Genomic DNA, 57,020 nt, shown 5'->3' on the forward strand with positions numbered 1-57,020 from the left:
ACCGTGGTGGCCGCTCCTTCGACCGGCGTGACGACCGTGGCGGCTTCCGCCGGGACGAGCGCGGCGGGCACCGGGGCAGCGACCGTCCGTTCAACCGCGACCGCCGCGACGACCGTCCGGGCTTCCGGTCCGGCGGCCACGAGCGCCCCTTCGGCCGCCGTGACGACCACCGCGGCAACGGCTCCTTCGGCCGCCGCGAGGACAAGCCGCGCTGGAAGCGCAACGGCTGACACGCGGCGCCACCTGGCATGACCTGAAGAGGGCCCGTACGACTCCGGTCGTACGGGCCCTTTTTGGCCATCTGGTGACGCATGTCACGCCTCCACGGAGGGAATTGCTGGGGGCATGACAGATGACGCCAGAGCGAACGGGACACACGGCCTCTCGGACGAGGAACGGCTGGCCCAGCTCGGTTACACCCAGGTCCTGGCCCGCCGGATGTCGGCGTTCTCGAACTACGCGGTCTCCTTCACGATCATCTCGGTCCTGTCCGGCTGCCTGACCCTCTACCTCTTCGGCATGACCACCGGCGGCCCCGCGGTGATCACCTGGGGCTGGGTGGCGGTGGGCCTGATGACCCTGTTCGTCGGCCTGTCGATGGCCGAGATCTGCTCGGCGTACCCCACCTCGGCGGGCCTGTACTTCTGGGCGCACCGCCTGGCGCCCGCGCGCTCGGCGGCGGCCTGGGCGTGGTTCACCGGCTGGTTCAACGTGCTGGGCCAGGTCGCGGTGACCGCCGGCATCGACTTCGGCGCGGCCTCCTTCCTCGGCGCGTATCTGAACCTCCAGTTCGACTTCGAGGTGACCCCGGGCCGCACGGTCCTCCTCTTCGCGGCGATCCTCGTGCTCCACGGCCTGCTGAACACCTTCGGCGTGCGGATCGTCGCGTTCCTGAACAGCGTGAGCGTGTGGTGGCACGTGCTGGGCGTGGCGGTGATCGTCGGGGCGCTCGCCTTCGTCCCCGACCACCACCAGTCCGCGACGTTCGTGTTCACGAAGTTCGTCAACGAGACGGGCTGGGGCAGCGGCACGTACGTCGTCCTGCTCGGCCTCCTGATGGCCCAGTACACCTTCACCGGCTACGACGCCTCCGCCCACATGACCGAGGAGACCCACGACGCGGCCACGGCGGGCCCGAAGGGCATCGTGCGCTCGATCTGGACGTCGTGGATCGCCGGCTTCGTGCTCCTGCTCGGCTTCACGTTCGCGATCCAGTCGTACGACAAGGAACTGGCGTCCCCGACCGGCGCGCCGCCCGCCCAGATCCTCCTGGACGCACTGGGGGCGACGACGGGGAAGCTGTTGCTGCTGGTCGTGATCGGCGCCCAGCTCTTCTGCGGCATGGCCTCGGTGACCGCCAACAGCCGCATGATCTACGCCTTTTCACGCGACGGCGCGCTGCCCTTCTCGCGCGTCTGGCACACGGTCAGCCCGCGCACCCGCACGCCCGTGGCCGCGGTCTGGCTGGCCGCACTCGCCGCCCTCGCCCTCGGCCTGCCCTACCTGATCAACTCGACGGCGTACGCGGCGGTGACCTCGATCGCCGTCATCGGCCTCTACATCGCGTACGTCATCCCGACCTTCCTGCGGGTCCGCAGGGGCGCCGCCTTCGAGCGCGGGCCCTGGCACCTGGGCCGCTGGTCGGTGCCGACCGGTGTCGTCTCGGTGACCTGGGTGGTCGTGATCACGGTCCTCTTCATGCTCCCGCAGGTCTCCCCGGTCACCTGGAAGACCTTCAACTACGCCCCCGTCGCCGTCCTGGTCGTCCTGGGCTTCGCCGCCACCTGGTGGCTGGCCTCGGCCCGCCACTGGTTCCTCGCCGGGGACCGGACCGCCGCTGCGAACCTGGTCGAAAAGTGACACACCATCCCCGTGACGCGGCCGGTCGGTCAATACCCGATCGGAGACCCGGCCGCGTCCGGCTATGCTCGGACAGGCAACATCGCCTGGGCCCTTAGCTCAATTGGCAGAGCAGTGGACTTTTAATCCATTGGTTGTGGGTTCGAGTCCCACAGGGCCTACGGCTGGCAGGCGGGGGATATGGCCCCTGGCCTGCTACGCAGCGTCCGAGTCGGCGTCAGCTGGCTCGGACGCTGCTTCGTTTCCGGGCTCCTGCGTGAGCGATGCGTGAGCGGGAAGCGCGGCCACCTGCGGCGGTTTTGTGTGGGGCCGCCCTCAGCGGATACCCGGCGGGCGTGAGGTACGGCAGTGTGCCCCACGAGTGGGCCGTCTGCCCCGGATGTCTCCATGAGCCTCGGCAGGCGGTGCGCTCCTTACGGGCCTTACGGGTGAGCCCGTCCGGTGCTGCGGGTCGAGTCGGCCGGCGGCGTACGGTGGAGATACCGAGGGCATCACGCACTCCGGCCGTCCTGCCGGGTCGTCCTCGGCGAGAGACGAACCCCGGGCCGTCCGAGCGGCGGTGCGGAGACGGGTCGGCAATCATGCCCGCCGCGATCACAACAACTCCGCACCCTTCCCTGGTCGTTGCGTTTCCCTGCCGAAGGGCGGGGTGATGGCCGTGCAGCGCCTGGACATCCACCGGCGTGACCGGGGGGAGCGGGCCCTCGTCACGCTCGTCGGCGACATCTGGCCGGCCTCGGCGCCCCTGCTGCGGGCCGCGCTGGAGCAGTGCCTGCGCGACGGCATGACCGCCATCGACGTCGATCTCACCACGGTCGGCTCCTGTGACGCCAAGGGCCTGGACGTCTTCCTGGCGGCGTCACGGCATGCCGGCCGCGTGCACGCCTGCCTGCACCTGCACCATCCGTGCGCGCAGATCACCCGGCTCCTCGCCTTCACCGGCTCCGCGCCCCTGCTCCGCGATCTGCTGGACCCGTCCGCGGCGGGTCCGTCGGCCGGCGGGACGCAGACGTCCGGCGACCGCGCCGGTGCGCCGGTCGTCAAGGACGGGATCCGCCTGCGCAGGCTGACTCGCCGGCAGGTGGAGGGGATGAGCGAGGACATCGCCGACCTGGCCGTGGCCGGCCCCTTCCTGCGGGACGACTTCCTGCGGCGGCTTGCCGTCAGCGCCCGACGGCCTGGCTTCGCGCTGCTGGTGGCCGAGACGACGGTGTTGGTGGGGTGCGTCTTCGGGTTTCCGGTGAGTCCCGTCAGCCGGTCCGAGCAGGGGTTGCAGGAGAGCGTCCAACGGCTCACCGGCTGTGCCCGGTTCCTGCTCCTCACCCAGGTCGTGGCGCACCAGCACCCACAGCGCCGCGACATCGGCCGCCGTCTGCAACAGCGTCTGCTGGCCGATGAGCGCACCGAGCTCGGAGTGGCCTTGCTGATTCCGGCCGACCGGGCCGGACAAGCCGCCTACGACTCGTGGGGCTGGCGGAACCACGGGGAGATGGTCGGGCTGCCCGGTCGGGGCGCTCCTTGCGTGCTGACCCTGTTCCGGGAGAGCGGATCTTCGCTGCCTGCGCCTCGGGCCGCCGTTCCAAGCCGGGCGTAGCCTTGAAGACACCGAGAGCATGTCGGGCGCATGATCAGGACAGCGCCGTTCCCGGCGAGTGGCGAACGAGGGCAGCTCCAGGCCGCCCGGACGGGATCGCACGATGGACTCCCCCACACCGCCCGCAGGAGACCGGCCGCCGAGTGACGCGCACACGTACAGGATGCCGCTGGCCCGGCTGAGGCTCACGCCGGAGGCCAGCCACGGCCCGCTGGACGGAGCGTGGTGGCCGCGTTGCGACGCCCTGGAACTGGAGCTGCCCGCGCTCGTGGGCTCGCTCGACCCCGGCCGTGGCACGGTCACCCGCGTCACGGTCGGCGCTGCGGCCTGGCCTGACGCGCCACTGACCGTGTCGGCGCCGGACCACGTGATCGAGGTCGTCCTGAGCGACGCCACCGCCGAGGAGCATGCCATCACCCTGGACTGCGGCACCCTGGGGCGCTGGGAGCTGCTGGTCGTCCCGCCCGACGAGCCGGCCGGAACCGCCGAACGCCTGCTGACCGCCGCCGCCGATCCGTGGAATCCGCTGTCGGCTCAGCGCACCTTGGCACATGTCGAGGACGGCTTCGGCCGGGAGGGCGCAGGGGAACAGCACGGCCCATGATGGAGTGATGGGACGGGTAGTCCTTTCGCCGGTCGACCCCGCCGCCGGTGTCCGTGTGGATCACAGCGGGTGAGCGGGATGACGGCCGAACCGGGCACGGACCGCTCCGAGAGCTTCGGGGAAGCGCTTCTGGGGGCGGTTCTCGACCGGGCGCACGAGCTCCCGCCCCACCTCATCGGACCGCTGGTCGCCGACGTGGTGGAGCGGCTCGGCGGCCGCCGTCCGCAGGTGCTGCTCCAGGACTACGGTCAGTTGCTGCTCGTACCTCTGCGCGGTGAGGGCCTCACGGGCGGGGATCCGCAGGACATCGACGCTTCCGTCGCGGGCCGGTGCTTTCTCGACGCCCAGCCCGTCGAGGTGCCCGAGGCCGACGGCGTACGGGTCCACCTGCCGCTGCTGGACGGCGGCGACCAGGTGGGCGTCATGGCCGTGACGCTGGACCGGGTCGATGACGACGACCGGCGGCTGCTGGCCAGGCTCTCCGGCCTGGTTGCCGACCTGCTGGTGACCAAGCACGGCTACTCCGACCTGTTCTTCTCCACCCGCCGCGGTGAGCCGATGAGCGTCGCCGCCGAGATCCAGTGGTCCCTGCTGCCGCCTCTGGCCATGGTCATGCCGCGGGTCGCCGTGGCCGGGATCCTGGAGCCCGCCTACGACGTGGCGGGGGACAGCTTCGACTACGCGCTCAACGGTGACATCCTCCACGTGGCCATGATCGACGCGATGGGGCACGGCCTGGGAGCGGCCACCATGGCCACCGTGGCCATCGGCGCCTACCGTCACGCCCGCCGCCTCGGTACCGGCCTGTCGGAGATCTACGCCGCCATGGACGTCGCCGTGGTACACCAGTTCGGCCCGGACCACTTCGTCACCGCCCAGATGATGCGGCTGGACACGGCCACGGGGCGGATGCACTGGGTCAATGCGGGACACCCGCCACCGATACTCGTGCGCGATCACCGCGTCGCGCGTCGGCTGGTCGCCCCCACGACCCTCCCAGTCGGCCTGGGCGGGCCGGCGCCGGAGGTCAGTGAGCTGGACCTGGAGCGTGGAGACCGCGTCCTCTGCTTCACGGACGGACTGATCGAGGAACACGCCGTGGGTGAGGAGCAGTTCGGTGAGGACCAGCTGATCGACTGGGTGAACCGGCTGGAGAGGACCGGTCGCGGGGTCCGGGCGGTGGCGCGCTCCCTGTCGCACACCCTCAAGCGGGCGCGGGGCGGACACACGACGGACGACGCGACGCTGCTCCTGGTGGAGTGGCGCGGCTGACCGCACCACCGGCCACGACAGGGGTCAGCCGGACGGCCTCTGCCCGCTTCCCGTGTCGATGAGGATCTGCTCCGCCTCGCTGACGTTGCCGGCCAGGACGGCCTGTGCCATCGCCGCGCGGGCGGCCTCGGGCGGCGTGTCCGGTGGGACCACCAGCAGCGAGAAGAGGTCCCGGTCGCCCCGGGTGATCAGGACCGTGTCGTCACCCACCGGGAAGGAGTCCACGTGTACCACGTGGTCGCCGACGACGATCCGGGTCGGGAGCCCCTCCCAGGCCGTGGCATCCAGCCCGACGCGGGTCAGGGGGCCCAGGTGCTCGGTGAGGGCGCTCAGCAGCGCGGGCAGCTCGGCACCGATGTCGCGCGACCGTGGCCACCACGCCCCGTCGAGGACGCCTTCGCGCGATGCCGTCGTCTCCAGCCGGAGCAGTGCACTCCCTGGCCGCACGGCATTGTGTACACCGCTCGGCAGGTGCCTGGAACCAGGGGATGTGTCGGAGCCGGTCATGGAGGACCACCTGTCCGGGATCCGGTGCGAACACGGGATCCGCCTCGCTTCTGACCACGCTACTCCCCATCACCGCGAGCATCAGCGTCGCCGGGAATCGCCGGGACGCCCGCATACAGCGAGGGGAAGCCGCATGAGGGGCTGCGCGGCGGGGCACCCGGGCGGCGGAGGCTGTGAGCGAGGGCGCAAGGCCGACTGCCTGTCGGCATCAGCAGCCTCGGATACCAGCCTGAGAGCGCCAGCCATGACGACACTCCGTGAACGCAAGACCTACCGCAAGGCCGTCCTCCGGCAACTCTACGGAGCCATGGAACGCAACCGACCTGAGGTCAGCGGGGCGGCACTGCGCGAGGCGCTCCGGCTGCCCGACGACGACCTGTCCGCAGCCTGCGCCTACCTGGCCGACGAGGGCCTGATCACCGTCGAGTGGACGTCGCACAAGACGCCCGCCACCGTCTCACTGTCCCATGAGGGCATCCGTTACATGGAGGAGGAAGAGGAGTGGGGTGATCCCAGGCCGAGTGAGTGACGCGGCTCCACGCCCGGTCGCTGCTTTTCGGGCCGGGACTTCAATCCCCGTGTGATGCCTGGGCGGATGTGCCGGTGGCCTGCGGATCGAACGCTGCCGGGGCGGACGGTTCGGCGGCTGCCGGACGAGACCGCGGGATCAGCTTCGCTGCCTTCTCAGCGATTTCGCGGTCGAGCTCCGGGAGCAGGCTCGTGTACGTGTCCGAGGTCAGCGTGATGGTGGAGTGCCGGAGGGTCTCCTTCACCGTGTGGATGTCGCCGCCGCCTCCGTGCGTGAGCGTCGCGGCCACGTGGCGCAGGTCCCGCAGGGTGATGGGGGGCAGGTCGGTCGTGGCGAGGATACGGCGGAAGGTCTCCGACACCGTCTCGGGGTGGAGCCAGGAGCCGTCCTCCTTCGTGAAGACCTTGCCCGTGTCCTGCCAGGCGCCGCCCCAGTCCGCACGCTCCTTGTCCTGGCGGGCCTTGTGGTCGCGCAGCACGGCGATGTTCATGCTGTCGAGCGCGATCGTGTTCGCGCTGCCGTCTGTCTTCGGCTCGGACTCGTAGAGGTCCCAGCCGTCCACCACGATCTCCTTGGCCGGAGTGATGAGGCCGGCGCCGAGATCGATCTCGTGCCAGTCCTGGCCGACCGCCTCGCCGCGACGGAGGCCGCGGGTGCCCATCAGGTGGAAGATCGCGTACAGCCGGTCACCCTCGGCGGCGTCCAGGAAGGCGCCGAACTGCTGCGGGGTCCAGACCATGACCGCGCCGGGGATCTCGCCCGTCTCGCGCCAGCGTCGGACCCGCTCCTCGGTCCAGAGGAGGGGCTTGGGGCGCCTGCCGGACTCCAGCTCGACGTGGGAGGCCGGGTTGAAGATGATCAGCTGTTGGGCGATCGCGGAATTCAGCGCCGCGCGCAGGGTGCGGCGGATCGCCTGCCGGGTGGCCGGGCCGGCGATCTTTCGGAACGGCTTCATCTCCGCCAGCTTGGCCCGCTCGGCCGCGAGCAGCTTTCGCTCGGCCCCTACGGGTCGCCCGGGCTTGCTCGGCTTGCAGCGGGCGATCTGCTCGCGGCGGGCCTCGTTCTCGGCCGCGATCACCTCGTTCTCGTCGGCGATCGCGTCGAACATCTCCACCAGGTGGCCGACGTTGAGCCGGTCGAGGCGCACGTGGCCGATGCGCGGCTTCAGGTGGACGCGGATGTGGGAGGCGTAACCGTTCAGCGTGGTCTTGCGGCGCTTCTTCGCGGCGAACCACTGGTCGAGCCACTCGCCGACGGTGAGGCTGCCACGGAGGGCCAGGCCCGCACGCAGACGGCGTTGGGTCTCCTCGATGGCCGGCAGCGGGGCCTTCTCGGCCGCGACCTCCGCCAGCATGGCGGCGAGGCGCTGGAGGCTGCCGGGGTCGTCCTTGTCCGCGAGGGCCAGCAGGGAGCGGACGTGGTCGAGTTCCGACTGGGCGTCCTTGAGGGACTCGTAGCCGGCGCGGCTGAAGGAGCGACGGGTGCCGTCCTCGCGGGGCGGCAGTTCCTGGCGTATGGAGTAGTAACCGTGCTTGCGGCCCTTGCGCTTGGGGCACGAGGCGCCGAGTTCCTTGCCGGTCTTCGGGTCGCGGCAGGAGCAACGGCGGTAGGTGGAGCCCTTCAAAGGCGTTCCTCCGGGGTGGTTTCGGTATCGGGTTCGGGCGGGTCGACATCGCCCAGTGCGGGTGGCAGATCAGGTGGGGTGGCCCCCTCCTCGCGGAGGTCGCGGCGGAGATAGCGGAGCCTGTACTTGGCCGAGACGGCCTGATCGGCGTACTTGGCCTGCTGGCGCTCGGCTTCTTCCTTCTCGGCGCGGCTGGTGGCCGTCTTGGCCGCGAACCGGGCCTGTTCTTCCTCTTCGAGCGCGGCGAGAGCGGTGCGGACGAGACTGGCGTGAAGCTCGAAGTCGGGGACCAGGCCCGCGTCGTAGCCGGGTACGTCCTCTTCCCCGGTGAAGCGCCGTAGGGCGTCCCAGGTGGGCACGAGGTGCTGGAAGGGGAGTTCCTGGGTCTTTTCGACGTAGCCGACCGGGAAGATCAGGCAGACCGGGTACGTCTCCAGGGCGGCGGCCAGGACCATGACGTCCGCGAGGGGGAGGTTGGCCCGGCGGCCGGACTCCATGTTGGCGATCACGTTGCGCGGGATGGGATGTCCGAGCTGTTCGCACCGGTCCGCCAGGTCCTGTGCGCTCCACCCCATCTCCTTCCTTCTGCGCCGGACTTCGCCGGCGACGTTGGCCTTGATCCGGTCCGCCCACTCGGGGACGTCGTCCTCGTCACTTCCATCATCGAAGCCGCGTTGTGTCATAAAGACACATTAGCTTGGCCATCCTGGTTGGTAGACGCCTGGAGCCGGACGTGATGACTGCGTTCGCCGAGGGCTGCATGGAAAGGGGCGCACTGCATGCGCGACGACGCGATGGCCGGAGACTCGAAGGGCTCGAAGGGGATGAGTCGAGAGGAGGTACTCGCCCTCCCGGTGGCGGTTGACCTGGACACGAGCAATCGAGCGCTGGGGCTCGACCGGAGCAAGGGCTATGAGCTGGCGAAGCGAGGCGCCTACCCGTGCAAGGTGCTGCGCCTGGGCAACGCCTACCGGGTGGTGACCGCGGACTTGTGGGAGCTGCTGGGTCTGGCGGCGTGAAGGGGCGGCAGTGTAGTAGGCAGTTCTGCGTTGAGCTGACACAGAATCGCTGGACTGTTGCAGGGGGCGGACGTACTGTCCGTGTTCCCTCGGGGAACCGAGGGAGTGTCCCGACTCGGGACACAGCGCGTGTTCAGTCTCTGAACGCAGCGAGCCTCCGGCGCGGCAACGCCGGAGGCTCGGGAATCCCCGTCGCCCGTCTCCAACGAACGATCCGCGCCGCTGGGCCTGCATGCCCGGCGGCGCAGAAGAGGACCCCCTGGTGCAACCTGAGAACCCTGCGCCCTATTCCACCCCCGTATCCCCTGCCACCGCATGGCCGTCGGTCGCGGTGCCGGGCAAGCCCGACCAGGGCGAACCCGAGCACGCTGCGTCGGTCGCGGCGGCCGAGACCCGGGCGCCGGATCCGGAGCCGACCGTCGGCTCGGCGCTGCTGGACGAACTGCGTGAGCAGATAGCGAAGTTCGTGATCCTGCCCTCGCCGGAGGCGCTGGATGCGGTGACGCTGTGGGTGGCGGCGACGCATCTGCAGCCGGCCTGGCAGCACGCGCCGCGTCTGGCGGTGGTGGGGCCGGCGAAGCGGTGCGGCAAGTCGCGGCTGCTGGACGTACTGACCGAGACGGTCCACGAGCCGATGCTCACCATCAACACCACACCGGCTGCGGTGTTCCGGTCGATCACCGAGGAGCCGCCCACGCTCCTGGTGGACGAGGCGGACACCATCTTCGGCACGCCGAAGATGGCGGAGAAGAACGAGGAGATGCGCGGCCTGCTCAACGCCGGCCACCAACGCAACCGCTACGTCACGCGGGTGGTCGGCAACGACCACACCCCGCACCGGTTCGCCACCTTTGCCATGGCGGCCCTCGCGGGGATCGGTGACCTGCCCGACACGATCATGGACCGGGCTGTGGTGATCCGTATGCGCCGCCGGGCGGAGGGCGAGCGCGTCAAGCCCTTCCGCTCCCGACGCGACATCCCCGCTCTGCACGACCTGCGCGACCGGATCGCTGCATGGGCAAGGCCGCTGCTGGATGAGGCAGCGGACCTGGAGCCGGACATGCCGGTGGAGGACCGGGCCGCCGACACCTGGGAGCCGTTGGTCATCATCGCGGACCTGGCCGCCGGATCCTGGCCCCGTCGCGCCCGAGAAGCGTGCGCACGGATGGTCGCCGCAGAGGTCGAGGCAGAGGAGGACCGGCCCGGGGGAGCCCGAATCCTCGCCGACATCCGCAGGGTGTTCGTAGCCCAGCGCGAGCCCGACAGCCTTACCACGGACGAACTACTCCACCAGCTCCGGCAGGATGCCGAGAGCCCCTGGGCGGAGTGGGGACGCAATGGGCTGAACGCCAAGGACCTGGCAGCGATGCTCCGGGAGTTCGATATCAGGCCCGGCAACGTTCGCCTCCCCGACGGAACCCAGCGCAAGGGCTACATGCGCAACAAGTTCCTCGACCCCTGGCGGCGCTACTGCCCCACGGTTCACTCAGTGAACGGCGAGCCTGCCGCCCGCGCCGCGGACTGAGCCCCACGCCCCCGGTGGCCGTCCCTGCCGTCCCTGCCGTGATTCCGCAGGTCAAACGGCGTGCAGGCAAGACGGCAACCGGGGACAAGACGGCAACACGATCATGCTGATCGCTGCCGTCGGGAGGACGCCGCCCGAAGCCGTCTTCTGCCGTCCCACGTGTCTTCGCCGTATCACCGCAGGTGAAAGCCCCACCGGTCAGGACGGCACAACGTGATAGTGCCGTCCAGACCGGCAGGGGACACGCCGAGACGCCGCCGGTCGGCCGCCCACCTTAGAAGACGCCCAACACCCCCGGTACGGCACATCAACGCCCCTGCCGTACCGGCCCTGACCTGCGCTTGCAACGGCCAAGACGGCAAGACGGATCACACCGCCAAACCCCAGGAGCACCCCGCTTGACCCTCACCACCCTTACACCGACATTCGCTCGTCGGGGGCACCGTCCCGACGAAGGACGGCTGCCGATGACGAAGAAGGACATCGAGCGGTACACGCTCGGTGCGGCCGGGGTCGTCATCGTCGCCCTCACCGTCAGCGGATTCTGGTTGTCGTACGCACACCTCGCCGAGGTCGCCGGCCAGCACGGGCTGCGCAGCTCTCCCACTCGCCGCTGGGCCTGGCCGGCGACCCTGGATGCGTTCATCGTCGCGGGCGAACTTCTCATGCTCCGCGCGGGCCTGCGCAGGGTGACCGACAGGTGGGCGATCGCCCTTACGGCCACCGGATCGGTCGGCTCCATCGCGCTCAACGTGGCCGGGGTCAACGGCACGCGCAGCGCGGGCACTGTGCCGCTGCTCGACTACGTGGTCGCCGCGGTCCCCCCGACCGCCGCGCTGCTGGCCTTCGGTGTCCTGATGCGGCAGATCCACCAGCTCGTCGACCAGCCCGCGGGCCATCCGGATCCCGCACTGGTCCAGGCGCCGGAACCACTGGTCACCACCCCCGCCACGCTCGCCGAGGCACCGGCCGAGCCCGCCCAGCCCGTGCCGCCGACCGCCGTGCCCGGCCAGCCGACGGAACCGCCTTCCGAGGTTGCGGAGAGCAGGCCGCGCGGTGGCCGTCCGCCCGGCGCCACGCTTGAGGAACTCGTGGAGATCGGCCGGATCACCCTCGCCGAACACGGCACGCTCACCCGGTCACTGCTCCGAAAGGCCGTCAAGGCCAAGGGCCTGACGATCAGCAGCGAGCGACAGACCGACGTGATGACCACCCTCCGGCCCGAGATTGAAGCCGCCGCCGAGACCGGTCCGGACAGCGGCTGACCGGAATCCCTACGGGGTGACCGGAACTCTTCCGGTCACCCCGGCCAGTCGGCCACCCGTCTCACTCGCCGCCCGCTTATCCACATCTGTGGACGACACGCGGTGACCGCCCCCACTCCGCCGCCCCCTCCTGCGGAACTGCCCGTCTTCCCCACCTCTCCTGGAGCATCGCCCGTGACGCACGACCCGCACCGCCCCAAAGACACTCACGACGTGCCGATACCGCTGACGAAGTCCCCTACGTTGATGAACCGTCTGCGGCGTGCGTTCGGACGGGTGGCCCCCGACGGAGCCAGTAGTACCCCGAGTCCGACTCAAGGCCGGTCGTCGGGGGTCTCCGCCCCGGGGGTGGCGGAGACGGCCCAGCGCCAGGGGGCGCAGGACCAGGAGGGCGGGGCCGAAGGCAGCCCCGACCCGGACACGCTCCATGCCGCCCAGCGCGAAGTCCTTCGCCCCGCCCGTGCCGCCGAGACCACAGTCGGCGAGCCCGCCGTGCAGAAAGTACAGCCCACGATCCGCCGCTTCACCGGCACCAAGCGCGTCCTCCGAGTCGGCCCCCTGCGCTTCACCGACGACGAACACACCCAGCTTCAGGAGGCAGCGACCCAGCACGGCTACAAGGGCGAGTCCGGTTTCGCCGCCGACGTCGTCCTCGCCTTCGTCACCGGACGGTTCACTGCCAATCTGCCCCTGTCCGAGGACCGCCGCCGCACCCACGTCTTCCGCGCTCAGGTCCTGCGCCAGCTCAACCGGATCGGCGTCAACGTCAACCAGATCGCCCGAGCCCTCAACAGCGATCAGACCCCGTCCGACATTCGCCAGCGCTTGACCGAGCTCCACGACCTGCTGGAGCTGATCGCCGAGGCCCTGCGCCAGCCCGCCGATCCGGAGACGGAGGCAGCTGCGTGATCGCCGCCATCAAACCGGCCGGGTCCAACACCCGCGGCCTGCTCGCCTACCTCTACGGCCCCGGCCGCCGCGACGAACACCTCGACCCGCACATCGTGGCCGGATTCGCCGTGCTCGGCATGCCCGACCCCGGCCGTGACGAGAACGCCACGCTCACCGAACTCGGCCGCCACCTCGACGCGCCCGTACGCCTGCGCAACAACGAGTTCGGCCAGAAGGTCACCGACCACGTCTGGCACTGCCCCGTCCGCGCCGCGCCCGAGGACCGCTACCTCTCCGACGCCGAGTGGGCCGAGATCGCCCAGCGCATCGTCCAAGCCGCCGGCATCGCCCCCGCCGGCGACGACCTGGCCTGCCGCTGGATCGCCGTACGCCACGCCGACGACCACATCCACATCCTCGCTACCACCGTCCGCGAAGACGGCCGCCGCCCCAAACTCCACGACAGCGGCCTGCGCGTCGGCGACGCCTGCCGCGAGATCGAGAAGGACTACGGGCTGCGCCGGCTGAAGAAGGGCGACCGCACCGGTGCCCGACGGCCCACCCAGGCCGAGATGCACAAGGCCGAACGCCTCGGCTGGGACCAGACCAGCCCCGAATGGCTCCAGGACCGCATACGCGCCGCCATCCCCCACGTGACAGGCGCCGCGGAATTCATCGCCTACCTCGAAGCCGACGGCATCGAGGTCAAGACCCGGCGCGGCCCGTCAGGAGACCTCCTCGGCTACGCCGTCGGCCGCCCCGGCGACATCAACGAGGACGGCGAGCAGGTCTTCCATCCTGGCGGAAAGATCGCCCCCGACCTCTCTCTGCCCAAGATCAAGACTCGCCTCGAATCCAGCCAACCCGAAGAGCACCCCACCGCCCGCCGCAACCGCCCCAGCACCCCCTGGCACCAGGCCACCGACGCGCTCGACACCCTGCACACCGGCCTCACAGAGGACACCCACGCCCAGGCCCACATCGCAGCCCTCGGCGAGCTGCTCGAAGCCACGGCCCAGAAGGCACCGGCCGACCTGCGCGCCGAACTTCACGCCGCATCCAAGGTGTTCGCCCGAGCGCAGCGCTCCCAGGTCCGGGCCGAAGACCGAGCCGCTCAGGCGCTGCGCAGCGCGGCCCGTGACATCGTCCACACCGCCACCGGCCCCGACGGCAGCGCACTGGCCGCACTCATCGCCGCCCTCGTCTGGGCTGCCATCCTCGCCGGACGCTGGCACGAAGCGAAGAACCACACCCACCAGGCCGACGCCGCCCGCAAGGCCGTCCAACACCTCCAGACGACCGCGGACCGAGCGCTCGCCCCAACGCTCGTAGAACTCGCAGCCCGCGCGCCCAGCGACCAAGCCCGCCGTGTTCTCGCGAAAGACGTGCGGGTGGCCGTCCCCGACCACTCCGAACGGATCCTCGCCGACCCGGCCTGGCCCGCGCTCGCCACCGTCCTCGGCGACGCCGAAGCCCGTGGTCACCAACCCCAGGAGCTCCTCAAGGAGGTCGCCGCTCAACGCGAGCTGACCACAGCCCGCCAGCCCGCCTGCGTCCTCATCACCCGCATCCAGCACACCGGCCGAAACCCGGCGCCCAACCGCCGTGCTGAAGCCGCCCGCCGACGCTCGACCATCGCGGGCTCAGTCCCCACCCAGCGGAGCCGGAACCTCCAGACCGGAGCAGTAGGGGCGACACCTGCTGAACAGCGGCATCGCAACCGCCGGTAGGCAGCAAGCGGGCCGCACGGCTGACCAGCGCTGTCAAGCCAGGCTGATGCCCTCGCTGCCTAGAAGACTCATGAAGATCTTGGTGGGGGGCTGTCCGGCCGGAGGCCGGGCAGCCTCTGTTCGCTATGCGGCGGCCGGGGCGAGTTGCCAGCTGCCGCCGGTGTGGGTGAGTCCGAGGTTGACCAGTCGGCGGAGGTTGAGGGCGGCGGCTCGGGTGTGGAGCCAGGTGTTGTTGGCGATGGCTCCGCGGTAGCGCAGGCGGCGGTTGCCGTGCTGGACGAGCCAGGCGACGGCGCGTTCGACCGGGGGTCGCCAGCGGCGGTAGTCGGCTTGCCATTCGGGGTCGGTGGCGGCTTGGTGGCGGGCTGCGGCCTGGAGGTCGTGGTGGGGGCGGATGGTCAGGATGCGGCCGGCTTTGGCCTTGGTGCACCGCTCACGAACAGGATGTATTGCATTGAATGCAACATCCGACCGGCCCGGCATCTCGCGCTTCCTGACCGAGCAAGAACAGCTCGACCAACTACGCCGCTGCCTGAACGACACCAGTCTGCCCCGGGAGGCCCGCACCATCGGCGCCTTCGTCCGGCTGTATGCGCAGCAGGTCAGCCGCATCGTGGAGTTCACCACCGACCGTTACACCAGACAGGACGACCGCGCGTACTTCACCTTCGCTCACAACCCCGTCCTGCTGCCCCCGACCCTGGCGACTTTGGTGGAGCAACAGATCGCCGCACCGCGGCTGAACGACATTCTGGCGCCAGCATCCGATCGCAAGTTCCTCTTCCCTGGTCGGCCTCCGAGCAGACCGCGCTCTGCGGCGTCCGTTCTGTCCCTGATGCGCGCCAACGGATTGCCCACCCTCAGCGCCCGGAACACGGCCATGATCGAGGCTGTTGGAGACCTGCCGCCGGTCGTCGTGAGCGACTTGTTCGGCGTTGCCGCGACCACCGCCCACCGTTGGGGGCAGCTAGCAGGTGAGAGCTGGGCCGGCTACCTCGCAGCCCGCCAAGCCGAATAGCGTGCTATCTGTTCAACTGCCCCGGGGCAGTGGACGGCGACCACGCCGACCGCGACAAGGCCACCGTCGCGCGGGAACTGCGCATGTCTCCGCCGCAGGCCCATTCGACTGAGCTAGCCGCGCTCGGGTTCGTCATGGATGCTCAATGCGCCGGCGAGGTCGAGGTCGGCGACGGTGCCGTGTGCCCCGGCGCGGACGAGCAGCACTGCGCCGAGCGCGGTGCTCCAGAACGTCCTGACCTCCACGCTGAGCGGTCGACGGGTCCTCCAGCCGCGACTGTCGATGAGCTGGCTCACGAAGCGCTCGGATTGCCGGAACAGCAACTGGAGGTGCCGGTCGACCACGGGGGCGAGTTCGGGCTTGGAGATCCCGGCGGCGAGTGCTCGCGCGACCGATGGGAGCGAGGGCATAGCCAGTACCGCGCGGGCGATGTTGCGTCGAAATGTCGCCGCATCGGGGGCTTGGCGACCGATGCGCTCAATCCGTCGGGCGTCGTGCAGCAAGCCGAGAAAGGCGGCGTGCACGAGCAGCGAGTCCTTGGAGCCGAAGTAGTAGGTGACCTGATTGGGGAAGACGCCTGCCGCGTTCGCGATCTCCGCGACGCTCACCTCAGCGCCGGGCCGCTCCTCGCAGAGCCGTGCAGTTGCCTCAATCAGCCGACGCCTCGTCGCGCGACCGCGGTCACGTGACCGAGCCGACGTTGATCGAGCTTCGGTTCGCTTCTTCTCCACACCCAAATTGTATGTGATACAACAAGGCGTACAGTTGTATGGCATACAAGAAAGGCCCAAAGAGATGCCCCGGACTGAAGTCGTCGTGACTGGACTCGGCGCGATCACACCACTCGGTGGAGACGTGGAGTCCACCTGGAAAGCCCTGCTTGCCGACGAGTCCGGCATCCGCGGCGGCGCCCTGGCGGGCCACGAGGACGTCGGCCTTCCCGACACCGTCGCGGGGACGATGGCGATCGACCCCGCCGAGTCGCTGCTGCCGGTGCAGGCCAGGCGGCTCGACCGCTCGCAGCAGGCAGCCTTCACCGCGGCGGCCGAAGCCTGGGCCGATGCCGGTGCCCCGGAGGTGGACCCGGACCGGCTCGCATCAGTGATCGGCACGGGAATCGGGGGCGTACGGACGCTGCTGAAGGAAGACGACGTACTGGAGGCGGCCGGGACGCGTCGCGTATCGCCGCGCACGGTCCCGATGCTCATGCCCAATGCGGCGGCGGCGCTGATCAGTATCGAATACGGTGCACGAGCCGGGGTCTATACGCCCGTCTCGGCGTGCTCTTCCGGTGCCGAGGCGATCGCCCTGGGGGCCAGGCTCATCCGTGCCGGTGAGGCGGACGTGGTGATCGCGGGCGGGACCGAGGCCGCGATCACCGCGATCACCGTTGCCGGCTTCGCCCAGGCGCAGGCACTGTCGCGGCATACCGCCGAACCCGCGTCTGCGTCCCGGCCGTTCGCCGCGGACCGCAGCGGATTCGTCCTCAGTGAAGGCGCCGCTGTCGTGGTGCTCGAAAGCGCCGAGCACGCCGGCGCCCGGAGCGCGCGCGTCCACGCGGTACTCGCGGGCGCCGGCATCGCCGCCGACGCTCACCACATCACGGCGCCTGCCGCCGACGGCTCCGGTCAGATCGCGGCCATGCGGAAAGCCCTCGCGCAAGCCGGCTTGGCTCCCGAGCAGATCAGCCACATCAACGCCCATGCCACCGGAACTGCGGTCGGCGACGCCGCCGAGGCACACGCGATCGGGGAGGTCTTCGGCCGCGCCACCGTGACAGCCCCCAAGGCGGCGCTCGGCCACCTCTTCGGCGCCGCCGGCGCAATCGAAGCGCTCATCGCCGTCCTCAGCGTGGAGCACGGCGTCATCCCGCCGACCCGCAACCTCACCACGGCGGGCGTCGATCCCGACATCGACCTCGATGTCGTCGCAGAACGACGAGACGTCCCCCAGAAGGCCGTGCTCAGCAACTCCTTCGGCTTCGGTGGACAGAACGTCTCACTCATCGTCACCGGCGCACGGCACCATGCGCCCCGCGCCTCGACCTGTCGGGCGTGACCATTCCCGGTCAGCGTGCCGCCGCGAGTGAGCGAGCCGAGGGACCCCGCCCCCCCCACTGAGCGGAATGATCACTCACCAAGGTGAGTAGACAGTGTCTATGATGCATGGTAGACACTGTCTATGACTGATGAGAGCTCCCTTCGGGAGCGATTGATCGATGTCGGGGTCGACCTTGTGCTGACCGAGGGCTCCGCGTCCGTGGGCCTGCGGGAAATAGCCCGCCGAGCGGGGGTGTCGCACGGGGCGCCGCGTCGGTACTTCCCCACGCACCACGCGCTGCTCTCGGCTATCGGGCGTCGCGGCTTCGAGGACCTCACAGCCATGTTCGAGGCCGCGGTCGCCGGCACGACCACACCGCGCGGCCAGCTGGAGGCCCTCGCGCGGGCGTACATCGGGTACGCACTGGAACGCCGCGGCATGTTCGAGCTCATGTGGCGGCACGACCTGCTCGACAGCGCGGCGCAGGCATCGGGCCAACCGAGGCTGCGCGAGTCGACCCTCCCGCTGTTCGGGCACTTCACCGGACTCGTCGCCCGATGCCTATCGGAGAGGGAGGCCGCGCGAAGCGCCGACGGGCCGAACGAGGCCGGACCGCCGCCTGCGGTGACTGCCGCCGCCCTGTGGTCGAACCTGCACGGCATGGCCCAGCTGTGGGCCTGGGGCAGCCTGCAACTCGCCCTCGGCACCCCGCCGCCGGACGGCGACCCCGGCGATGACCAACGTGACCGGCTCATCGCGGCAGTTCTGGACGCCCATCTCGGCCCGGTGACCTCATGACCGCCCCCGCACAGCGGCAGATTGCACTTCTGGTCAGTGTGGTCGGCGCGGTGATCGTCGCACTGGACGGAACCATCCTGCTCATGGCGCAGCCCGGCATGCAGCGTGATCTCGGCGCGAGCGTGGCGCAGATCCAGTGGACGAGCACCGGCTATCTGGTCGCCGTGGCCGCGTTACTCGTGATCGCCGGGCGCCTCGGGGATCGGTACGGTCACCCGCGCCTGCTGTTCGTCGGCGTCCTCGGTTTCGGGGCTGCGTCGGCCGGGATCGCGCTCGCGCCGGGCGTCGGCTGGGTGATCGTCCTGCGCGCGGTGCAGGGCGGGTTCGCCGCGTTCCTACAGCCTGCGACGCTCGCGCTGCTACGGCTGGCGTATCCCGCGGACCGGCTCGGCACGCCGATCGCCATTCGCACCGGTGCGATCGCGGTGGCGGCAGGGTCCGGTCCGCTCCTGGGCGGTGTTCTCGTGGCGCATCTGGGGTGGCGCGCCGTCTTCTGGGTTAATGTGCCCCTCGCGTTGGTCATCTCCGTTCTCGCCCTCGCCGTGCGGACGTCGGCACCTCAGCGTGCCAACTCTCCACGGCTCAACCTCACCAGCGCGGGCCTGCTGGCGGTCGCGCTCGCAATCCTGGTCCACGCCTTGGCCGACGTACCCGCGCGCGGGTGGACCGCCGCGCCGACGCTGCTCGAATTCCTCGCCGTCATCGGCGTCGCAACGGTGCTCGCCTGGCACGAACGCCGCACGACGCACGCGATCGTTCCACCAGCCGTAGCGGGGTCCGTACCAGTGACGGCCTCGATGGCGATCCTGCTGGTCACCACCGCCGGCCTGTTCGGCGCGCTGTTCAGCGCCACCTTCTACCTCCAGGACGTACTCCGGCTCGACCCACTCGCCAGCGGTCTGCGCGTCCTCCCGCTGACCGTGCTCATGGTCCTCGGCTCACCCGCGGCGGTCGCCGCACTGCGCCGGTACGGTGCGCGCCGCACCGCGATCGCCGGTACGGTCCTCGTCGTGGTCGGCATCGGGGGGCTGTCCCGGCTCGGTCCCGCCAGCACATGGATGGCCATGGCTGCTGCCTTTGCCGCCATCGGTGCCGGGTTCGCCACCGTGATGGTCACCGCCACCGGGACCGTCGTCGGTGACGCGCCGCCCGGGTACGCCGGGGTCGTCAGCGGGCTCAAGCAGACCGCCATGAACATCGGGCCGACCTTCGGCATCGCCGTCGCGGCCAGCGCAACCGGCACGGCTGCTTCAACCATGAGCTCCACTGCGCTGATCCTGGCCGCACTCGCCGCTCTCGGCCTGCTGCCCGCCTCGCGGCTGCCCCGGCGCCCGGCCCACCAGGAGGGAGACGACACGACCGCTGCGCCCCCGGCGCAACCACCAACACCACAGGCGGCACCCGCCCGACATGTAAACAGTTGAGCAACCGCCGAATACCCCCAGGCTGATCCCGGTCATGCACCAGACCGGCCGAGCTCCAGCGCGAACTGATCGAGGCGAACACCAACGACGGGCTCGCCTCCGCCCGCGCCCGGGCTCCCGACCGAAGCTCACCGAGGACCAGGCCGCGCTCGCCACTGCCGATGGTCGCCCGGGGCTCACCCGACCATCGGCAGATTCGGTAGAGGCGGAGCCCGGCAAAGTACCCCGAATAGGGACACATCCCGGGCCGCCAGAGACGTTACGGCGAGACCGGCACCCAGAAGCCAGGTCGCTGCGTGACTTGAGTGGCGGCGCCAGCTGACCCAACGACTGAATAGCGCAAGTTCGGAATACTGCCTCTCCCCCAGTGGCAGCGGGCATCCGGTGCACAGGTCCTTGAAGGCGGCCTTGCGCTGGTGGTGCTGTCCGCCGGGGTCCGACAGGGGACCGTGTGCCCGGCGGGGCAGGTCACGAGGGCGGCGGTGGTGTTGATGGTGAAGTCGTCCAGGGTGAAGCCGCCGGGGACGACGGGCCGTAGCGGGGCGGGCTTGAAGAACAGCCGGTGTCCCGCCTGGTGGAGGGCTTGGCGCGTGTCGCCGGCGGAGTAGGCGGTGTCGCCGAAGGCGTCCACCGGGCTCTCCTCGTCGGCCAGCAGGTCCAGGCCGACGGTGGCCTCGTGGTGCTCGGCTCCGGCGCCGGGCCGCAGAGCCACGGCGGTGTATAAGCCGGTCTCGGGCTCGATGGCCAGGTGGGCTTTGTATCCGTCCTGCTGGTGGGTGCGGGTCTTGTGGATGTGGCGGGCTTCGGGGTCGACGGTGGACACGACGCGACCTGGAGCGGTCCCCTGGCTGATGCGCCAGCGTCCGTCGCGGCCGTCGGAGTCCTCGGCCGGCTCGACATCCTGCCCGGCGACCAGGGCCAGCAGGCCGACCGCGTTGGCCGCTTTCTCGCCCAATTCCTGGTCGGGCAGGTGGCCCAGCAGCCTGAGTGCGTCGGTGACCAGAGCGTCGACGAGGGCGGCGCGGGCCTGTTCGTCGTTCCAGGCGATACGGGGCTTGCCGGGATCGGTGTAGTCGTGCGCGGTGCACTGCACCGCGGCCACCTCGCCGGCCCCGGGGACCTCGCGGATCACCGCGCGGACGGCGGCGATCGGCTGGGTGACGGTGTCCTGGGTGGCGACCGCGTCGTCCAGCACGGTGGAGTCCAGCGCCCGCCGGTGCTTGTCCTTCAGCACGCCGGTGGCCTTCACCACCTCCCGCACCGCCTCGAACACCCGGTTGGGCCGGGCCGAACGGGATAGCCGGCGCCGGAAGTAGGCCAGCAACGACGGATCGAACGCCATGTCATGCAAACCGAGCCCGCAGGCGGCCTTCCATCGCAGGTCACACCGCAGTTCCTGGACCGTCTCGAAGTCCGACAGCCCGTGCAGGGCCTGCAGCGTGATCGCCGCGGCCAGGATCTGCGGCGGCATGCTCGGACGCCCGTTCGCCGACGGGTACATGTCCGCGAACATCTCAGCCGGAAACAGCGCACCACGATGCTCGGCCAGAAACGCGAACACACTCCCCGCCGGGATCAACTCCCGGCAGGTCTCCCACACATCCGGCCCGACCGTCTCCCCGGCCCATTCCCCCATCACCACGAAACGAGTCTGGCCCCGCCGCTCACGCGGCGGGGCCAGAACCCCAAGATCTTCATGAGTCTTCTAGGGCCTGTCCGACGGGTCAGGCCCTGGTGTCTGTCCAACAGGGCTTCGGGCTTGCGCTTTCCGTTGCGGCAACTTCTACGGTCATGTGTGTGGCCGGAGAGACCGGCCCGGCGAGGGAGGCACCGGCATGGCCTGGTCGATCGCGGAGGTGGCGCGGATGTCCAAGGTGACATCGCGGACGCTGCGGCACTACGACGAGATCGGCCTGCTGCCGCCCGCATGGATCGGGAGCAACGGGCACCGCTACTACGAGGAGGCCGATCTGCTGCGGTTGCAGCAGATCCTGCTGATGCGGGAGCTGGACCTGGGGCTGCGCGAGATCCAGGCGGTCCTGGACAGCCAGCTCGACCAGGTGGCCGTGCTCCGCGAGCACCACCAACGGCTGCTCGCGGAACGGGACCGGCTGGAGACGCTGGCCCGTACGGTCGGCCGCACCATCGCCGAACTGGAAGAAGGTAGGGACAACGGGAAGATGACGAAGATCAACAAGCCGGAGAACCTGTTCGAGGGGTTCCAGGCCCCCTCCGAGGCCGAGGCCGAGGTACGGGAGCGGTGGCCGCAGGCGTGGGAGCAGTCCCGGCAGGCAGTCGAGGCGATGACCCCCGAGGACACGGAGCGCTGGCAGCGTGAGGTGACGGCGCAGATGATCCGTATGGCGGAGTTCATGGTGGCCGGAACGCCGGTCTCCGACCCCGCGGTACAGGCCGAGGTGGACGCCAACTACCAGCAGATCTGCCGGTTCTGGACCCCAACCGCGGCCGCGTACAAGGGAGTGGGCCAGACCTATGTCGACGACCCGCAGATGCGGGCCAACTTCGACAAGATCGCCGAAGGTCTCGCCGTCTACCAGCGCGATGCGATGACCGTGTACGCCGATACCCGGCTGAGCTGACCGCACGTGCCTCAGAGGTCATCTCAGTTGGCGAGTCAGCCGTCGCAGATAAGGGTGCTGGCGGCGAAGGCGGGAGTGGTCGGCCGTGTCGCGTGATCAGATATCGTGCGCGGCCATGGGTGAACTGATAGTGATCAGGCATGGCCAGACTGAATGGAGCCTGTCGGGCCAGCACGCTGGCCGTACCGACGTTCCGCTGACTGACGCGGGCGAGGCCGCGGCGAAGGGGCTCGCTCCGAGGCTGGCCCGACGCCATCTGGTGGCGGTTTTCAGCAGCCCGCTGAGCCGCGCTATGCGGACGGCCGAGCTGGCGGGCCTGGCCGGCGTCCGGCCCGATCCCGATCTGCTGGAGTGGGACTACGGCGGCTACGAGGGCCTGACCGCGGCACAGATCCAGGAGTTGAAGCCGGGTTGGGACCTGTGGCGGGACGGCGTCGTTCCCGGCGACGACGACCATCCTGGCGAGCAGCTCGAGCAGGTGGCAGCGCGCACGGACGCGGTGCTGGACCGGATCCGGCCGCTGCTGGAGGACGGCGATGTTGCCGTCGTCGCGCATGGTCATCTGGCCCGCGTGCTCACTGTGCGCTGGCTCGGCCTCGACGCCTCCGCCAGCCGACTGCTCGGCCATCCGCATCCGGGCACGCTCAGTTTCCTGGCCACCGAGGACGGGCAGCCGTTCATCGCCGCCTGGAACGTCCCGTAGCGGCGGTGCCGCTGCCTCACGCCTGCTGCGAGGGGCGCCGGAGGCACATGAGCGCCGCGGGGATCCCGGCGAAGGCCAGGAAGTGTTCCGCTTTGCGTTCATGGCGACGATGCAGGCGGCGACACCCGGACAGCCACGCAACTGTCCGCTCCACGGTCCAACGGTGGCGGCCCAGACGCTGGGAGGACTCGATGCCCTTGCGGGCGATGCGCGGAGTGATGTTTCGGGGCCGGAGCCATCGGCGCAGGTGGTCGTAGTCGTAGCCCTTGTCGGCGTGGAGCTTGGCGGGCCGTCGCCGACGGGGCCCACGGCGGGAGCGGATGGGCGGGATGCCACGCACCAAGGGCTCCAAGCCCTGGCTGTCATGGGTGTTGGCAGCGGAGACGCCGATGGAGAGGGGTAGACCGGACCGCTCCGTGATCAAGTGGATCTTTGAACCCTTCTTGCCGCGATCTACGGGATTCGGAGGTGCGTCGCCCCACTGACCTGGCGTGATCAGCACCGCCAGGGGCCGGCAGCCGCCGTCTCCGGCGAGATGAATTTTCGTGGTCAGACCTCCCCTGGACCGGCCGAGAGCCTCGTCGGGGCGATGCTGAGCGGGAGGGATCCGTTTCCTTGGAATTCGCGCCGGACGCCTTCGAGCCCCGGCGGCATGCTGATGCGCCCGGCAGGTCGTCGAGTCAATGCCGACCATGCTCCAGTCGATACGTTCCTCGGCGTCGGCGTCGGCGTCGGTCTGGACGGCACGCAGGACGTTCTCCCAGGTGCCGTCCGCCGCCCAGCGCCGATGCCGGTCGTGGCAGGTCTTCCACTTCCCGAAGCGCGTCGGCAGGTCGCGCCAGGGGATGCCGGTGCGCTGGCGGAAGAGAATGCCGTTGATCACCTTGCGATGACGCTTCCACCGCCCGCCCCGTCTCACGTTCTTCGGAAGGCGCGGCTCCAACCGAGCCCACTGCGCGTCAGAGAGATCGTCCCGCCCCACACCAGTCGGAACGCGGAAGGCGGTCATCGACGCACCGTAGGGCGCGACGACGCCGCCGGACTGGTCCGGCACGGACTGGCAGCCGTGCACGAGCCGACCACCGAGGGCGGCATGGGCCTTGATGGACTCGATGCGGCGGTGCTCGTTGAACCAGCCGCCGTGGTAGACCTCGTCCAGCATCCCGCCCATCTCGTCGTCCAGGTCGAAGACGACCGAGGTGGCGGCCGGGAAGAACCAGCACGGGCCGACGTTGGAGATGTGCCCGTCCAGCTCGACCTTGTTCAGTGCCATCAGCGTGGCCGCCTCGCGCAGCATCCGAAGGTGCTCGGCGGTGATCTGCGGCAGGCCGAGGCCGGCGAGGTGCTCGTCGCGGAACAGGTAGGCGTATACCTCGTAGGCGGTGGACAGTACGCGGGCGGCGTCCGAGGTGGACTCACTGTGAGCCTTGATGAAGTCCAGGGCGAGCTGCTCGACTGCACTCTCGGCGGTTTCCTCCACGTTCAGGAGCTGGGACTTGACCAGCTCCCAGTCGGCGACGAGCCAGGTGTTGGACTCGAAGCGGAAGAAGTAATCGGCCGGGTCGATGGTGATGCGCCGGCCGTCGACCTGGATGCCCGGCAGGCGGCTCCAGCGTTCGTCGAACGCCTGGGGCAGCTCGACCGTGATGGCCGTGGTGTCGATGGTGGTCACCGTGTCTCCGTCTCTGATCGGCCGGGTTCGGGCGCAGGCATGCCCGAACCCGGAGCGGTGTACGGAACTTCAGGGAGCCGCCCGGCGGAAGGGGGGAGCCTGGTCACGGTGTCGGACCGTGCCGGGCGGCTGATATTCAGTGAACACGCCGTCACGCACAGTGGGTACGGTGAGAGGCAGTCGAAGCGGTATACGCGGTTTACAGCTCCGGAGCGGAGGCGATCGTGGCAGCGCAGAGAGAAACCAACTCCCGCCTGCGCGAGACCATCGAGGCGACGGGCTGCACCTACGAGGCTCTGGCGAAGGACATCCGACGCATCGCTGCCGAGAACGGCGAGACCCTCCAGACCAACAAGTCGGCTGTCTCCCATTGGGTGAACGGCACCCGCCAGCCCACAGGCCGGACCGACCAGTACCTCGCCGAGGCGTTGTCACGTCGTGCAGGACGCACCATCACCCTGGCCGAGATTGGCCTTCGGGCGCCTGAGACTGCGGTATCCGAGGAGCCCGATCCCGTCCTTGCCGCGACCGACCTGGGCCGCGCTGATGTCGAACGCCGTCGGTTCCTCGCCGTAGCTGCCTTCACAGCAGCCGGCGTCGCCATGCCCCTTGCCTATGACCACGAAGCCACGGCCCGCATGCTCCGAGCCCGCACCGGTAGCTCCCTGGTCGGTTCGGAGGACGTGGACGTCGTACGTCAGATCACCGCAGCTTTCAGCGCGGCCGACGAGCGTCTCGGCGGCGGCCATGGACTCACTACCGTCACCGCGTATCTCGCCGACACTGCCGCCCCCATGCTCCGCGGACGGTTCCCGAACGAAGCCTTACGCCGGGCAGCCTTCGGGGCCGTTGCAGAACTCGCCTACCTCGCAGGGTGGAAGCACCACGACCTCGGCCAGGAAGGCGCCGCCCAGCGCTACTACCAGGTCGGCTACCAACTCGCCTGCGAAGCCGACCCGCACGGCCACGCCGCCTGGATGATGCGCGCCCTCGCCCACCAGGCTCTCAGTCTCAAGCAACCCCACCACTGCGTCGACCTCGTCGAGGGCGCACTGACCCGCGGCCTGGGCCGCGTCGACGGCCAGACCGAGGCGCTGCTCCACATCACCCATGCCCGCGCGTACGCCGCCGTGGGCGAGAAGCCCGCAGCCGCCCGCGCCCTGCTCTCCGCCGAAGACGCCCTCCTACGCGACGACGGCCCACAGCCGAGCTACTCCCGCGTCAGCGGCCCGGCCGCCGGCACCGTGGCCAGCCACACCGCCCGAACACTGACCGACCTAGCCGACCACGTTGGCACCGAGCAACAACACCGCGACGCCCTGGTCCGCTGGGACCCGGAGAAGTACAAGCGGGTCCACGCGCTCACCCACGCCGACCTCGGCGACAGCCTCGCCGCCCAAACCCGAGCCGACGAAGCCGTCGCCGCCTGGTCCCAGGCCCTGTCCCTCATGGAGGGCATGACCTCGGACCGCACCCGCAAGGCGATCACCTCACTCCGTTCCACCCTCGCCGTCTACCAGCGTCGCAGGGTGCCCGGGGCGGCCGAACTGGCCCGTCGCGCACGCGAAGCACTGGCCTAAGCTGCCCACCAACCGGCCGACGAAGGGACACCAACCGTGGCTCAGCCGAACACCGACGACCAGCCCAAAGCCCTCCCACCCGCCCTCGAATCCATGACCCTGCTGGTCGCCGCCGTCATCGTCCACGACAAGGCCACCAACCGCGTCGTACTCCTCCAGCGCAGCCAGAACGCCAAGTTCGCCCAGGGCCTGTGGGACCTGCCCGTCGGCAAGAGCGAGCCTGGCGAGCCCATCACCGAGACGGCGGTGCGTGAGCTTTACGAGGAGACCGGCCTGACCGTGAAGCCCGAGTCCCTCAAGGTCGCCCACATCATCCACGGCGCCTGGGGCGTCGAAGCTCCCAACGGTTTCCTCACTGTGGTCTTCACCGCGCACGACTGGACCGGCGAACCGGAGAACCGCGAACCGCGCAAGCACGCTCAGGTCTGCTGGGTCGATGCCGATGCCATCCCAGAGGAGTTCGTGGACACCACCGCGAGCGCCCTCCACCAGTATCTGAGTGGTGGCCCTCAGGTTTCACTTGACGGATGGAGGTAGTCGCCGACTGCTGGACGGACGTTGTCACCAAGGAGGACCGGAGCCGTCTGGCGCGCAACAGCCGTCCTAATCACCGGTGCGGGGCTCCTACAAGCTAGCCCTGGGGGCGGATGCCCATGCGCTCAGCGGCTCGGATGAGCCGCTGCTCCAGTTTCCTCACGGGTGGTAAGGATCAGCCCGTGCTGGGACATGGTGTAAGCCCAAGGGCCTGGGGTTCCTGTCAGCTCGCAAATGTCAGGCAGGAGGCCGTTGAAGATCCTCAACTGGTCGACGGTCCGGAGGTTGTTATTGGCGTACACGAGATACCGAGCACGGTGCTTGAGGACTGCGGCGATCTCTGTGGGGCGCGAGCTCGAAAGGATCTTCTTGTCCGCTCCGACGCAGATCCGCCCTTCTGCCGCTGTCTCTGCCAGCCATGTCTCGTCTCCGACATTCTCGGCGGCCCTAACGCCGTACCTCTCGCCGATGGACACCGTGTCCGGGCACAGGCGCTTCACTCCCTTGACGAAGTCGTCGCCGTTGGTGCTGCGGTCCAGGAACAGCCGCAGCGGTGGCAGACCTCTCATCCGGCGAGTCGGAGGTAGTAGTCGACCTCGGCGACCTGGTCCTCGGGCAGTCCTTGCGCCGCAGCCGCCTCTTCGCAGGGGACGCCCTCAGTGAGCGCATCCTCGATCAGGGACAGCGGGGTGCCGTTGTGGACGAAATAGGGTTGCCCGAAGTTGACGTCCGGTTTCACCGCGATGTCCGCGACCTCCCAACCAGGCAATAGGACTCGGTTGGCGTAGCCGGCCACTCCGTCGGAGTCGTAGCTGATCTGTTTCATGTACCGCTCGACAACCTCGCGGAACACGTACTGCCCGTTGCGGAGGACGATGACCTTGCGAGGCTCGATGCGTTCTTCGCCGTCGAGGTGGTCGCTGACTTCGTAGAGCAGTTCTGCCCCGTCTGTGTAGAGACGCCTGGATGCAAGTGCATGTTCGACACCCAGTTCTTCGCGGACCAGTTCCAGGGCTGGGCGGATCTTCTGCATGGGCACGTTGGCTGCCCTCAATGCGGAGAGGAACATGCCCTCAGCGAGCCCGATGAATGGAACGGACGCACCACTTCGTGGATTGCCTAGAGAAGTGATCAGGGGGTCCCCGATGACATCCGGGCGATCGGGGAAGTGGTTCCGATAGCCGCGCGCCCATGATCGGAACGTTGAGGAAGGAGTGCGCAGGTATCGGGCTGCTGCTTCCTGGATATACAGCGGCACCGTGAAGCGCGTGTCCGCGTCAAGGAATGCGCTGATCAGCAAGTCGATGTCCGCCATGATCCACCTCCTCTCCGGCTCCACCACTAGTCTGCCCGTTGAGAAGCGACCAGACAGCGTTGGCACACTAGCTGAGAAGGACACGTCCGGGGGAGGCCATAGATGCCCCCTGCAGTGTCCGCATCAGAACCTCGGTGAAAACGGGGCGGCAAGCAAGAAGAGGGGCTGGTCAGCGGATCCTCTTGCGTGAGCGATGCGTGAGCGGACTGCGCAGCATGGGCCGTTACGTCGTAGATCACGTGTCACCCAAACCCGCTTCTGACCAGGCAATTCCGGACGCCGAGGCAGCACCCGGAACCACCCGGCAAGCCTTGGCCAGGACTTTTAATCCATTGGTTGTGGGTTCGAGTCCCACAGGGCCTACCGGAGGTGGGCGGGGGCTATGCCCTCTGACCTGCCGCGCAGCGCCCGGGTCGGCTTCGGCCGGCTCGGGCGCCGCGTCGTTCTCCGGCTCTTGTGCGAGCGACGCGCGGTCGAACGCGGCCTTCGCCCGGCAACTGGTCATCACCGAGCGGCCGGTCTCCACGCGCACGGCCTGGATCCTCACCCGGCCCGGCCTGCAGCCCTCGGAAACAAAACGTACGGTCGATCGTACGTAGATGCTGGGTGTGGCACGATGGCGGCGATGGAGAGCGAACGACAGGACGCCGAGCGCGGCGTGGGCCGGGATGTCCTGGGCGCTGAGGGGCCGGAGGTGACGGATCTGCGGCTGGTGCGCGGTGCGCGTGCCCGGCAGCGGGTCGCCCGGCGCGCCGTCGACATCGCCTCGCTGGACGGGCTCGACGGGCTCAGCATCGGCCGTCTGGCCGCTGACCTGGGGTTGAGCAAGAGCGGTGTCCAGACGCTGTTCCGGACCAAGGAGAACCTGCAACTGGCCGCCGCCGAATGCGCGCGCCGCGAGTTCGAGCGGACCGTCGTGCGCCCCGCGCGGTCCGTCCCGGCGGGTTCCGCCCGGCTGCGGGAGCTGGCCGAGCGCTGGATCGCCTACGCGCAGACGCCCCTGTTCGCCGGCGGCTGCTTCTGGTCCGCCAACCTCCCCGCCTACGACAGCCGCCCCGGCGCGGTGCGCGACGCCCTGCTCGCCCACCGCGAGGCATGGCTGGAACTCCTCGCCGACCAGCTGCGGTCGGTCGCCGGTGCCGGGTCCGGTGACGTTCCGTCACCGGATCCGGAGCTGGCCGCCTTCCAGATCGACGCCATGTGCAACGCGGCCAACATCGCCATGCGGCTCGGCGACGACAGTGCCGCCGGGAAGGTGCGCCGGGTGGTGGAGGGGTTCCTCCGGTGAGCACGGTGATCCACGCCGAGCACCCCGCCCGACGTTCCCCCGCCCGACCCGCCCGTACCCCTCAGGCCTCCCGCCGCCCCTCCCCCGGCCCCCGGCCCATCCCGTAGGCCCGCAGGAACGCTGCCACGCCGCCCCTGATCAGGTGGTCCGTCTCCGTGGGGGGAAGGGGGAGGACGCCGTAGTGGGTGGACTGGACGAGGGTGTGGGTCGTCAGGGCCATGAAGTGGGCCGCGGCCATGGCCGGGTCGCCGTGCGCGTCGAGTAGCCCGGCGTCCGCGAGGCGCGTCATCGCCTCGGCGACGGCCCGGCGGACCGGCGCCGGGCCCGCCTCGTGCCAGGCCTTCAGGACCTCCGGCGGCACATGGTCGGCCTCGGCGTGGATGTGGCGGACGAGGGCGAAGTGGTTCGGGTAGTCCGTCATGAGCCCGGCGAACCCACGGGCCAGGGCGACCAGATCGCGCTCCAGGTCCTCGGGACGCGGCGGCAGCTCGGGGTCCAGCACCGCGCGCAGGCGGGCCAGTTGGGCGTCGCGGACCTCGTTGGACGTCCAGGTCACCACGGTCTGGAAGAGCTGTGCCTTGCCGCCGGGGAAGTGGTTGTAGAGCGTGCGCGTGGAGACGCCGGCCTCGGCGGCCAGTGCGTCGACCGAGGCCCGCGCGTACCCCTCGCGACCGAAGACCGTGCAGGACGCGCTCGCGATCGCCATCTGTTTCGCCAGCCTGCGCGGCGAGACCTCGCCTTGCGCCCGCGCCACCCGGGCCTCGTTCGTTTCGCCCACAGCTGCCTCCTCCGGCCTCCTCCGCCCGGTCACTCTAACCGACTTACAATCAGCGTTGTACTTTCTACAACGATCGTTGTACTTTGCTGTGCGGGAGGCCGCAACGGGCGGCCGGCCCGTCACGAGATGGGGGATTCCTGTGTCCGTTGCCAGCAACGAAGCACCTCTGCGCGTCGCCGTCGTCATCGGCAGCGTGCGGGAGGGCCGCCAGGGCCGGGCGGTCGCCGACTGGTTCCTCGGTACCGCAGCCGACGACACCGGCCTCGACCTCGACGTCATCGACCTCGGCGAGATCGACCTCCCGCTGGTGCTGCCCGGCTGGGGCGGCACCCCGAGCCCGGAGGCCGTCGCCGCGCTGCGGGACGTCTCGCCGCGGCTCGCCGCCGCCGACGCGTTCGTCGTCGTCACGCCCGAGTACAACCACAGCTTCCCGGCGTCCCTGAAGAACTTCATCGACTGGCACCACGCCCAGTGGCAGGCCAAGCCGGTCGGCTTCGTCTCGTACGGCGGCCTCGGCGGCGGCCTGCGCGCGGTCGAGCAACTCCGGCTGGTCTTCGCCGAACTGCACGCGACGAGCGTGCGCGACTCGGTCAGCCTGCACGGCCCCTGGTCCGGCCTCGGTGAGGACGGCACGCCGCGGGACGCGGCCGTGTGCGCCGGCGCCGCCAAGGGCATGCTCGGTCAACTCGCCTGGTGGGGCCGGGCGTTGCGGGCCGCGCGGGCCGAGCGTCCGTACGCCGGCTGAGCGCGGGGTGGGGGAGGTGCGTACGACGGCACCCGCCGCGGCGGCCCCGGCCCGCCCGGTACCGGACCCGGCACCGCGCTGAGCGTCAACTCCCAGTTGGGTGCGTCCGTCGGCACGGCCGTGCTGTCGGTGGTGCTCGGTACGGCGGGCATGCGCCCGGCCGGCTTCCGCACTGCGTGTGCCGTGGCGACGACTTTGCCGGCGCTGACGGCCGTACCGGCCCTCCTGCTCCCGGGTCCTCGGCAGGCGCGGTGACCGGCGGATCCGTTCCGTACCGGTCCCGGCCCGGCCGTTCAGCCCACGTTGAGTTCGGCCAGCGGCAGTGTGTGCCGGGTCTGGAGGACCTTCGCGCGCAGGTAGCGGACGTTGTGGGCCGTGGTGAAGACACCGGTCGGCACCCGGTCCCGCACGACCACGCCCAGTGCGCGCAGCTGCTCCGCCTTGTCGGGGTTGTTGGACAGCAGGTCCAGTTCCGCCATGCCGAGCGCGGCGAGCATCTGCGCGGCGGCCGTGTAGTCGCGGGCGTCCTCCGGCAGGCCGAGCGCGGCGTTCGCCTCGTAGGTGTCGAGGCCCTGGTCCTGCAGGGCGTAGGCGTCGAGCTTGTTGTAGAGGCCGATGCCGCGGCCCTCCTGGCGGAGGTAGAGCAGGACGCCACCGCGGTCGGCGATGCGTTCGACCGCCTCGCGCAGCTGCGGGCCGCAGTCGCAGCGGGCCGAGCCGAAGACGTCGCCGGTCAGGCACTCGGAGTGCAGGCGCACCAGCGGGACGGTGCCGGGGGCGGGGTCGCCGAGGACGACGGCGACGTGTTCCTGGCCGTCGGCCAGGCCGTGGAAGGTGACGAGTTCGGCGTCGACGCTGTAGCCGTCGTCGAAGCGCAGCGGTACCCGGACGCGGGCGCGCGGCGTGGCGGCGGGGGTGTCGGGCATGCGGGTCCCTCCGGGTGCGGGCATGTGCTTCAGATTTGAAGCAGCGATACGCAGGGGACCCTACCTCATGCTTCAAAGTTAAAGCAATCGGGATTCCGGGCGTCGTCCGAATCCGGAGCGATCACGAACAGGACGAACGGCGCCGCCAGGGCACGTCCTCCGCCCCGGGCTCGGCACCCTCGCCCTGCAGCCCGCGCGCGATCCCCGTGCAGATCTCCTCCAGCTGCCCCACCTGCTCCGGCGTGAGCCGGTCGAACAGGGTGGCGCGCACGGTCTCGACGTGCCCGGGCGCCGTACGCTCCAGTACGGCCATCCCCTCGTCCGTCAGCACGGCGATGCTGCTGCGCTTGTCCCAGCGGCAGTCCTCCCGGCGCACCAGCGCGTCCCGCTCCAGCCGGGTCACCGCGTACGTCAGCCGGCTGCGCGTGATCTTCAGCTTCTCGGCGAGATCGGTCATCCGCAGCCGCCGGTCGGGCGCCTCGGACAGGTTGGCCAGCACGGAGTAGAACAGGTGCGGCATGCCGGCGTCCTGCTGGAGCTGTCGGTCGATCGCGTCCTCCAGGAGGTGCGTCGCGGCCATGTAGGCGCGCCAGGCGCGCTGCTCCTCGGGGCTGAGCCAGCGGGTCGTCATGCCGCCAGTGTAAGTTTGTTTCAAACTTGAACCAAGACTCGCCTCCAGGGAGACCGCGCCGATGTCGTACCCGTACGTGCTGCTGTCCGCCGCCGTCTCTCTCGACGGCTGCCTGGACGACACCGGCCCCGACCGGCTCCTGCTGTCCAGCCCGGCCGACTTCGACCGGGTCGACGCGGTACGGGCCTCGGTCGACGCCATCCTGATCGGCGCCGGCACGATCCGCGCCGACAACCCGCGGCTGCTGGTCAACTCCGCCGAGCGCCGCGCGGCGCGGGTGCGGGAGGGCCGCCCGGAGTACCCGCTGAAGGTCACCGTCACCGCCACCGGCGACCTCGACCCCGACGCCAACTTCTGGCACACCGGCGGCGCGAAGCTCGTCTACACGACAGACGCGGGCGCCGAGCGCGCGGTCCGGCGCGTCGGTGACACTGCCGACGTCGTCCCGCTCGGCCCCGACCTCGACTGGCGGGCCCTGCTGACCCACCTGCACGAGGTGCGCGGCATCGGGCGGCTGATGGTCGAGGGCGGCGGCACGGTCCACACCCAGCTGCTGCAGCTGGGCCTCGCCGACGAGCTCCAGCTGGTCCTCGCGCCCCTGTTCGTCGGCGACCCCGGCGCGCCCCGCCTGTTCGGCCCCGGCGGCTACCAGGCCGGCCGGCTGCGCCTGACCGAGACCCGCCGCATCGAGGACGTGGTCCTCATGCGCTACGAGCCCACGGCCCCCGGCACGGGCGCGGTCGCCACCGCCGCCGACCGTCACTGGCTGCGGACCGCCTGCGAGCTCGCCGCCCAGTGCCCGCCGTCCACGACGGCGTTCAGCGTCGGCGCGGTGGTGGTCGGGGCCGACGGCACGGAGCTGGCCCGTGGCCACTCCCGGGAGGGCGGGGATCCAGTGGTCCACGCGGAGGAGGCCGCGCTGGCGAAGATCGACCCGGCGGATCCCCGGCTGGGCGGCGCCACCGTCTACAGCAGCCTGGAGCCCTGCGCCCGGCGGGCCTCGCGGCCCGCGCCCTGTGCCGAGCTGATTCTCCGGGCGGGGGTGCGCAGGGTGGTCACGGCGTGGCAGGAGCCGGACACGTTCGTGGCGGGGGCCGATGGGACGGGGGTCCTGGTCGAGGGAGGTGCCGAGGTGGTCGTACTGCCTGAGCTCGCGGGACTCGCCAAGGCGCCGAACAGGCACCTGCTGGGCTGAGGCCCGGCCGGGCCGGAAAACACTCAGGGCCTGGAATCCAGTGGATTCCAGGCCCTGAGCCTTCAGTAGCGGGGACAGGATTTGAACCTGCGACCTCTGGGTTATGAGCCCAGCGAGCTACCGAGCTGCTCCACCCCGCGTCGTTGTGACTCCAGAGTACCCCATGCTCAGGGCGGCATGCACACCGCTTTCCCCGGGTGGTTGATCGTCTTCACGGAGGGTGACCGGACGACCGCCCTCCGCATAACATCTGAGACACCATCAAAAACGCCGACGCTCATGAACCATGGCCAACTCGCCCGATTTGCAGTGCTCCTGCCCTATTGGTCCACGGTCGAAAAGGTTAATGATCAAGCCGAACGGCTTGGAAAGTGACTCTCAGGTCTATTAACGTTCGATAACGCAGCGCGGTCGTCCCAGCCGTCACAAGAGGCGGCTCCGTGCGCACGCGCCGAATCCCGCGAGGGAACCGGGGAACCACCACCTTTGGGGTGAATCGCGCGAATGCCACAGTTGGTATACGCGCGTAGGAGACCTTCCTGCTCCGAACCCGTCAGCTAACCCGGTAGGCGGCGGAAGGAAAGGAGTACGCCCGAGTGGCGTCCAACCGGCCCGCCCCAGAAGCCCCGTTCGTGCCCTCGCAAGCCCAGCCGGAGACCTTCGGCTACGGCGCCTACCGCGCCGAGGAGGGGCCCTGGGAGGAGTGGAACCCCACCGAGGACTCCGTCGCCGCGGCCCGTGGCCGGCACCGCGTCGCCAAGCAGCGCGGCGGCTTCGCGCGCAGCTCCACCGTCCTCGGCGTCGGCGTGATGGCCGCGGTCGGCGCGGGCGGCATGGCCAGCGCCAACACCGGCAAGCCGCCGGTCTCCATATCCCTGCCGGACCTGGACTCCGTCGAGCACATCTTCGGCGGCGGCTCCTCCGACGCGCACCAGGCCACCGCCACCGGCCTCAGCAAGGTCGGCGTGAGCACCGACAGCGCCGACAGCAGCAACGCCGGCGAGGCCCTGCGCAACCGGATCATGGCCCAGGCCGAGCAGCAGAAGGGCCAGGCGAACAGCAAGGTCACCGCCGCCGCGATCGCCGCGGCCGACCAGCAGACCGCCGACGCCGCCGCCAAGGCGGAGAAGGAGGCCGCCGCCAAGGCCGCCGACGCCAAGCAGCAGGCGGAGGCCGACGCCAAGAAGGCCGCCGAGGTCAAGCGGCTGGCCGAGGAGTACACGCTGCCGGTCGTCTCGTACACGATCACCGGCACCTTCGGGCAGCCCGGCGCCATGTGGTCCTCCGGCTACCACACCGGCCTCGACTTCGCCGCCCCGACCGGCACCCTCATCAAGGCCGTGCACAGCGGCACGGTCACCCAGGCCGGCTGGGCCGGCGCCTACGGCTACCGCACCGTCATCACCCTGGACGACGGCACCGAGCTCTGGTTCTGCCACCAGTCCTCGATCAACGTCTCCGTCGGCCAGAAGGTCTCCACCGGTCAGGTCATCGGCCGGGTCGGCGCCACCGGCAACGTCACCGGCCCGCACCTGCACCTGGAGGTCCACCCGAACGGCCAGGCCACGGCCATCGACCCGGCGCCCTGGCTGCGCGACAAGGGCCTCAACCCCTGAGCCCGACTGCTCCGTCCGCGGGATCCCGGCGCCGACGGTGGAATGCGATCATCCACCGTCGGCGTTGACTTGGAGCATGACTTCTCTGCGCACACTCGGTTCCTCCGACCTCGAGGTCTTCCCGCTCTGCCTCGGCGGCAACGTCTTCGGCTGGACCGCCGACGAGGAGACCTCCTTCGCCGTCCTCGACGCCTACACGGAGGCCGGCGGCAACTTCATCGACACCGCCGACTCCTACTCGGCGTGGATCCAGGGCCACAAGGGCGGCGAGTCCGAGACGATCATCGGCAAGTGGGTCAAGGCCCGCGGCAACCGTGACCGCGTCGTCATCGCCACCAAGGTCAGCCAGCACCCCGAGTTCCAGGGCCTGTCCGCCGCCAACATCAAGGCCGCCGCCGACGCCTCCCTGCGCCGCCTGGACACCGACCACATCGACCTCTACTACACCCACTTCGACAAGCCCGAGATCCCGGTCGAGGAGATCATCGGCGCGCTGGACGAGCTGGTGAGGGCGGGCAAGGTCCGCCAGATCGGCGCCTCCAACATCAGCCCCGAGCGCCTGCAGGCCTCCCTGGACTTCTCCGACCGCGAGGGACTGGCCCGCTATGTCGCCCTCCAGCCCCACTACAACCTCGTCTCGCGCGACACCTACGAGGGCCCGCTGCAGGACCTGGCCGCCAGGGAGGGGCTGTCCGCGGTGTCCTACTTCTCGCTGGCCTCGGGCTTCCTGACCGGCAAGTACCGCCCCGGCACCAAGGTCGACAGCGCCCGTGCGAGCCGGGCCCAGGAGTACGCGGAGTCCGAGCGCGGCCAGAAGGTCCTGGCGGCCCTGGACGAGGTCGCCGCCGCGCATGACGCCCCCGTCGCCCGGGTCGCCCTCGCGTGGCTCGCGGCCCAGCCGACGATCACGGCACCGATCGCCTCGGCCCGCACGGTGGACCAGCTCCCAGCCCTCCTGGACGTGGTGGGCCTGAAGCTGACGCCGGAGGAGGTGCAGAAGCTGACGGACGCCTCGGCCTAGGGCATCCTGTCCCGGATTCCGGCGGTGCCGGACTCTCCGCGACCCGGCCGGCTACGACCGATACGGGTTGTACGCGGAGTACGGCGCCGCCGGATACCCGTACGCCGGTCCGGACGCCGCAGGCATCTGCACCGCCGGATACCCGTGACCCGGCCCCGGCGCCGCGGGCGACGCCGCCCAGCGGACCGGGACCGGAAGCGACGCCCTGGCGGCATACTCCAAGGCCGGCCGGGCGAGCCCCCGCCGCTTCCACAGCTCGTCCAGCAGCTCCCGCTCCCGTACGACGAAGTCGGCGCCGGCCTTCCCCTTGCGCCCCCGGTGCCGCAGAAAGGCGAGCGAGGTGGCGTAGGCCTCGTACTGCGCCACCGCGCGCGCCGCCGGCCGGCCGCCGTGGTGCCGGGCGAAGTCACGGGCCGTCCGGCGCGCCCGCATCGACCCGAGCGCGAACGGCTCGGCCGGTCCCAGCCACCCGGCCAGCACATACGCCGGCAGCTCCTCCCGTACGGTCCGCAGTTCCCGCTGCCGCGTGAAGATCGCGAGCCAGGTCAGCAGCCCGAACACGGGCACCATGAAGCCACCGTAGACGGCGAAGAATCCGAACTCGCCGAAGGTGGAGGAGCCGTTCCAGAAGGCGTGCATGCTCATCGCGAGCAGCAGACCGCAGACCGGCAGCAGCGCCCGCCGGGCGCGCTGCCGCTCGGCGGAGAGCGCGGCGATGCCGAAGCCGAGGCCGGTGAGGGTGGTGAACAGAGGGTGCGCGAACGGGGACATCACGATGCGCACGAAGAAGGTGGCGGCGGTGACGGAGGCGATGCCGCGGCCGCCGCTCATCTGGTCGGCGCCGAAGGCCGTACCCAGGTAGAGGATGTTCTCGGTGAACGCGAACCCGGTGGCGGTGATGCCCGCTATCACCACCCCGTCGACGATCCCCGTGAAGTCACGTCTGCGGAAGAGGAAGACGAGCAGAACGGCGGCGGCCTTGGCGGACTCCTCCACGATGGGCGCTATCACCGTGGCGCCGAGGGTGTCGGCGCCGGCCGGATCGGCGGTGGCGGTGGCTATCCACTTGGTCGCGAAGCTGTTGGCGACGATGGCGATCAGCGCCGCCGCGCACGCTCCCCAGGCGAAGGCGAAGACCAGGTTCCGCCAGGGGCCGGGCTCCACCCGGTCCAGCCACCGGAACGCGGCTATCAGCCACGGCACGGGCAGCACGGCGAGGGCGAGCCCGACGAGAAACCCCTCGGTGCCGGTCTGCCTGCGCACCAGCGCGAGGATGACGAGCCCGGACAGCGCGAGCAGGGTGATCAGCGCTCCGTACCGCACCCACCTGCGCTGCCACCAGTGCGGATGGCGCAGCGGAAGCGGCCCGTGGGGGCCCGGGGGATACGTCGGGAACGGAGGACTGGTGGCCACGGCATCGACCCTAACGGTGGCGGGACGAGGGGCTGGAGCGGTTTATCGGTCCTGAAGCGGTTCGCGTGCTTGACCCGCTCGGTCTGCCCGCTCCTGGTGCGGTACGCGCCGGAAGAGCAGATCGTTCACCACATGTCCCTTGTCCAGTCCCTGGCCCTCGAAACGGGTCAGCGGCCGGAACGCGGGGCGCGTCGCGAAACCGCCGTCCGCCTGCGTGTTCTCGAAGTCGGGATGCGCGGTGAGCACCTCGAGCATCTGCTCGGCGTACGGTTCCCAGTCGGTCGCGCAGTGCACGAGCGCGCCGGGTCTCAGCCGGGTCGCGGCGAGCGTCAGGAACTCGGGCTGGATCAGCCGCCGCTTGTGGTGCCGCTTCTTGGGCCAGGGGTCCGGGAAGTACACCCGCAGCCCGTCGAGCGCGTCGGGGGTGAGCATCTCCCGGAGCAGGATGATCGCGTCCCCGTTGCCCACCCGGACGTTGGACAGACCGTCGCGGTCGGCGAGACCCAGCAGATTGCCCTGGCCCGGGGTGTGCACGTCGACGGCGAGGATGTTGGTGTCCGGGTCGGCGGCGGCCATCTGCGCGGTGGCCTCGCCCATCCCGAACCCGATCTCCAGCACGACCGGCCGGTCGTTCCCGAACAGCTCACGCAGGTCGATGACCCGCTGCCCGTCGATGTCCAGCCCCCACGTGGGCCACAGCCGCTGCAGCGCGTCCGCCTGTCCCGCGGTCACCCTGCTCCGCCGTGGCTGGAAACTCCGGATCCGCCGCTCGAAGTGCGACCCGGCGGGATCGGCCTTGGGCCCGTCCGGAAACCGCGGCTCCCCCTTGGCCCGGGTGTGCCGGACGGACACGCCGGGGGTGTGGGGGGCCGGCGAGGCGGTTTCGGGAACGTTCAGGAACTCAGACACAGTGCTTCCGATTTTACGGGGCCCTACGAGGTGGCCCTCCCGAGCATGTCCAGCACCCGGCGTCCGACCTCGCGCCCGATCGGCAGCGAAGCGGTGGCCGCGGGCGAGGGTGCGTTCAGCACATGCACGGTCCGCGCCCCTTCGCGGATGAGGAAGTCGTCCACCAGCGTCCCGTCCCGCAACACCGCCTGCGCCCGCACCCCGGCAGGGGCCCGCACCAGGTCGTCCGCCTCCGCCCCGGGCAGCAGCCTGCGCACCGCCTCCAGGAACGCCCCCTTCGACAGCGAGCGGTGCAGCTCCCCCGCGCCGTATCTCCAGTGCCGCCGGGCGATCGCCCACGAACCCGGCCACGTCACGGTCCCGGCCAGCTCCCGGGGTCGTACGACCCGCCAGCCGTACCCCTCCCGGGCGAGCGCCGGCACCGCGTTCGGTCCGATGTGCACGCCCCCGTCGATCCCGCGCGTCAGGTGCACCCCGAGGAACGGGAAGGCCGGGTCCGGCACCGGATACACCAGCCCGCGCACCAGCTCCGGCCGCGCCAGCTCGTAGTACTCCCCGCGGAACGGCACGATCCGCACCTCGGGCTCGTCGCCGGTCAGCCGCGCGATCTCGTCGCAGTACAGCCCGGCGCAGTTCACCAGCACGCGCGCGCGTACGACGTCGCCGCCCGAGGTGAGGACGGCCACGCCCCGCTCCGGCCGCCGGTCGACCCGGACGACCCGGGCGCCGTACCGGATCTCGGCGCCGGAGGCCTGCGCCAGCTGCCGGGCGACGCCGACGAAGTCGCACACGCCCGTCGTGCCGACGTGTATGGCGGCCAGCCCGCGTACCTCGGGTTCGTACTCACCGATCTGTGCGGAGCCCAGTTCCCGCACCGGTATGCCGTTCTCCCGGCCCCGCTGCACGAGCGCGTGCAGCCGGGGCAGCTCCTCCCGCTCGGTGGCGACGATCAGCTTTCCGGTGACGGCGTGCGCGATGCCGTACTCCGCGCAGAACTTGACCATCTCGGCGGCGCCCCGCACCGCGTACCGCGCCTTGAGGGAGCCCGGCCGGTAGTAGATCCCGCTGTGGATGACCCCGCTGTTGCGCCCCGTCTGGTGCCGGGCCGGCCCCGGCTCCTTCTCCAGCACGGTGACCGCCGTGCCCGGTGCGGCCCGCGTGATCGCATACGCCGTGGACAGCCCGACGATCCCCCCACCGACCACGAGCACATCACAGTCGTACGCCCCGACCGGCACCTGCACCACCTCCCACCTCGATAGTGCACTGCGCCACTGACAACGCCTTCAAACGCCCGTGTGACGGTTCTCAGGCCGGAGCCATCAGCAGCGGACGGGCCCGCTCCCGCAGCTCCACCACCCTCGGCTCGTCCCCGTACGGTTCCAGCCGGTGCAGCAGGTCCTTCACGTACTCGGTCGTGCGCGCCGACGAGATCCGCCCGGCCACCTCCACGGCCCGCACCCCCTGCTCGCAGGCGGCGTCGAGGTTGCCGGACTCCAGCTCGGCGACGGCCGAGACGACCAGCCGCAGCCCGTGCGACCGCACGAACTCCTCGGTCGGCTTCGACAGCGCCTGTTCCGTGAACCGCCGCACCTGCCGAGGCGCCTTCAGGTCCCGGTAGCACTCGGCCGCATCTGCAGCAAACCGGTCATACCCATAAAAACCAAGCCAAGAAGGATCGTTGTCGCCCTCCCGGGACCGCTCGAGCCATCCCTCGGCCGCCTTCAGCGCCGCACCCGCCGCCTGGGCGTCCCCGGCACGCGCGTGTGCCCGCGCCTCCACCAGCCGGAAGAAACTCATCGTCCGCGCGGTCGCCAGCCCCCGGTTCCGCTCCAGCGCGGCCTGCGCCAGGTCGACCCCCTCGTCGCCGAAGCCGCGGTACGTCGCCTGCAGCGACATGGAGGCCAGCACATAGCCGCCCAGCGGTACGTCCGCCGCCGCGCGCGCGAGGCGCAGCGCCTGGATGTAGTACCGCTGCGCCGCCTCCTGCTGGCCGGTGTCGAAGGCCATCCACCCGGCGAGCCGGGTGAGTTCGGCGGAGGCGCCGAAGAGCGCGCGGCCGACCTCGTCGGAGTAGGAGCCGAGCAGCAGCGGCGCCGCCTCCACCCGCAGGCACTCCGGGACCATCGACGAACGCCAGTCCCCGCCGCCGTACTTGGAGTCCCAGCGCCTGGCGTCCTCGGCGGCCTCCCGCAGCTTCTGCACGTCGCTGTGGCCGACTTTGATCGGTGCGCCGGAGCCCTCGGCGGAGCCCGCCTCCCGCGCGACCGAGCTGTCGGCGGGGGTTATCAGCCATCGTGAGGCGGGCGTTGCGTATGCGCTCACCGCGAACGATCCCGCGAGCGACTGCCAGATGCCGCCGGAGCCGGCCCGGCGCCCGGCGAGGTCGAGACGGTACAGCTCCGTCGCCGACCTCACCGCCTGTCCTACGTCTCTGGGGAAGGCGAGGCCCACTTCGGGCGCGGGATCCGCGTCCGCCAGGCCGATCTCGTGGAGCGGCACCGGGCGGCCGAGCTTCTGGCCGATGGCGGCCGCGATGAGGTGCGGTGCCGCGCCCTGCGGCACCATCCCCTTCGACACCCAGCGCGCCACCGAGGTCTTGTCGTAGCGAAGAGTCAACCCGCGCTGCGCCCCAAGGTCGTTGACGCGCCGTGCGAGTCCTGCGTTGCTGATTCCCGCGAGGGCGAGAACGGCGCCGAGCTTTTCGTTCGGCCCGCGTTGCTCCCTGGACATGCGCCACCCCTCGACACAGACGGCTGCCGCGCTGGCATAACCACGCGGCATTCGTAAACCCAGCGTAGTTCGCCGCATCCCAAGCGTTAAGGGGCATTGTTCCGGATGGCGGGATTGTGGTCCGTACGGAAGTACGGTCCTGTACGCACCGTGCACGGCCTGTCGCCGCGTGCCCCCGGCCGTGTGGCCGTGCGCCCGTCCGTGCGCTCTTCTCCGGCCATCTGGGGAGCGGTTCCATGGCTCTTGCGTGGGTCGGCCCGCTGTACTGGATCCAGTGGGCTGGGGGACACCGCCACCTTCATCCCCGCGGGTGGCGGACCGGTCCGGGAGGCGATGCCCGCCTCCCGGACTGTGCGCGTGTTCGCGCCGCCGCGCGCTCCGCAGGCCTGTACGGAGCGTGCTCAAGTCCGCCATCGCTCAGCGAATTTGGCCGAAAATCGCCCCCGCCTGTCGCGGTCGACATGTGCTCCGACCATGCAACTTGAGGGCGTGAAGGGTGCTTTGAGGGAGCGTACGGGGGGCGCATTCGAGTCGCACCGCCCGCATGCCCGCCGGGCATTTCCCTCGATCGAAGCCGGTGCCGTCGCCCTTCCACAACGCGCCTCTCGTGGCAGCATGGGGATCCGGTTCGTACGGTGCACTGTTGTCCACAGCCTGTGGAGGCGTCGATGCGGTGGTTGGTGGGTTGGAGCAGCACCGCCGCGGGCGCCGCCGGGATCGGCACCGCGGGTGCCACCGGTTACGACGGCGAGACCCTGCACCCGGTCGGCTCCCAGCTGCTGTGGGGCGACCCGGATCCGCTGTGGGCCGTCGGCGACTGGCGCCCGGACGAGGTGCGCCTGGTCAAGGCCGACGGGGACAACCGCCTCGCCGTCCTCGGCATCTGCGGCGCCTCCGACGAGGAGCTGCGGCGCGGCCTGTTCACCGCGCGCGGGGGCGCCCTGCGCCATCTGACCGCCTGGCCGGGCAGCTACACGGCCGTCGTCAAGGTCGGCCGCCGCATCACCGTCTGCGGCGATCTCGCGGGCGCCCGCCCGGTGTTCCACACCCCCTGGGCCGGTGGCACCGCCTACGCCACCGCCGCGCTGCCCCTCGCCGACCTCATCGAGGCCAACCTCGACTTCGCCCACCTCGCCGCACTGCTCGCCGCCCCGGACGTACCGGCCGCGCTGCGCGACACCACCCCGTACGAGGGCGTACGGCGCATTCCGCCGGGGCACGCGCTCGTGCTGCGTGCCGGGGCGCGCGAGATCGCCGGGTATGAGCCGGTCGCCTCCCTCGCCGTCGCCGCGCCCCCAGCCGAGCCCGACCGTGCCGTGGACGCCGTACGGGACGCCCTGGTGGAGGCGGTGCGCACCCGGCTGTCGGCGCCCCGGCACGTGCCCGACCTCGACCCCGGCCCGGTGCCCGGCATGGGACCGGCCGAGCGGCGGGCCCGGCGCGGGATGCCCGTGCCCGGCATCGGCGCCGACCTCTCCGGCGGCCCCGCCTCCGGCACCCTCGCGCTGCTGGCCGCCGGCCTGCCCGGCAGACCCGGCACGCTCCTCGGCCACGGCACGGGCGCGGGCGAACGGCTCCTCGCCGTCACCTTCAACGACCTGGCCGTCGGCGGCCGCGAGGCCGAACTGCAGCGCGCCGGCGCGCTCGCCGCCAACCCGCGCCTGCACCACGTCGTCGTGACCGGCGCCGAGGAGACCCTGCCGTACGCCGACCTCGACGGCCCCCTCACCGACGAACCCGGACCCTCGCTGGTGACCGCCGTCCGGCACCGCGCCCGGCTCGCCGCCGGCAGCGCCGACCACGTCACCGGCCACGGCGCCCGCCAGGTCCTGGACGCCCACCCCGCCCGCCTCGCCGACCTCCTCATGGACCGCAAACGGCGCCACCTGGTCCGTCCGGTCGCCGCACTCGCCAAGGCCGACGGCTCGGTGATGGTCCCCGCGCGCGTGTACGGCGCCGCCCGCCGGCTCGCCCGCACGCCCTACCGGACCGGCCTGGAGGCGCTGGCCGAGCGGCTGATGCGGCGCCGGTTCGACGAGCCCCAGGGAGCGGTCGGCGCGTCCCTCGCCGCGCTGACCTGGGCGAGACCCGGGCCGGCGGCCCGCTGGCTGACGGGGGAGGCGCTGGCCGAAGTATCGGTTCTGCTGCAGGCGGAGGCGGACCGCTCGGCAACCGGCGTCCAGCGTCCAGGCGAGTACCGCGCGCGTGCCGCCCTCACCCGCCACGCCGCCGACCTGCGCGTCCTGGAACAGGCCGCCGAGATCCGCTCCCAGCGCCTGCACGCGCCGTTCCTCGACAACCAGGTCGTGCGCGCCTGCCGCGCCCTCCCGGAGGCCCTGCGCGTCCAACCTGGCGCCCGCTCCTCGATTCTCCGCACGGTCCTGGAGGGCGCCGGCGTCACCGACCTCCCGCCCGGCTGGGGCGCCCCCTCCCACGCCTCCTCGGCGGCGGCCGCACGCGCGGGCCTGCGCGTGGCGGCCGAGCCCCTCCAGGACCTCTTCGCCACCCCGCTGCTGGCCGACGCCGGCCTGGTGGAGGCCCGCGTCGTCCGCAAGGCGCTCCGCGCGGCGGCCGCCGGCGAAGCCCTCCCCCTGGACGGCCTGGCCGACCTGATCTCCCTGGAACTCTGGCTCCACCGCCTCCTCGCCCGGCGAGGCACCTGCTGGACGGGAACACCGGCACGCGCGCGTGCGGTGCCCTCCGGGATCCAGCCGCGGAGGGACGCTTTGGCCTCCGGTGCGTGAGCAGGGGGTGAGGGGGTTTGGCGCCCATGTCGCCGTAGTTGTTGTCAGTCGGGCCGCTGGGGCGGGCTTGGGCGGGCGCAGCGGCACCTCTCAGCGAGCAGCGCCGTACTTGCCCAGCCGCAGTCCACGGCACCGATCGAGCACCGCTCGCTGAAACCCCGTCGCCCCACCTCGCACCCCCCGCGACAATGGCCGGGTGCGGTACGGAATCCTGGGCGTAGCCCGAGCAGCAGACGACCAGGGCACCCCCGTACCCCTCGGCGGGCCACGCCTCCGCACGCTCCTCACCGCCCTGGCCCTCCGCCCCTCCCGCCCCATCACCCCCGAAACCCTGATCGACGAGATCTGGGCGGACGACCCACCCCAGGACGCCCCCGCCGCCCTCCAGGCCCTGGTCGGCCGTCTCCGCCGCACCCTCGGCCGTCACACCGTCGCCTCCACCCCGGGCGGCTACCGCCTGGAGGCGACCGAGGACGACGTGGACCTGTACGTCTTCGAACGCCTCGTCGACACCGGCACCAAGGCCCTCATCACCGGCGATCCGGCCACGGCCCACCGCACCCTCACCGAGGCCCTCGCCCTCTGGCACGGCCCCGCCCTCGCCGACCTCCCCGACCGCACCGCCGCCACCCGCCCGGAGGCCCTGCGCCTGGAGGCCAACCGCGCCTGCGCCGCCGCCGCCCTCGACCTCGGCCGCGCCGCGGACGTCGTACCGGAGCTGACGGAACTCACCACGGCCCACCCGCTGGACGAGCCCCTGCACGCCCTGCTCATCCGCGCCCTGCGCGACACCGGCCGCCCCGCCGACGCCCTCGCCGCGTACGAGTCCGCCCGCCGCACCCTCGCCGACACCCTCGGCACCGATCCCGGCCCGGAACTCAGAGCCCTGCACGAGTCGTTGCTCAAGCAGCCGCAGCCGCAGCCGCAGCCGCAGCCGCAGCCGCCGAGCCCACCGATACCGCCGGCCCACGCTCAACTCCCCGAGCGCAGCGGAAATCTCCGGCCCCGCCTGACGTCCTTCGTCGGGCGGGAACCAGAACTCGAGGCCATTCGTTCCGACTTGCACAGGGCCCGCCTGGTCACGCTCACCGGACCGGGCGGCTCGGGAAAGACCCGCCTCGCCGAGGAGGCCGCCGCAGGGCTCCCCCAGGCATGGCTGGTCGAGCTGGCCCCGCTCGACCACCCGGAGGCGGTGCCCGGCGCCGTGGTCAGCGCCCTCGGTCTGCGCGAGACCGTGCTGCTGACCAACGAGCTGGCGACCCCGCAGGCCGACCCCGTCGCCCTGCTGGTCGAGTACTGCGCCCCGCGCAGCCAACTCCTGATCCTTGACAACTGCGAACACGTCATCGGCGCGGCCGCCGCCCTCGCCGAGACCCTCCTCACCCACTGCCCGGGGCTCACGGTCCTCGCAACGAGCCGTGAACCCCTGGGTGTCCCGGGTGAGTCGGTGCGCCCGGTCGAGCCCCTCGTCCCGGAGCAGGCGCACCGCCTGTTCGCCGAGCGCGCGAGGGCCGTCCGTCCCGACGCCGACGCGGTGCTCGCCGACACGGAAGCCGTGGCGGAGATCTGCCGCCGCCTGGACGGGCTGCCGCTCGCCATCGAGCTGGCCGCGGCCCGGCTCAGGCTGCTGACCCCGCGGCAGATCGCCGACCGGCTCGACGACCGCTTCCGCCTGCTCACCTCCGGAAGCCGCACGGTCCTGCCCCGCCAGCAGACCCTGCGCGCCGTCGTCGACTGGTCCTGGGACCTGCTGGACGAGCGCGAGCGTACGGTGCTGCGCGAGGTGTCGGTGTTCGCCGGCGGCTGGGACCTCGCGGCGGCCGAGGCCCTGTGCACCGGCCCGGCCGCCGACCTGATCGGCGCCCTCGTCGACAAGTCCCTCGTGGTCGCCGCCCCGGACGCCACGGGGGGCATGCGCTACCGCATGCTGGAGACCATCCACGAGTACGCCACCGAGCGCGCGGCCGAGCTCCCCGGGCTGCGCGCCGGGGCCGAGCGCCGGCATCGCGCGTGGGTGCGGGCGCTGGTCGAGGAGGCCGAGCCGCGCCTGCGGTCGGCTGACCAACTGCCTTGGATCTCACGCCTGGAGACCGAGCTGGACAACATCCGGGCGGCCCTGGACCGCTCCGTGCGCGCCGGTGACGAGCCGGAGGCCGGCGCGATCGTCCTGGCCATCGGCTGGTTCTGGTGGCTCCGCAACCACCGCCGGGAAGCGGTCACCTGGGTCCGCCTGGTCCTCCGCCTGGGCATCGCCCTGGACACCCTGGCGGCCTCCCACGCGCCGGCTACCTCTCGGACCCCGGCGATCTCGGATGCCGCAACGGCTCCGGGTCCCTCGGCGGCTCCGGGTCCCTCGGGGGTCTCGGATTCTCCGGCGGGGGTCCCGGATCCTTTGGCGGCTCGCGATCCCTCGGTGGCCCCGGATCCTTCGGCCACTGCGGACGGCCCGGCCGCCCCGGATGCCTCCGCACCTGCGGGGTCCTTGACCGACCCGCATGCCTCCACGGCCTGGGATCCCTCGGCGCCTCCGTCCCCCCATGCGCCCTCGGCTCCCCGGTCGCGCCCGGCTCCAGAGGCGCCCTCGCTCCCGCTCAACCCCTCCCCTCCCCCGCCCGCCCCGGCGGCTGCGGGCGCCCTCGGTGCCGGGGTCGAGCTGATGTCCCTGGTGGAGTCGGCCGACCCGGTGGGTGCCTTCCTTGCCGTGCCCGACGGTGAGGCGGGGCATCCGCTGCGGGAGCTGCGGATGGACCTGCGGATGCTCGACCTGTTCCTGACCTCCGAATCGGGCACCGAGCACCTCGCGGCCGACCCACGCGCCCCGGAGTACATCGCGCGGGTCCGCGCCGCCTACGAGTGCGGTGGTCCCCAGGCAGCCCGGCTCCCGGGCATCGTGTGGCCGCTGACCTCCTACTACCTGGGCGGCCCGGTGGACATCGGCCCGATCATGGCCGCGGCCGTGGCCAACTGCCGGGTGTACGGCGGCGACTGGGAGATCGGCGTCTCCCTGATGTACCGCACCCACGTGATCGTCGACTCCCCGGGCAACCTGCGGGGCGTGGACGAGGACCTGGCCGAGCTGCGGATGCTCTGCCGGCGCGTCGGGGACCGCTGGATGCGGGCCCAGGTGTGCAGCGCGGCAGGTGAGGCGGCCATGGCTCGCGGCAGGTTCGCCGAGGCGCGCGGTGAGTACGAGGAGGCACTGCGCCTGGCCTACGAGGTGGGCGCCTACGCCGAGTCGCCGTTCCTGATGGCCCGGCTCGCCGAGATCTCCTACCGCTCCGGCGACCCGAAGACCGCGCTGGCCGCCCTGGAGGAGGCGGGAGCGGCCGCCGACCGGTACGCGGTGCCGGAGTCACGTGCCTTCGTGTTCCTGCTGCGCGCCCATATCGCCCTGCACGACGGGCGGATCACCCACGCCCGCGAGCTGTACGAGGAGACCCGCGCGGCGGCCGGCGGCGGCACCCCGCCACCGCAGTTCGAGGCGGCCCTGCGCACCGTCGAGGCGCTCCTCACCGCCGACGAGTCGGGCCCCGCACACGGGCTGCCGATCGCCGCGGAGGCGCTGCGCGTGGCCGTGGCCCAGCGGTGCGCCGAGTCGATCACGGCGGGGCTGGTGGACATCGCGGCCGGTCTGCGGGCCCGGTGCGGCGATCTGGCCGGTGCGGTCCGGCTGTTCGCCGCCGCGGACCGCTGGCGCGACGGCAATCCGCGTCCCGAGCCGGAATGCAGCGAGGCCGCCCGGGTGCAGGCCGCCGCCCGCGCGGCCCTGTCGTCCGAGCGGTACGCGGCCGAGGTCGCCCGCGGCGCCTCCCTGGGCGTGCCCGACGTGCTGCGGGAACTCGGCGTCGCGGAGGCGACCGCCGACCGCGACCGCTGACGGCGGTCTGACCTGTCTGCCGTGTCTGCCTTCAGGCCTTCCGGCCCCGGCCTACCGGCAGGTGAACCGCGACTCCGCCCAGTCCGCGAGCGCCGCCTGGTCGAAGACGTTGCTGTGCGGCCGTACGACGAGCCGTACGGTCCGGCGCCCGGTGAGGTCCACATGGACCGGCACGGCCCGGTCGTGTCCCTTGACCATCCCGGACTGCCACAGCCGGACCCCGTCGGCCCAGACGGAGAAGGACACCTTGCCGAGGCCGAGCGTCATGTCGTCCACGCCGGCCAGTGCGTCGTAGGCGGTGCACTGCCGGTTGAGGGCGATGGTGACGGAGGACTCGCCGTGCACGGTCGCTCCGCGCGCGTACAGCTTGCCGCCGATCGACATGCCGTGGCGCTGCCACACCCAGCTGCTCTCGGCGATCTGGATCTCGGGCTCGGTGCCGTCGCCGTCGACGTCGTAGCTGAGGTCGCTCACCTCGTAGACGGTGGGGGCGGGCGGCGGCGTGGGGGTCGGGGTCGGCTCGGGTCTCGGTGTGGGGGTGGGCGTAGGGGTGGGTGTGGGAGCCGGCCTGGGCGTCGGTCTCGGCGTGGGCGTGGGCGTCGGGGTGGGGGCCGGCTCGGGCGCCAGCACCGCCGGCTCCGGGGAGGGTTTCCTCTTCGACGGGGTCGGCTGCGGCGCCGGGGGCCGCACGACCGGCGTGGACGGGGACGGCTTGGCGACCTCCTTCGCCGGCGGACGGCCGTCGTTCACCAGGGCGAGCGCCACCGCGGCCGCGGCCACCGCGACCACACCGGCCGCGATCCCCGCCTTCACCGGCGCCCCGAGCCCCTCCGAGGCCGCCGCACCGCCCGCACCGCCGGCCCCGCCGGACGACGACCCGGTGGCCGCCGCGGCGGCACCCGCCGCCCCCGCCCCGGCGCTGCCGGCGATGATGCCGAGCGCCTTGGCGTACCCGGCGGCCCCGAACCAGCCGATGACCGCGACCGGGACGACATCGGGGATCCCGCCGGCGACCTCTTCGATCTGCGTGGCCGCCAGCCGGCACCTGGCGCATTCCTCCAGGTGCTTGCGCAGGCCCCGTTCGGCGCGGACGCGCAGTTTGCGGCGGGCGTAGGTGCCGAGCTGGTCGGCGTAGCGGGCGCACTCCTCGTCACCGGCGAGGGAGGCGCTGACGTGGGCCTGGAGGTAGGCCTGCTTCAGCCCCTCGCGGGCGCGGCTAGCCAGCACACGCGTGCCGTTGGCGTCCAGCCCGAACAGCACGGCCACTTCGCTCGGGGACTCGTCCTCCACCTCCGTGTGCCACAACACGGCCTGCCAGCGTTCGGGCAGCGAGCGGAAGGCCCGCATCGCCATGGACTGCTCGGCCTCGTGCATCGCGCGCACATCGGCGCCGAGGTCCAGCCCCGCTCCGAAGGAGCCAAAGGACGCTGTGTCGTCGGACCCGTCGGAAGTGCGCGAGGCCTGCTGGGAGAAGACGGCGAAGTCGTCCACGAGCTGCTCGCGCCGGGCGGACCTGGTCCAGTGCGCGGCGACGCGCCGCACGGAGGTCAGCAGATAGGCCCGAACGGCGTGTTCGGGCCCCGATCCGCCGCGCACCGCCTGCAGCATCCGGGCGAAGACCTCCGCCGTCAGGTCGTCGGCGGTGTGCCCGTCCCGGCAGCAGGTGCGCGCATACCGCCGTACGGACTCCGCATGCCGCCGGTAGAGCTCCGCGTACGCGGAGTCGTCACCGCCGCGCATGCGCTCGATCAGCTCACCGTCGTCGGACGGCGGCTGCCGGCGCGGCGGCAGCGCGCTGCCCTCACGCTGGGCCGGCACACTCTTCTCGCTCCGCCCGCCGGCGGAAGCCGGACGCCCGCCCTGGTTCGGCACCTGGGGCGGGGTCGGGCCGGCGGCCTCCGCGCCGACGTCGTCGCCGCGTGACTCGTCCCACCCGTCAACGCTCATCGCGGAAAGCCCCCGAAACCGGCCCAGCCCAACCCGTCACCGGCTCAGGGTGCCACACCGACTTTCGGTCAGGGCCGGCGCGTTCACGGCATCCACTCATCCGAGGGTTCTTGTCAGTGCACGACACCGCCCACCCCTCGAACGAGGGGACGGCAGTTCCCCCAGGGCCGCGGGGCCGTGTCTCGTCCTCGGCGCCCACACACCCGCAGCCCGACGACTACACGCCCCACCCACCCCGGACCGGCCCGACGACCCCCTACGCCGGCCGGGACCGAAGCCCCTCCAGCAGAATGTCCAGCAGTCGCGCAGAAGCGGCCGCCTGCTGCGCGGCATCCGGCAGGGACGGCGCCGCCGTGGCGATCACCAGCAGCACGTCCCCCACGGACACATCCGCCCGCAGCTCACCGGCCGCCCGAGCCCGCTCGACCAGTTGCCCGACCACGTCGAGCAACGCCCCGACCCCGCTGTCATCGGCGCCCCCGGCGGACTCCCCGGCCACCAGCCGCAGCTCACCGGAGCCCGGCTGCACCCGCTGCTGGGGCACCCGAGCCTCTTCGACGGACTCGGCCGGACCGGCGGAGCCCTGCGCGGAGCCGACCCGCAGGACCTGCGGCGGCAGCAACCGCCCCGCGCCCGACGCCACGGACGTCCGCAGGAACCGGGACAGCGCCGACCACGGCTCGTCCTCCTGCCCGAGCGCGGCACGCGCCTGTTCGGTCAGCCGCGCGGTCTCCTCCTCGGCTATCCGCCGGACCAGTACGTCCTTGCTGGGAAAGCGCCGGTACACCGTGCCGACCCCGACCCGCGCGCGCCGCGCCACGTCCTCCATCGGCGCGCCGTACCCCGACTCGCCGAACACCTCACGCGCCGCGCGCAGCACGTGCTCCAGATTGCGCTGTGCGTCCACGCGCAGCGGGGTCGTACGCGCCCCGTCCGCGCGTCCGTTGCCCACCGCCGCGCTCATCGTCGCCCCGCCGACCGGTGCGATGGCGGCTGCGGATGACCAATGCGTGTCCTGAACATGCATGTTTTTCCCCCGGTTATGACGTCTCCCCCCGGAGACTCCCCGCCTGTGACCCGGAGTGCCTGGAACTGAGTCGGTCTCGACCGGGTCCGCCCGTCGCGGCACCCGTTCGACCACATTCCCTACACCCCGTCGACACACGAACATAGTTGAGAGGGGGTCAATTCAGAAGGGGCAGATTCCGCACAGTGCGCCCCCCGATCGGAGTACGGGTCTCGTACGTCCCGTTTCCACACCTTCGCGCACCCTCGGCCGACCCCGCTGACCTGCCCCCTTTCGTCCCCTCCCGGCACGGTGCCCGGCTGCGCGCACACCAGGCCGCCGGTCACACAAATTGCCGGGGCTGTGGACAAACAACAGCGCCGGGTGCGTCATGGGATGGTGAAGGAACGTGCGCGCATTCTGGTTGTCGGCGGCGGCTACGTCGGGATGTACACGGCACTGCGTCTGCAGCGGAAGCTGAAGGGCGAGCTCAGGAGGGGTGACGTCGACATCACCGTCGTCACTCCCGACCCCTACATGACGTACCAGCCGTTCCTTCCGGAGGCGGCCGCCGGTTCGATTTCCCCTCGTCATGTCGTCGTACCGCTGCGTCGCGTCCTGGACCGGTGCCATGTGGTCGTCGGCGAGGTCACCTCCGTCGACCACGCGGTGCGCACCGCCGCCGTCCACACGCTCGCCACCGCCGAGGAGGGAAATCCGGCCGAACTGCTCGGCTACGACGAACTCGTCCTCGCCCCCGGCTCGGTCTCCCGCACACTGCCCATCCCCGGCCTCGCCGAGTACGGCATCGGCTTCAAGACCGTCGAAGAGGCCATCGGACTGCGCAACCACGTCATCGAGCAGATGGACATCGCCTCCTCCACCCGCGACCCCGCGATCCGCGACGCCGCCCTCACCTTCGTCTTCGTCGGCGGCGGCTACGCGGGCGTGGAGGCGCTCGCCGAACTGGAGGACATGGCCCGCTACGCCGCGCGCTACTACCACAACGTCCGCCCCGAGGACATGAAGTGGATCCTCGTGGAGGCCTCCGACCGCATCCTCCCCGAGGTCGGCGCGGAGATGGGCCGCTACACCGTCACCCAGCTGCGCCGCCGCAACATCCAGGTCCTGCTCGAAACACGCCTGGAGTCCTGCGCCGACCGCGTCGCCGTGCTCAGCGACGGCCAGCGCTTCCCGACCCGTACGGTCGTGTGGACGGCCGGCGTCAAGCCCAGCCCGCTGCTCGCCGCCACCGACCTGCCGCTCACCGAGCGCGGGCGGCTGAAATGCACCGCCCAGCTGACCGTCGACGGCACGGAACACGCCTGGGCGGCCGGAGACGCGGCGGCCGTACCCGACGTCACCGCCGCCGAACCCGGCACCGAGACCGCCCCCAACGCCCAGCACGCCGTCCGCCAGGCCAAGGTCCTCGGCGACAACATCGCCCACGCGCTGCGCGGCGAGCCCCTGGAGACGTACGCCCACACGTACGTCGGCTCGGTCGCCTCCCTCGGCCTGCACAAGGGCGTCGCCCAGGTCTACGGACGCAGGCTGAAGGGCTACCCTGCCTGGTTCATGCACCGCGTCTACCACCTCAGCAGGGTGCCCACCTTCAACCGAAAAGCCCGGGTCCTGGCGGAATGGACCCTCGCCGGGCTCTTCAAGAGGGAGATCGTCTCGCTCGGTTCGCTCGAACATCCGCGAGCGGAGTTCGAACTCGCTGCCGGTGGAAAGCCTCCTCACAGCCCCTCGGACGACCCGAAGGGGTCGTCCTGACCGGACCCAGGAACTCACCGGCCCGCCCAGGCGTCTGACGGATGTCCCCGCGGCGCCGCCAGCTGCCAGACCGCCCCACGTCCTCGGACGGGCCACCGGCCCGCCCTTAAGCACCCACGAGGCTTCTTCCCAAGTGAACTTCACGCGCTGGAGCGCCCGGCTCCCCGGAACGCAGCGCCGCGCCGCCGCGCGGACCGAGACCCCGGTCTCCCCGGACCGGCGGGGGGAAGGCTCCGTGCCCGCGGCCCGCGCGGAACAGCAGGCCGACGGCACACCCCCCGTGCCCGCCGTCGACGAACTGCCCGCGCGCGACGTCCTCGACCGCGTCCCGGCCCTGGTCGCCCTGGTACACGGCCCCGACCACCGCATCGCGTACGTCAACGACGCCTATGCGGCGGCCTTCGGCGCACGGCCCATGGGCACGCCCGCCCGCGAGGCACTGCCCGAACTCTCCGAACTGGGCCTGCTCCCGCTCCTCGACCAGGTGCTGCGCAGCGGCAAGTCCCGCACTCTGAAGTCCCGCAAGGCCGTCGACGGCCGCTCCTACACCTTCACCTGCACCCCGGTCGACGAGGGCGGCGACCGCGACGGCGGCGTGCTCGTCTTCGCCACCGACGTCACCGACCACGCCGAGGCCGCCGAACGGCTGCGCGCCAGCGAGCGCCGCCAGCGCGAGACGGCGGTGACCCTTCAGCGCTCCCTGCTCCCGCAGGAACTGGAACAGCCCGACGACCTGCGGATCGCCGCCACCTACCACCCCGGCGGCACCGAAGCCGCCGTCGGCGGCGACTGGTACGACGTGATCACCCTGGGCGGCGGCCGCACGGCGCTCGTGATCGGCGACGTGATGGGCCGTGGTGTGCGCGCGGCGGCGGTCATGGGCCAGCTCCGTACGGCCGTGCGGGCCTACGCCCGCCTGGACCTGCCCCCGCACGAGGTGCTCCAGCTCCTCGACGGCCTCGCCACCGAGATCGACGCCAACCAGATCGCCACCTGCGTCTACGCCATCCACGACCCCAACGAGGGCCGCCTGGTGTACGCCTCGGCCGGCCATCTCCCCATTCTGGTCCGCGACGAGAACGGCACCGTCTCCCGCGCCGACGAACCCACCGGCCCGCCGCTCGGCACCGGCGGCTGGATGCACGCGTCGGGCTCCATCGCCCTCGGCCCGGGCTCCACGGCGGTCCTCTACACGGACGGCCTGGTCGAACGCCGCGACGAGGACCTGGACGAGGGCATCGCGGCCCTCGAAGGAGCCCTGGCGGGCGCTACGGGCACTCCCCAGGTGATCTGCGACCGCCTGGTCCGCTCGGCCGGCGTCACCGCCGACCACGACGACGACGTCGCCGTCCTCGTCCTCCAGCACCCCTCCCGTACGGGCCCCGACGGCGACCTCTTCCGCAACGCGGCCCTGGAACTCCTCGGCGGCGTCGAAGCGGCCCCCCGCGCCCGCGCGTTCGCCTCCGGCGTGCTGACGAGCTGGCGTTTCCCGGTCGAGCTGCACGATCTCGGCGTGCTCGCCGCGAGCGAGCTGGTCGCCAACTCCCTCCAGCACGGCACGCCCCCCATGCGCCTGCGCCTCCGCCGCACCGACCGCCGTCTGATCATCGAGGTGACGGACGGCGACGACCACCTCCCGCGCCGCCGCCGCGCGGAACCGGCGGACGAGTCTGGCCGCGGCATCGCCATCGTGGCGACGATCGCGTCCAACTGGGGCTGCCGCAGAACACCTGGCGGCGGCAAGGCGGTGTGGTGCGAGTTCGTACTGCCGAAGGGGTAGCGCCGTGGGGGCCTATGGCCTTCGCCGGGTGCGGGTGCGGGTGCGCGGTGGGTTGCTCGCGCAGTTCCCCGCGCCCCTAGGGGTTGCAGTCGCCCACGCTCGAAGGCGGCACCTCCCAGCGAGCAGCGCCCGTCCCGTGTCCAGCCCCAGCACCGGGTGCCTTACGACTACGCGGCCAGGGACTCCGCAGGCGCCCCACCCCGGGCGACCACCCGGGTCCCGCGGGCCAGCCAAGGCCGGTCCTGCACGGGGGTGAGCCGCCTACCCAGCCGCAGGGCCAGCACGCTGATCCCCAACGAGAACGCCAGGAAGGTCACCACGTACGGTCCGTGCAGCTCGGCGCCGAGTGGCCCGCCCACGGCCGGCCCAACGGCCAGCGCCAGCTGCTTGACCAGCGCGAACGCCGAGTTGTACTGCCCGGCCATACCCTCCGGCGCCAGATCGGCGACCAGCGGAGCGACCGTCGGCGACAGCATCGCCTCACCCAGCCCGAACAGCGCGTACGTCGACACGAACGCAGCCGTGGCCATCTCCTGGCTCCCGTGCCCCAGCCCCGCGTACCCGGCAGCCAGCCAGGCCACGGCCCAGATCAGACCGACACCGGCGATGACCCGCGACCGCCGGCGGCGCTCCACGAACCTCAGCACGGCGAACTGGGCGACCACGATCATCAGCGTGTTCGCGGCCAGGGCCGTCCCCAGTGCGGAGGTGGATATCCCGGCGGCCTCGACGCCGTACGCACTCAGCCCGGACTCGAACTGGCCGTAGCAGGCGAAGAACAGCACGAAGCCCAGCACACACAGCTGCACCATCGCCCGGTTCCCGAGCAGCCGCTTCCAGCTGCCCTTCGCCGACCCTGCCGGAGCGTCCTCGATCCGCGGCGAGTGCGGCATCCGCACGGTCGCCATCACACCGACCAGCAGCAGGAACATCGCCGCCTCGATCGCGAACAGCAGCGTGAACGAGGACACGCGGGTGGTGTCGACGAGATGGCCGCCGATGAGGCCGCCTATACCGAGCCCCAGGTTCTGCAGGAAGAACTGCATCGCGAACGCCCGCGACCGCGTGTCGGCCGTGGAGCAGTCCACGATCATCGTCGCCAGCGCCGGCTGCATCACGGCCTGCCCGGCACCGAGCGCCGCGGCCGACAGCAGTACGGCGGCGGCGTTGCCCGCGAGACCGAGGCTCAGCGCACCGACGGCGGCCATGACCAGGGCGGCGAGCAGGACCGGCAGCGGGCCGCGCCGCACGATCGCCCGGCCGGCGAACGGCAGCACGATCAGCGCGGCCACAGCGAAGACGGCGAGTACGAGACCCGCCGTCATGGCTCCCAGCCCCCGCACCTGCGCCACGTAGACGTACAGGTAGGGGACGGTGAAGCCGAGCCCGAACGCGCTGAGTGCGTTACCCACGTGGATCCGGCGCATCGCTGCGCCCATCGCCCTGGTCACGTTCACCTCTCTCACTAGTTAGACCTGAAGACTTCAAAGCTAAAGTTCGAAGCTAAAGACTACACACCGAAGGACTTCAACGCAAAGGCTCTACGTGCGATACTGCGGCCATGGCAGACACAGCCCCCGACCTCACAGAGCCGACGCTCGAGGAGCAGATCGCCGCCTACCAGCGCGAGTTCCGGGACCTGGACCCGCAGGTCGAGAAGATCGTGTCGGCGCTGTCCCGGCTCAACCGGCGCATGAACGTCGCCTACGGCCGCCAGACCGCCGACCTCGGCATCAGCAACGCCGAGTGGGAGGTGCTCAAGGCGCTGGTCCTCTCCGGCGCCCCCTACCGCATGGGCCCCAGCGACCTCGCCAAGCGCCTCGGACTCACCCCGGCCGCGATGACCCACCGGATCGACCGCATGGTCTCCGAAGGACTGGTCACCCGTGAGCGGGACGAGTCCAACCGCGTGCGGGTCATCGTCGAGCTGACCCCGGAGGGGAGGGAGAAGTGGCTGGAGGCGATGCGTCTGGCGACCGTCTTCGAGGAGGACCTGCTGCAGGACCTCACCCCGGCGGAGCGCGCGGTGCTCGGCGAGGTCCTGACCAGGCTCCTGCGTCGGGTGGAGCACGCCCAGCCGGACGCCGGCGGCCGGCTCAGCGACCTCGACTGAGGCGGCCCGAGACCGGCATAAAAGATCTTGACAGAGGGGTGTTGACACGCCCCTGGCGGTTCCGTAAAGTTCCTCGGGTTGCCACGGAGCCGTAACGGTTCTTCGGCAGCACCTCAGCCGCCCCGAGCGGCACCCCTCACATCATCAGCACGATCTCCCGGACGGGTTGATTTCGGCGTGCCCGAATTCAATTCGAATGGAAGCCCGGCGGTCCGATTGGGAATCGCCGAGCGGATCCGCTAAGGTTTGAGACGTCGGAACGGCCCAAGGGCCGGGAGGACAAGCCCCCCTGACTGGGAGTCAGAGCCGAAAGGATCTGATAGAGTCGGAACCGCCGGAAAGGGAAACGCGAGAGCGGGAACCTGGAAAGCACCGAGGAAATCGGATCGAGAAAAGATCTGATAGAGTCGGAAACACC

At 71.2% G+C, this 57,020-nt stretch carries 46 protein-coding genes, 2 tRNA genes, 3 pseudogenes and 1 riboswitch; of the genes and pseudogenes, 30 read left to right on the forward strand and 21 right to left on the reverse strand.

All coding sequences use genetic code 11. The features are described 5' to 3' along the window. The 6 genes and pseudogenes from ACFYZB_RS36570 to ACFYZB_RS36595 all read left to right on the forward strand — a co-directional run. A pseudogene (locus ACFYZB_RS36570) lies at nt 1–230 on the forward strand (RNA helicase); the annotation flags it as partial. Nucleotides 231–345: 115 nt separating this feature from the next. Next, nucleotides 346–1,860 (forward strand): amino acid permease, encoded by a 1,515-nt coding sequence (locus tag ACFYZB_RS36575; RefSeq protein ID WP_388765829.1) that lies wholly within the window; start codon nt 346–348, stop codon nt 1,858–1,860. Between the two features lie 88 nt (nt 1,861–1,948). Next, a tRNA-Lys gene (locus ACFYZB_RS36580) sits at nt 1,949–2,021 on the forward strand. Between the two features lie 491 nt (nt 2,022–2,512). Then, nucleotides 2,513–3,454: an STAS domain-containing protein gene (locus ACFYZB_RS36585; RefSeq protein ID WP_125499781.1), complete on the forward strand. Its 942-nt coding sequence runs from the start codon at nt 2,513–2,515 to the stop codon at nt 3,452–3,454. 103 nt (nt 3,455–3,557) lie between these two features. Continuing rightward, entirely contained in the window at nt 3,558–4,058 is a 501-nt protein-coding gene (locus tag ACFYZB_RS36590) for a DUF5994 family protein (protein ID WP_388765830.1), read from the forward strand. Nucleotides 4,059–4,136: 78 nt separating this feature from the next. Beyond that, the gene (locus ACFYZB_RS36595; RefSeq protein WP_388765832.1) at nt 4,137–5,330 is read left to right on the forward strand and encodes a PP2C family protein-serine/threonine phosphatase; all 1,194 of its coding nucleotides are present in this window, start codon (nt 4,137–4,139) and stop codon (nt 5,328–5,330) included. Nucleotides 5,331–5,354: 24 nt separating this feature from the next. Here the strand turns inward: ACFYZB_RS36595 and ACFYZB_RS36600 are convergent, their stop codons facing one another. Then, a complete protein-coding gene (locus ACFYZB_RS36600; RefSeq protein ID WP_388765834.1) occupies nt 5,355–5,837 on the reverse strand; it encodes a DUF5994 family protein in 483 nt (160 codons plus the stop codon). A gap of 244 nt (nt 5,838–6,081) precedes the next feature. Here ACFYZB_RS36600 and ACFYZB_RS36605 point away from each other — a divergent pair, with 244 nt between their 5' ends. Continuing rightward, nucleotides 6,082–6,366, forward strand: coding sequence for a hypothetical protein (locus ACFYZB_RS36605; protein WP_158922448.1), 285 nt, complete (start codon nt 6,082–6,084; stop codon nt 6,364–6,366). 40 nt (nt 6,367–6,406) lie between these two features. On the opposite strand, the gene xerC is transcribed toward ACFYZB_RS36605, so the two are convergent. Both xerC and ACFYZB_RS36615 read right to left on the reverse strand, forming a co-directional pair. Continuing rightward, nucleotides 6,407–7,990 (reverse strand): tyrosine recombinase XerC, encoded by a 1,584-nt coding sequence (gene xerC / locus ACFYZB_RS36610; RefSeq protein WP_388765836.1) that lies wholly within the window; start codon nt 7,988–7,990, stop codon nt 6,407–6,409. Continuing rightward, nucleotides 7,987–8,673, reverse strand: a complete 687-nt coding sequence (locus tag ACFYZB_RS36615) for a helix-turn-helix domain-containing protein (RefSeq protein WP_225099820.1) — start codon at nt 8,671–8,673, stop codon at nt 7,987–7,989. The genes xerC and ACFYZB_RS36615 overlap by 4 nt, the downstream gene beginning before the upstream one ends. Nucleotides 8,674–8,769: 96 nt before the next feature. Here ACFYZB_RS36615 and ACFYZB_RS36620 point away from each other — a divergent pair, with 96 nt between their 5' ends. The 5 genes from ACFYZB_RS36620 to ACFYZB_RS36640 all read left to right on the forward strand — a co-directional run bounded on the left by ACFYZB_RS36620 (nt 8,770) and on the right by ACFYZB_RS36640 (nt 14,420). Then, nucleotides 8,770–9,009, forward strand: a complete 240-nt coding sequence (locus ACFYZB_RS36620) for a hypothetical protein (RefSeq protein ID WP_388765838.1) — start codon at nt 8,770–8,772, stop codon at nt 9,007–9,009. Nucleotides 9,010–9,271: 262 nt separating this feature from the next. Then, nucleotides 9,272–10,534, forward strand: a complete 1,263-nt coding sequence (locus ACFYZB_RS36625) for a DUF3631 domain-containing protein (RefSeq protein WP_388765840.1) — start codon at nt 9,272–9,274, stop codon at nt 10,532–10,534. A 467-nt stretch (nt 10,535–11,001) separates the two neighbouring features. Beyond that, nucleotides 11,002–11,799 carry a DUF2637 domain-containing protein gene (locus ACFYZB_RS36630; protein WP_388765842.1) on the forward strand — a complete coding sequence of 266 codons (798 nt, stop codon included), beginning with the start codon at nt 11,002–11,004 and terminating at the stop codon, nt 11,797–11,799. Between the two features lie 348 nt (nt 11,800–12,147). Next, nucleotides 12,148–12,708 (forward strand): MobC family plasmid mobilization relaxosome protein, encoded by a 561-nt coding sequence (locus tag ACFYZB_RS36635; protein WP_388765845.1) that lies wholly within the window; start codon nt 12,148–12,150, stop codon nt 12,706–12,708. Beyond that, a complete protein-coding gene (locus ACFYZB_RS36640) occupies nt 12,705–14,420 on the forward strand; it encodes a relaxase/mobilization nuclease domain-containing protein (protein ID WP_388765847.1) in 1,716 nt (571 codons plus the stop codon). The genes ACFYZB_RS36635 and ACFYZB_RS36640 overlap by 4 nt, the downstream gene beginning before the upstream one ends. A 123-nt stretch (nt 14,421–14,543) precedes the next feature. On the opposite strand, the gene ACFYZB_RS36645 is transcribed toward ACFYZB_RS36640, so the two are convergent. Then, a complete protein-coding gene (locus ACFYZB_RS36645) occupies nt 14,544–14,903 on the reverse strand; it encodes a transposase (protein WP_388765849.1) in 360 nt (119 codons plus the stop codon). Between ACFYZB_RS36645 and ACFYZB_RS36650 the strand changes: the two genes are divergently transcribed. Further along, entirely contained in the window at nt 14,875–15,438 is a 564-nt protein-coding gene (locus ACFYZB_RS36650) for a hypothetical protein (RefSeq protein ID WP_388765851.1), read from the forward strand. The genes ACFYZB_RS36645 and ACFYZB_RS36650 overlap by 29 nt on opposite strands. A gap of 113 nt (nt 15,439–15,551) precedes the next feature. Here the strand turns inward: ACFYZB_RS36650 and ACFYZB_RS36655 are convergent, their stop codons facing one another. After that, on the reverse strand, nt 15,552–16,169 hold the full coding sequence (locus ACFYZB_RS36655) for a TetR/AcrR family transcriptional regulator C-terminal domain-containing protein (protein WP_362823847.1): 618 nt from the start codon (nt 16,167–16,169) through the stop codon (nt 15,552–15,554). 64 nt (nt 16,170–16,233) lie between these two features. Between ACFYZB_RS36655 and ACFYZB_RS36660 the strand changes: the two genes are divergently transcribed. From ACFYZB_RS36660 to ACFYZB_RS36670, 3 genes are all read left to right on the forward strand, one after another. Continuing rightward, nucleotides 16,234–17,496, forward strand: coding sequence for a beta-ketoacyl-[acyl-carrier-protein] synthase family protein (locus ACFYZB_RS36660; RefSeq protein WP_388765897.1), 1,263 nt, complete (start codon nt 16,234–16,236; stop codon nt 17,494–17,496). Between the two features lie 123 nt (nt 17,497–17,619). Beyond that, the gene (locus tag ACFYZB_RS36665; RefSeq protein ID WP_388765853.1) at nt 17,620–18,276 is read left to right on the forward strand and encodes a TetR/AcrR family transcriptional regulator; all 657 of its coding nucleotides are present in this window, start codon (nt 17,620–17,622) and stop codon (nt 18,274–18,276) included. Then, on the forward strand, nt 18,273–19,700 hold the full coding sequence (locus ACFYZB_RS36670) for an MFS transporter (protein ID WP_388765854.1): 1,428 nt from the start codon (nt 18,273–18,275) through the stop codon (nt 19,698–19,700). Before ACFYZB_RS36665 ends, ACFYZB_RS36670 begins: the two co-directional genes overlap by 4 nt. Before the next feature lie 418 nt (nt 19,701–20,118). On the opposite strand, the pseudogene ACFYZB_RS36675 reads toward ACFYZB_RS36670, so the two are convergent. Continuing rightward, a pseudogene (locus tag ACFYZB_RS36675) lies at nt 20,119–21,336 on the reverse strand (transposase); the annotation flags it as partial. Nucleotides 21,337–21,535: 199 nt separating this feature from the next. Here ACFYZB_RS36675 and ACFYZB_RS36680 point away from each other — a divergent pair. Then, entirely contained in the window at nt 21,536–22,300 is a 765-nt protein-coding gene (locus tag ACFYZB_RS36680; RefSeq protein WP_388765856.1) for a MerR family transcriptional regulator, read from the forward strand. Nucleotides 22,301–22,415: 115 nt separating this feature from the next. Next, complete coding sequence (locus tag ACFYZB_RS36685; protein ID WP_388765857.1) at nt 22,416–23,003, forward strand: histidine phosphatase family protein; 588 nt, start codon at nt 22,416–22,418, stop codon at nt 23,001–23,003. A gap of 16 nt (nt 23,004–23,019) precedes the next feature. On the opposite strand, the gene ACFYZB_RS36690 is transcribed toward ACFYZB_RS36685, so the two are convergent. Together ACFYZB_RS36690 and ACFYZB_RS36695 are read right to left on the reverse strand one after the other, a co-directional pair. Further along, nucleotides 23,020–23,985: an IS5 family transposase gene (locus tag ACFYZB_RS36690; RefSeq protein ID WP_388765900.1), complete on the reverse strand. Its 966-nt coding sequence runs from the start codon at nt 23,983–23,985 to the stop codon at nt 23,020–23,022. A 12-nt stretch (nt 23,986–23,997) separates the two neighbouring features. After that, a pseudogene (locus ACFYZB_RS36695) lies at nt 23,998–24,675 on the reverse strand (hypothetical protein); the annotation flags it as partial. Between the two features lie 224 nt (nt 24,676–24,899). Here ACFYZB_RS36695 and ACFYZB_RS36700 point away from each other — a divergent pair. Next, a complete protein-coding gene (locus ACFYZB_RS36700; RefSeq protein WP_388765860.1) occupies nt 24,900–26,255 on the forward strand; it encodes a tetratricopeptide repeat protein in 1,356 nt (451 codons plus the stop codon). A gap of 36 nt (nt 26,256–26,291) precedes the next feature. Beyond that, on the forward strand, nt 26,292–26,792 hold the full coding sequence (locus ACFYZB_RS36705) for an NUDIX domain-containing protein (protein ID WP_388765862.1): 501 nt from the start codon (nt 26,292–26,294) through the stop codon (nt 26,790–26,792). A 122-nt stretch (nt 26,793–26,914) separates the two neighbouring features. On the opposite strand, the gene ACFYZB_RS36710 is transcribed toward ACFYZB_RS36705, so the two are convergent. After that, on the reverse strand, nt 26,915–27,358 hold the full coding sequence (locus ACFYZB_RS36710; RefSeq protein WP_388765863.1) for a hypothetical protein: 444 nt from the start codon (nt 27,356–27,358) through the stop codon (nt 26,915–26,917). Continuing rightward, entirely contained in the window at nt 27,355–28,104 is a 750-nt protein-coding gene (locus ACFYZB_RS36715) for a hypothetical protein (protein ID WP_388765864.1), read from the reverse strand. The genes ACFYZB_RS36710 and ACFYZB_RS36715 overlap by 4 nt, the downstream gene beginning before the upstream one ends. 625 nt (nt 28,105–28,729) lie before the next feature. On the opposite strand from ACFYZB_RS36715, the gene ACFYZB_RS36720 reads away from it, so the two are divergent. Next, nucleotides 28,730–29,392, forward strand: coding sequence for a TetR/AcrR family transcriptional regulator (locus ACFYZB_RS36720; protein ID WP_388765866.1), 663 nt, complete (start codon nt 28,730–28,732; stop codon nt 29,390–29,392). Between the two features lie 61 nt (nt 29,393–29,453). On the opposite strand, the gene ACFYZB_RS36725 is transcribed toward ACFYZB_RS36720, so the two are convergent. Then, nucleotides 29,454–30,170: a TetR/AcrR family transcriptional regulator gene (locus ACFYZB_RS36725; protein ID WP_388765867.1), complete on the reverse strand. Its 717-nt coding sequence runs from the start codon at nt 30,168–30,170 to the stop codon at nt 29,454–29,456. Between the two features lie 139 nt (nt 30,171–30,309). Here ACFYZB_RS36725 and ACFYZB_RS36730 point away from each other — a divergent pair, with 139 nt between their 5' ends. Continuing rightward, nucleotides 30,310–30,915: an NADPH-dependent FMN reductase gene (locus ACFYZB_RS36730; protein ID WP_388765869.1), complete on the forward strand. Its 606-nt coding sequence runs from the start codon at nt 30,310–30,312 to the stop codon at nt 30,913–30,915. 293 nt (nt 30,916–31,208) lie between these two features. Here the strand turns inward: ACFYZB_RS36730 and ribA are convergent, their stop codons facing one another. Next, nucleotides 31,209–31,841, reverse strand: coding sequence for a GTP cyclohydrolase II (ribA, locus tag ACFYZB_RS36735; protein ID WP_388765870.1), 633 nt, complete (start codon nt 31,839–31,841; stop codon nt 31,209–31,211). A 121-nt stretch (nt 31,842–31,962) separates the two neighbouring features. After that, on the reverse strand, nt 31,963–32,472 hold the full coding sequence (locus ACFYZB_RS36740; protein ID WP_388765871.1) for a MarR family winged helix-turn-helix transcriptional regulator: 510 nt from the start codon (nt 32,470–32,472) through the stop codon (nt 31,963–31,965). Between the two features lie 61 nt (nt 32,473–32,533). Between ACFYZB_RS36740 and ACFYZB_RS36745 the strand changes: the two genes are divergently transcribed. Beyond that, nucleotides 32,534–33,667: a dihydrofolate reductase family protein gene (locus ACFYZB_RS36745; protein WP_388765873.1), complete on the forward strand. Its 1,134-nt coding sequence runs from the start codon at nt 32,534–32,536 to the stop codon at nt 33,665–33,667. Nucleotides 33,668–33,733: 66 nt separating this feature from the next. On the opposite strand, the gene ACFYZB_RS36750 is transcribed toward ACFYZB_RS36745, so the two are convergent. Next, nucleotides 33,734–33,807: transfer RNA gene (locus ACFYZB_RS36750), tRNA-Met, on the reverse strand. 299 nt (nt 33,808–34,106) lie between these two features. Then, a riboswitch (cyclic di-AMP (ydaO/yuaA leader) is annotated at nt 34,107–34,256 on the forward strand. A 7-nt stretch (nt 34,257–34,263) separates the two neighbouring features. Here ACFYZB_RS36750 and ACFYZB_RS36755 point away from each other — a divergent pair. Further along, nucleotides 34,264–35,283, forward strand: a complete 1,020-nt coding sequence (locus tag ACFYZB_RS36755; protein WP_388765874.1) for a M23 family metallopeptidase — start codon at nt 34,264–34,266, stop codon at nt 35,281–35,283. A 76-nt stretch (nt 35,284–35,359) separates the two neighbouring features. Next, complete coding sequence (locus ACFYZB_RS36760; protein WP_388765875.1) at nt 35,360–36,304, forward strand: aldo/keto reductase; 945 nt, start codon at nt 35,360–35,362, stop codon at nt 36,302–36,304. A 51-nt stretch (nt 36,305–36,355) separates the two neighbouring features. Here the strand turns inward: ACFYZB_RS36760 and ACFYZB_RS36765 are convergent, their stop codons facing one another. The 4 genes from ACFYZB_RS36765 to ACFYZB_RS36780 all read right to left on the reverse strand — a co-directional run bounded on the left by ACFYZB_RS36765 (nt 36,356) and on the right by ACFYZB_RS36780 (nt 41,359). Beyond that, nucleotides 36,356–37,717 (reverse strand): PrsW family glutamic-type intramembrane protease, encoded by a 1,362-nt coding sequence (locus ACFYZB_RS36765; RefSeq protein ID WP_388765876.1) that lies wholly within the window; start codon nt 37,715–37,717, stop codon nt 36,356–36,358. A 42-nt stretch (nt 37,718–37,759) separates the two neighbouring features. Beyond that, nucleotides 37,760–38,626 (reverse strand): tRNA (guanosine(46)-N7)-methyltransferase TrmB, encoded by an 867-nt coding sequence (gene trmB, locus ACFYZB_RS36770; RefSeq protein WP_388765878.1) that lies wholly within the window; start codon nt 38,624–38,626, stop codon nt 37,760–37,762. Nucleotides 38,627–38,649: 23 nt separating this feature from the next. Further along, nucleotides 38,650–39,873 carry an L-2-hydroxyglutarate oxidase gene (gene lhgO / locus ACFYZB_RS36775; RefSeq protein WP_351208723.1) on the reverse strand — a complete coding sequence of 408 codons (1,224 nt, stop codon included), beginning with the start codon at nt 39,871–39,873 and terminating at the stop codon, nt 38,650–38,652. A gap of 61 nt (nt 39,874–39,934) precedes the next feature. Further along, entirely contained in the window at nt 39,935–41,359 is a 1,425-nt protein-coding gene (locus tag ACFYZB_RS36780; protein WP_388765881.1) for an MFS transporter, read from the reverse strand. 668 nt (nt 41,360–42,027) lie between these two features. Between ACFYZB_RS36780 and ACFYZB_RS36785 the strand changes: the two genes are divergently transcribed. Then, nucleotides 42,028–44,103: an asparagine synthase-related protein gene (locus ACFYZB_RS36785; protein ID WP_388765883.1), complete on the forward strand. Its 2,076-nt coding sequence runs from the start codon at nt 42,028–42,030 to the stop codon at nt 44,101–44,103. Between the two features lie 196 nt (nt 44,104–44,299). Next, nucleotides 44,300–47,980 (forward strand): BTAD domain-containing putative transcriptional regulator, encoded by a 3,681-nt coding sequence (locus ACFYZB_RS36790; RefSeq protein WP_388765884.1) that lies wholly within the window; start codon nt 44,300–44,302, stop codon nt 47,978–47,980. A gap of 51 nt (nt 47,981–48,031) precedes the next feature. Here the strand turns inward: ACFYZB_RS36790 and ACFYZB_RS36795 are convergent, their stop codons facing one another. After that, nucleotides 48,032–49,927, reverse strand: a complete 1,896-nt coding sequence (locus ACFYZB_RS36795) for a sigma-70 family RNA polymerase sigma factor (RefSeq protein ID WP_388765886.1) — start codon at nt 49,925–49,927, stop codon at nt 48,032–48,034. Between the two features lie 256 nt (nt 49,928–50,183). Further along, on the reverse strand, nt 50,184–50,954 hold the full coding sequence (locus ACFYZB_RS36800; RefSeq protein WP_388765888.1) for a TetR/AcrR family transcriptional regulator: 771 nt from the start codon (nt 50,952–50,954) through the stop codon (nt 50,184–50,186). 375 nt (nt 50,955–51,329) lie between these two features. Between ACFYZB_RS36800 and ACFYZB_RS36805 the strand changes: the two genes are divergently transcribed. Together ACFYZB_RS36805 and ACFYZB_RS36810 are read left to right on the forward strand one after the other, a co-directional pair. Continuing rightward, on the forward strand, nt 51,330–52,709 hold the full coding sequence (locus tag ACFYZB_RS36805; RefSeq protein ID WP_388765890.1) for an NAD(P)/FAD-dependent oxidoreductase: 1,380 nt from the start codon (nt 51,330–51,332) through the stop codon (nt 52,707–52,709). Nucleotides 52,710–52,842: 133 nt separating this feature from the next. Further along, the gene (locus ACFYZB_RS36810; RefSeq protein ID WP_388765892.1) at nt 52,843–54,489 is read left to right on the forward strand and encodes a SpoIIE family protein phosphatase; all 1,647 of its coding nucleotides are present in this window, start codon (nt 52,843–52,845) and stop codon (nt 54,487–54,489) included. Nucleotides 54,490–54,656: 167 nt separating this feature from the next. Here ACFYZB_RS36810 and ACFYZB_RS36815 read toward each other — a convergent pair whose 3' ends face one another. After that, nucleotides 54,657–55,940 (reverse strand): MFS transporter, encoded by a 1,284-nt coding sequence (locus tag ACFYZB_RS36815; protein ID WP_388765894.1) that lies wholly within the window; start codon nt 55,938–55,940, stop codon nt 54,657–54,659. Between the two features lie 110 nt (nt 55,941–56,050). On the opposite strand from ACFYZB_RS36815, the gene ACFYZB_RS36820 reads away from it, so the two are divergent. Beyond that, nucleotides 56,051–56,602, forward strand: coding sequence for a MarR family transcriptional regulator (locus ACFYZB_RS36820; RefSeq protein WP_351208732.1), 552 nt, complete (start codon nt 56,051–56,053; stop codon nt 56,600–56,602). The last annotated feature ends 418 nt before the right edge of the window (nt 56,603–57,020 follow it).

The organism is Streptomyces sp. NPDC001852 (assembly GCF_042891825.1).
In the GTDB taxonomy this organism is placed as follows: Bacteria; Actinomycetota; Actinomycetes; order Streptomycetales; family Streptomycetaceae; genus Streptomyces.

What these genes read in the sequence shown, in the direction of transcription:
- ACFYZB_RS36740 (WP_388765871.1), bottom strand. Translation starts at nt 32,472, where the DNA reads ATGACGACCCGCTGGCTCAGCCCCGAGGAGCAGCGCGCCTGGCGCGCC.
- ACFYZB_RS36630 (WP_388765842.1), top strand. Translation starts at nt 11,002, where the DNA reads ATGACGAAGAAGGACATCGAGCGGTACACGCTCGGTGCGGCCGGGGTC.
- ribA (WP_388765870.1), bottom strand. Translation starts at nt 31,841, where the DNA reads ATGCCCGACACCCCCGCCGCCACGCCGCGCGCCCGCGTCCGGGTACCG.
- ACFYZB_RS36745 (WP_388765873.1), top strand. Translation starts at nt 32,534, where the DNA reads ATGTCGTACCCGTACGTGCTGCTGTCCGCCGCCGTCTCTCTCGACGGC.
- ACFYZB_RS36665 (WP_388765853.1), top strand. Translation starts at nt 17,620, where the DNA reads ATGACTGATGAGAGCTCCCTTCGGGAGCGATTGATCGATGTCGGGGTC.
- ACFYZB_RS36645 (WP_388765849.1), bottom strand. Translation starts at nt 14,903, where the DNA reads ATGCCGGGCCGGTCGGATGTTGCATTCAATGCAATACATCCTGTTCGT.
- ACFYZB_RS36600 (WP_388765834.1), bottom strand. Translation starts at nt 5,837, where the DNA reads ATGACCGGCTCCGACACATCCCCTGGTTCCAGGCACCTGCCGAGCGGT.
- ACFYZB_RS36795 (WP_388765886.1), bottom strand. Translation starts at nt 49,927, where the DNA reads ATGAGCGTTGACGGGTGGGACGAGTCACGCGGCGACGACGTCGGCGCG.
- ACFYZB_RS36715 (WP_388765864.1), bottom strand. Translation starts at nt 28,104, where the DNA reads ATGGCGGACATCGACTTGCTGATCAGCGCATTCCTTGACGCGGACACG.
- ACFYZB_RS36780 (WP_388765881.1), bottom strand. Translation starts at nt 41,359, where the DNA reads ATGTCCAGGGAGCAACGCGGGCCGAACGAAAAGCTCGGCGCCGTTCTC.
- ACFYZB_RS36660 (WP_388765897.1), top strand. Translation starts at nt 16,234, where the DNA reads ATGCCCCGGACTGAAGTCGTCGTGACTGGACTCGGCGCGATCACACCA.
- ACFYZB_RS36805 (WP_388765890.1), top strand. Translation starts at nt 51,330, where the DNA reads ATGGTGAAGGAACGTGCGCGCATTCTGGTTGTCGGCGGCGGCTACGTC.
- ACFYZB_RS36595 (WP_388765832.1), top strand. Translation starts at nt 4,137, where the DNA reads ATGACGGCCGAACCGGGCACGGACCGCTCCGAGAGCTTCGGGGAAGCG.
- ACFYZB_RS36680 (WP_388765856.1), top strand. Translation starts at nt 21,536, where the DNA reads ATGGCCTGGTCGATCGCGGAGGTGGCGCGGATGTCCAAGGTGACATCG.
- ACFYZB_RS36800 (WP_388765888.1), bottom strand. Translation starts at nt 50,954, where the DNA reads ATGCATGTTCAGGACACGCATTGGTCATCCGCAGCCGCCATCGCACCG.
- ACFYZB_RS36710 (WP_388765863.1), bottom strand. Translation starts at nt 27,358, where the DNA reads ATGAGAGGTCTGCCACCGCTGCGGCTGTTCCTGGACCGCAGCACCAAC.
- ACFYZB_RS36605 (WP_158922448.1), top strand. Translation starts at nt 6,082, where the DNA reads ATGACGACACTCCGTGAACGCAAGACCTACCGCAAGGCCGTCCTCCGG.
- ACFYZB_RS36820 (WP_351208732.1), top strand. Translation starts at nt 56,051, where the DNA reads ATGGCAGACACAGCCCCCGACCTCACAGAGCCGACGCTCGAGGAGCAG.
- ACFYZB_RS36590 (WP_388765830.1), top strand. Translation starts at nt 3,558, where the DNA reads ATGGACTCCCCCACACCGCCCGCAGGAGACCGGCCGCCGAGTGACGCG.
- ACFYZB_RS36585 (WP_125499781.1), top strand. Translation starts at nt 2,513, where the DNA reads ATGGCCGTGCAGCGCCTGGACATCCACCGGCGTGACCGGGGGGAGCGG.
- ACFYZB_RS36720 (WP_388765866.1), top strand. Translation starts at nt 28,730, where the DNA reads ATGGAGAGCGAACGACAGGACGCCGAGCGCGGCGTGGGCCGGGATGTC.
- ACFYZB_RS36670 (WP_388765854.1), top strand. Translation starts at nt 18,273, where the DNA reads ATGACCGCCCCCGCACAGCGGCAGATTGCACTTCTGGTCAGTGTGGTC.
- ACFYZB_RS36620 (WP_388765838.1), top strand. Translation starts at nt 8,770, where the DNA reads ATGCGCGACGACGCGATGGCCGGAGACTCGAAGGGCTCGAAGGGGATG.
- ACFYZB_RS36760 (WP_388765875.1), top strand. Translation starts at nt 35,360, where the DNA reads ATGACTTCTCTGCGCACACTCGGTTCCTCCGACCTCGAGGTCTTCCCG.
- ACFYZB_RS36685 (WP_388765857.1), top strand. Translation starts at nt 22,416, where the DNA reads ATGGGTGAACTGATAGTGATCAGGCATGGCCAGACTGAATGGAGCCTG.
- ACFYZB_RS36785 (WP_388765883.1), top strand. Translation starts at nt 42,028, where the DNA reads ATGCGGTGGTTGGTGGGTTGGAGCAGCACCGCCGCGGGCGCCGCCGGG.
- ACFYZB_RS36575 (WP_388765829.1), top strand. Translation starts at nt 346, where the DNA reads ATGACAGATGACGCCAGAGCGAACGGGACACACGGCCTCTCGGACGAG.
- ACFYZB_RS36615 (WP_225099820.1), bottom strand. Translation starts at nt 8,673, where the DNA reads ATGACACAACGCGGCTTCGATGATGGAAGTGACGAGGACGACGTCCCC.